The sequence below is a fragment of the Klebsiella sp. KP20-425-1 genome (assembly GCF_025813515.1).
GTDB lineage: Bacteria > Pseudomonadota > Gammaproteobacteria > Enterobacterales > Enterobacteriaceae > Klebsiella > Klebsiella pneumoniae.
Genome location: NZ_CP109614.1, coordinates 397,029 through 449,190 on the forward strand (window position 1 = coordinate 397,029; position 52,162 = coordinate 449,190).

Here is a 52,162-nt window from a genome sequence, read left to right on the forward strand (position 1 = left end):
CCGGCCTCCCGCCAGTACATCATGATGGGTGTGGGGATTCTGGTGCTGCTGCTGTTGATCGTGGGTATCGGTTCCGCACTGAAATCGCCATCATCTTCCAGCCAGCAGACCGCTTCCGGCGAGAAGAGCATTAATCTGTCTGACGACCAGTCCGCCAGCATGCCTGCTGCGGGCCAGGACCAGACTGCCGCCGCTAACAGCACCTCACAGCAGGACGTAACGGTACCGCCTATTGCCGCGAACCCGACGCAGGGCCAGGCAGCGGCTGCGCCGCAGGGCCAGCAGCGTATCGAAGTTCAGGGCGATCTGAACAATGCGTTGACCCAGCAGCAGGGCCAACTGGACGGCGCCGTGGCTAACTCGACGCTGCCGACTGAACCGGCTACCGTCGCGCCAATCCGGAATGGCGCCAATGGCACCGCGGCGCCGCGCCAGGCGACCGAGCGTCAGACAGCAGCGACCCCGCGTCCGGCTGAACGTAAGCATACCGTTATCGAAGCGAAGCCGCAGTCGAAGCCACAGGCCGTGGCGAAAACGCCGGTAGAATCGAAGCCGGTCCAGCCGAAGCATGTTGAAAGCACGGCGACCACCGCTCCGGCGAAAACGTCCGTCAGCGAAAGCAAACCGGTGGCCACCGCTCAGAGCAAACCGACCACGACGACCGCAGCGCCAGCGGCAACGGCAGCTGCGGCAGCGCCGGCAGCGAAGAGCGGGAAGACGGCAGGTGACGTCAGCTCAATGAAAACTGCGCCGTCGGGTCACTATACTCTGCAGCTCAGCAGCTCCTCTAACTACGACAACCTCAACAACTGGGCGAAGAAAGAGAAGCTGGATAAATATGTTGTCTATGAAACGTCGCGTAACGGCCAACCATGGTACGTGCTGGTGAGCGGTATCTATGCATCGAAAGATGAAGCGAAACGTGCTGTCACCTCGCTGCCGGCGGACGTGCAGGCGAAAAATCCATGGGCAAAACCGCTGCATCAGGTTCAGGCTGACCTGAAATAATGCCGTGGGGTAGTCTTAAGCGCAGGATGCTGTCGGAGCTTTCTCCACAGCCGGAGAACGTGTAATTAGTTAGGCAGCATGAAAAAGAATCGCGCTTTTCTGAAGTGGGCAGGGGGAAAGTTCCCCCTGCTTGACGATATTAAAAAGCATTTGCCGGAAGGCGAGTGCTTGATCGAGCCCTTTGTGGGCGCCGGGTCGGTATTTCTTAATACCGACTTTTCTCGTTATATCCTCGCGGATATCAACAGTGACTTAATCGGCCTGTACAACATCGTCAAACTGCGCACCGACGAATACGTCGCCGCCGCCCGTGAGATGTTTACCCCGGAAAATAACGTCGCTGAGCGCTATTACCTGTATCGTGATGAATTTAACCAAAGCCAGGATCCGCTGCGTCGCGCGGTGCTGTTCCTGTATTTGAACCGTCACGGCTACAATGGCCTGTGCCGCTACAATCTGCGCGGCGAGTTCAATGTGCCGTTTGGCCGTTATAAAAAGCCCTATTTCCCCGAAGCTGAGCTCTATCATTTCGCCGAGAAGGCGCAAAACGCCGAGTTTTACTGCGAATCTTACGAAGAGTGCATGCAACGTGCGGATAGCCGCACAGTGGTGTATTGCGATCCGCCCTATGCGCCGCTAACGGCGACGGCGAACTTTACCGCCTACCACACCAACAGTTTCAACCTGGAACAACAGGTACTGCTGGCGCAAAAGGCGGAATCGCTGATGAAAAAGCGCATCCCGGTGCTGATTTCCAACCACCGCACGCCGCTGACGCAGGAATGGTATAAAAACGCGGCAGAAACGCATATTGTGAAGGTGCGGCGCAGCATCAGCAGCAACGGTGGTACGCGTAAAAAGGTGGACGAGCTATTAGCGCTCTACCGTCCGCCTAAGACCAAATAAATTTCAAGGAGATGCGGATGAAGCAGTATTTGATTGCCCCTTCGATTCTGTCGGCTGATTTTGCCCGTCTGGGTGAGGATACCGCGAAGGCGCTGGCGGCGGGTGCGGATGTCGTGCACTTCGACGTTATGGACAACCACTACGTGCCAAACCTGACGATTGGCCCGATGGTGCTGAAGTCACTGCGTAATTACGGTATTACCGCGCCAATCGACGTTCACCTGATGGTGAAGCCGGTCGACCGCATCATTCCTGATTTTGCCGAAGCCGGCGCCAGCATTATCACCTTCCATCCGGAAGCCTCCGAACACGTCGATCGCAGCCTGCAGCTTATCAAAGAGCACGGCTGTAAAGCGGGCCTGGTGTTTAACCCGGCGACGCCGCTGAGCTACCTCGATTACGTGATGGATAAGCTGGACGTGATCCTGCTGATGTCGGTTAACCCGGGCTTTGGCGGCCAGTCCTTTATTCCCCAGACGCTGGATAAACTGCGTGAAGTGCGCCAGCGCATCGATGCGTCCGGCTACGACATCCGCCTGGAAGTGGATGGCGGCGTGAAAGCCAGCAATATCGGCGAAATCGCCGCGGCGGGTGCGGATATGTTTGTTGCCGGTTCGGCGATCTTCGGTCAGCCGGACTACAAGCAAGTCATTGATCAAATGCGTAGTGAATTAGCGAAGGTGAGTCATGGATAAATTACAGGCGATCCGCGGCATCGCATTTGATCTCGACGGCACGCTGGTGGACAGCGCGCCGGGTCTAACCTCGGCGGTTGATAACGCTCTGTACGCCCTGGAGCTGCCGGTGGCGGGAGAAGAACGCGTTATCACCTGGATCGGTAACGGCGCCGATGTCCTGATGGAGCGGGCGCTGACCTGGGCTCGTCAGGAGCGAGCAACGTTACGTGCGGCGATGGGCAAGCCTTCCGTCGACGATCATGATATTCCGCAAGACGAGCAGCTGCGCATTTTGCGTAAACTGTTTGACCGCTATTACGCCGAAGCGGCGGAAGAGGGCAGTTTCCTGTTCCCGGCGGTGGCCGATACGCTCGGCGCGCTGCATGCCAAAGGCCTGCCGCTGGCGCTGGTTACCAATAAGCCGACGCCGTTTGTCGCCCCGCTGTTGGACGCGCTCGATATTGCGAAATATTTTACCGTGGTGATTGGCGGCGATGACGTGCAGAATAAAAAGCCGCATCCGGAACCGCTGCTGCTGGTGGCGGAAAAGCTCTCTCTGGCTCCAGCCGAGCTGCTGTTTGTCGGCGATTCGCGCAATGATATTCAGGCGGCCAAAGCGGCAGGCTGCTGCTCTGTTGGTCTGACCTACGGTTATAACTATGGTGAACCGCTTGCGCTGAGCGAGCCGGACTATCTCTTCGACCAGTTTAACGAACTCTTACCCGCTCTCGGGTTACCGCACAGTGAAACTCAGGAATTGAAACATGACTAAGCCCATCGTTTTTAGTGGCGCACAGCCCTCAGGTGAACTGACCATTGGCAACTATATGGGTGCGCTGCGTCAGTGGGTAAACATGCAGGACGATTACCACTGCATCTATTGCATCGTGGACCAGCACGCCATCACCGTGCGCCAGGATCCGCAGCAGCTGCGCAAGGCGACGCTGGACACCCTGGCGCTGTATCTGGCCTGCGGCATCGACCCGCAGAAAAGCACTATCTTCGTGCAGTCGCACGTGCCGGAACATGCCCAGTTAGGCTGGGCGCTGAACTGCTACACCTATTTCGGCGAACTGAGCCGCATGACTCAGTTTAAAGACAAGTCAGCGCGCTACGCGGAGAACATCAACGCCGGTCTGTTTGATTATCCGGTACTGATGGCCGCTGACATTCTGCTGTACCAGACCAACCAGGTTCCGGTGGGCGAAGATCAGAAACAGCACCTTGAGCTAAGCCGCGATATCGCCCAGCGTTTTAACGCCATCTACGGCGATATTTTTAAAGTGCCTGAGCCGTTTATCCCTAAATCCGGCGCGCGCGTGATGTCGCTGCTGGAGCCGACGAAAAAGATGTCCAAGTCCGACGACAACCGCAACAACGTCATCGGCCTGCTGGAAGATCCGAAATCGGTGGTCAAGAAGATTAAACGTGCGGTCACCGACTCCGACGAGCCGCCGGTAGTGCGTTACGATCTGAAAGAGAAAGCGGGCGTCTCCAACCTGCTGGATATCCTCTCCGCGGTTACCGGGAAAACTATTCCTGAGCTGGAACAGCATTTTGAAGGCAAAATGTATGGCCACCTGAAAGGCGAAGTCGCCGAAGCGGTATCGGGCATGCTGATTGACCTGCAGGAGCGCTATCACCGTTTCCGTAACGACGAAGCGTTTCTCAATCAGGTGATGAAAGACGGCGCGGAAAAGGCCAGCGCGCGGGCTTCTCAAACCCTGAAAGCGGTATACGAAGCGATTGGCTTTGTCGCCAAGCCGTAAGCGACGCAACAGCTAAAAGGGCGGGATGCTATCCCGCCCTTTTTTATGCCTGTCGCTTTATGGGAGGCAAGGTTAATGGTTCGAAAACCAGTTCAGTTTATCCCGCAGACCGACCACGCGGCCGACGATGATCAGCGCCGGGCTGGCCATCTGCTGCGCCAGAATATCCAGTTGTCCTAAGGTGCCGCTGACCACTTTTTGCGTCACAGCGGTGCCGTTCTCGACGATGGCGGCGGGCATATCTTCAGCCATGCCGTGAGCGATAAGCTTCTCGCGGATCGCCGGCGCCTGGTTCAGACCCATGTAGAACACCAGGGTTTGCTTCTCCACCGCCAGGTTCGCCCAGTCCAGCTCGCCGCCGGTTTTCAGGTGGCCAGTGACCAGGCGGACGCCCTGGGCGAAATCGCGATGTGTTAACGGGATCCCCGAATAAGCGGAGCAGCCGGAGGCGGCGGTAATGCCAGGCACAACGGAGAAGGGGATGCCCGCCTCGCAAAGCGTCTCCAGCTCTTCCCCTCCGCGGCCAAAGATAAAGGGATCGCCGCCTTTCAGCCGGACCACGCGTCTTCCTTTTTGCGCTTCGCGCAGCAGGATCTGGTTGATCTCCTCCTGCGGGACGCAGTGGTAGCCTGAGCGCTTGCCGACGAACACCCGATCGGCATCGCGGCGCACCAGATTCATGATGTCATCGGAGACCAGCCGATCATAGACCACCACGTCAGCCTGCTGGATCTGCTGCAGGCCTTTGAGCGTGAGCAGCCCGGCGTCACCGGGGCCGGCGCCAACCAGCACCACCTCGCCGCGATGCTCCAACGGCTCCGTCAGCAACTGCTCAGTGGTATCCGCGACTGCCTGCCGATCGTCATTAGCCAGCGACTGCGCCAGACGGTCGTTAACAAACAGCTTCTCCCAGAAGCGGCGACGCTCGCCTACGGTGGCAAACTGCTGCTTAACCCGCGCGCGCAGATGGCCGGCATAGCGGGCCAGCTGGCCGAGATGCAGGGGCAGAATTGACTCCAGTTTCTCGCGCAGCAGGCGCGCCAGAACCGGTGATGTCCCGCCCGAGGAGACGGCGACCATCAGCGGCGAGCGATCGATTATCGACGGCATGATAAAGCTGGCCTGGCGCGGGGCATCCACCACGTTACAGAAGATACGCCGCGCTTCGGCCGCCTCGCTAACCTGCTGGTTGACCGTCTCATCATCAGTAGCGGCGATGGCCAGCCAGCAGTTATCCAGCAGCGAGGGGATAAACTCCCCCTGCACCAGAGTTAGCATCTGTGAATCAGCCCACACCTGAAACTGGGGCGTGAAGTCGAGCGCATTGACCGTGACGTTAGCGCCAGCATCCAGCAGCAGACGGGCTTTGCGTTCGGCGACATCCCCGCCGCCAACCAGTAAACAATCGCGCTGGCGCAACTGGCAGAATATGGGTAAGTGATCCACAGAATAACCTCATAAAAATAAGGGGTAGAAAACGAGTGGTCGTAGAATAGCAGCAAAGGTAATACAAAACATGCGACATATCCCGCACTCATGCGCTGTCGGTCAGAACTGTTACTTATATCTCCCCCCGTGGCCGGGGGGAGGGAGAAGGACTTACGCTTTAAGCTGAACGTGTCCGTCTTTCACGCGGGCGTCGAAGCGGGCGATAGAGTGGCTGGCATCTTCCATGCACAGGCCGTCGCTCAGGCGGAAGCGCTGTTTTTTCAGCGGGCTGGCGACCCATAGCGCGCCGCCATGCTCGGCGATAATCCCGCGAGACAGTACGCTGGCGTTGAAGAACGGATCAATGTTGCTGATGGCGAATACTCTGTCGTCATGGTAGGGACGGAAGATCGCCACCTGCTGCTGACCGAGCAGGGCGCAGACGCCGGTGGCCGGCAGGATGTCGTCGATGCTGCAGATATTTACCCACTGGCTCATGCTTTTTCCTCCACCAGAGTAACCGGGATACGCTCATACGGCGTGGCCGGGCGGTGCTGGTCACGTTCCGGCACCACCTGAACGTTCGGGTCGCGCTGGTCGCTGTTGATAAAGTGTTTGAAGCGGGTCTGCGCCGCCGGGTTGTTGACGGTCTCGGTCCACTCGCAGGCGAAGGCGGCGCGCAGGCGAGCCAGCTCTTCTTCCAGATGGTCGTTCAGACCGAGCTTGTCATCGATGATGACGCTGCGCAGATAGTCGATACCGCCTTCCATATTGTCCAGCCACGGGGCAGTGCGGGTCAGCTTATCGGCGGTGCGGATGTAGAACATCATAAAGCGGTCGAGATATTTGATGAGCGTCTCGCGATCGAGGTCCGCGGCCAGTAGATCGGCGTGGCGCGGTTTCATCCCGCCATTACCGCACACGTACAGGTTCCAGCCTTTCTCGGTGGCGATGATCCCAACGTCTTTACCCTGCGCTTCCGCGCATTCACGGGTACAGCCGGAGACGCCGAACTTCATTTTGTGCGGGGTGCGGATGCCTTTGTAGCGGTTTTCCAGTTCCACGCCGAAGCCGACGCTGTCGCCAACGCCGTAGCGGCACCAGGTGCTGCCGACGCAGGTTTTCGCCATTCGCAACGCTTTGGCGTAGGCGTGGCCGGTTTCGAATCCCGCTTCAATTAGCTGCCGCCAGATCTCCGGCAGGTCGTCTTTCTGCGCGCCAAACAGGCCGATGCGCTGAGAGCCGGTGATTTTGGTGTACAGATTGAATTCACGCGCGATGCGGCCCACGGCGACCAGCCCTTCCGGCGTGATTTCGCCGCCAGCTGAGCGCGGGATCACCGAATAGGTACCATCTTTCTGAATGTTGGCGAGGAAGTTGTCGTTGCTGTCCTGCAGCGGCGTGTGCTGCGGCTTGAGGATGTACTCATTCCAGCAGGAGGCCAGCAGGGAACCGACGGTCGGCTTACAGACTTCACAGCCGTAGCCCTGACCGTGTTTTTCCAGCAGCTCGTCGAAGGTTTTGATGCCTTCCACGCGGATCAGGTGGAACAGTTCCTGGCGAGAGTAGGCGAAGTGTTCGCACAGATTGTTGTTGACCTCGATGCCCTGTTTCGCCAGCTCGGCGTTGAGCACCTGAGTGACCAGCGGAATACAGCCCCCGCAGCCGGTCCCGGCTTTGGTTTCCGCTTTCAGCGCCGCCACGGTGTGGCAGCCTTTGTTGATAGCGGCGATCAGGTCGCCTTTGCTGACGTCAAAGCAGGAGCAGATCTGCGCGCTGTCCGGCAGTTTATCGACGCCGATGGACGGCTTGCCGCTGCCGGCGTGGGCCGGGAGGATCAGCGAATCCGGGTTTTCCGGCAGCTCGATGGCGTTGAGCACCAGCTGCAGCAGATTGCCGTAGTCGCTGGTATCGCCGACCAGCACCGCGCCGAGCAGCGTTTTGTTGTCGGCGCTGACGATCAGGCGCTTATAAACTTCTTTGCTTTCGTCGAGATAGACGTAGCTACGGGCGCCCGGCGTGCGGCCGTGGGCATCGCCGATCCCGCCCACGTCCACACCCAACAGCTTCAGCTTGGCGCTGAGGTCGGCGCCGGTGAAGCTATTTTCACTGCCGAGGAGATGGTCGACGGCCACCTGGGCCATTTTATAGCCGGGGGCGACCAGACCGTAGACGCGGTTGTTCCAGCTGGCGCATTCCCCGATGGCATAGATATCCGGATCGGAGGTCTGGCAGCTATCGTTGACCATGATGCCGCCGCGCTGGGCGACCGCCAGCCCGCACTGGGTGGCCAGCTTATCGCGCGGGCGGATCCCGGTTGAGAAGACGATGAAATCGACCTGCAGCTCGCTACCGTCGGCGAAGTGCATGGTTTTGCGCGCCTCGGTGCCCTGCTGAACAATCTCTTTGGTGTTTTTGCTGGTGTGAACTTTCACGCCCATGCTTTCGATTTTGCGCCGCAACTGCTCGCCGCCCATCTGGTCGAGCTGTTCGGCCATCAGCATCGGCGCGAATTCGATAACATGGGTTTCCACGCCGAGGTTTTTCAACGCGCCGGCCGCTTCCAGGCCGAGCAGGCCGCCGCCGACTACCGCGCCGCGTTTGCTACGGCGGGCGCAGGATTCGATGGCGTTAAGATCTTCAATAGTGCGATAGACGAAGCAATCCTGGGTTTCCGCGCCTTTAATCGGCGGGATCCACGGGTATGAGCCGGTCGCCATAATCAGCTTGTCGTAGAACACGGTACGCCCGGCGCTGGAGTGGATCACTTTCTCCTGGCGGTTGATGGTGATCGCCCGTTCGCCGACCAGCACCTTGACGCCGTGTTTCTCATAGAAACCTTCGCGTACCAGCGACAGTTCTTCCGCAGTGTGATGGGAGAAATAAGACGACAGGTGGACGCGGTCGTAGGCGATACGCGGTTCTTCACAGAACACGGTAATGTCGAACTGTCCGGCAGGCGCCTTATCGAGAAGCTCTTCGATAAAGCGATGGCCAACCATGCCGTTACCGATAATAGCGATTCTGACTTTGCTCATTTTTGCCTCGATTTCTTTTCTATTACCGCCTACCTTAACGATTCAGCCATCAGGCTTATTGATGCAAATCAATGACAACTTCACCTACCACTTAATGGGTATGCGTTTGATTTGTCAGTATTTTTATAAGTCATGGAAAACGCTGACTTTTCCTTTTTGCTGATTTTGTGTACAAGAATTGGGTAAGCCGCGATTGGGGTTAGACAGAAAACAAGCCGTATTGAATAGAGAGGGTGATATGACAGCAGCGCCGCTTTGGTTGATTCAGAACGTACGCCTGGCAGACCGCGACGGCCTGTGGCAAATAGCCATTGATAAGGGCCGCTTTGGCGAGATCACGCCGATGGGGGAGGCGCACGATGAAAGCTACGAGGTATTGAACGCTCGCGGCGGGCTAGCGATCCCGCCTTTTATCGAGCCGCATATCCATCTGGATACCACCCAGACGGCCGGCGAGCCGAACTGGAATCAGTCCGGTACTCTGTTCGAGGGGATTGAGCGCTGGGCGGAGCGGAAAGCGCTGCTCAGCCATGAGGACGTCAAAGCCCGGGCGTGGAAAACCCTGAAGTGGCAGATCGCCAATGGCGTGCAGTTTGTCCGCACTCATGTCGATGTTTCCGATCCCACGTTAACGGCGCTGAAGGCGATGCTGGAGGTCAAACAGGAGGTGGCGCCATGGGTCGAGTTACAGATTGTCGCTTTCCCACAGGAGGGGATCCTCTCTTACCCCAACGGCGAGGCGCTGCTGGAGGAGGCCCTCAAGCTGGGGGCGGACGTCGTCGGGGCGATCCCGCATTTTGAGTTCACCCGTGAATATGGTGTGGAATCGCTGCATATCGCCTTCCGTCTGGCGCAGCAATATGACCGCCCACTGGATATTCACTGCGATGAAATTGACGATGAGCAGTCGCGCTTTGTTGAAACCGTTGCCGCGCTGGCGCTGAAAGCGGGGATAGGGCCGCGGGTAACGGCCAGCCATACCACCGCTATGCACTCCTATAATGGCGCTTATACCTCGCGTCTGTTCCGCTTGCTTAAGCTCTCCGGCATCAACTTTGTCGCCAATCCGCTGGTGAATATTCATCTGCAGGGCCGGTTTGACGACTACCCGAAGCGACGGGGCATTACCCGGGTGAAGGAGCTGTTGGCGGCGGGGATCAACGTTTGCTTTGGTCATGATGACGTCTTTGACCCGTGGTACCCGCTGGGGACCGGCAATATGCTGCAGGTCCTGCATATGGGGCTCCATGTTTGCCAGCTGATGGGCTACCAGCAGATCAACGACGGCCTGCAGCTTATCACCGACAACAGCGCCCGCACGTTTGGCCTCGAGGATTACGGCATTGTCAGCGGCAACCCGGCTAACCTGATCATTCTCCCGGCGGAGAATGGCTTTGAGGCCGTCCGCTGCCAGGTGCCGGTGCGCTGGTCAATTCGCCAGGGAAGGGTGATCGCGACCACCCAGCCGGCGCAAAGCTGGATCCAAACTGACCGCGGTGGCGAGGAGCTTTCTTTTATGAGGAACAGCCCCCTTGCGGATGCAAAGGGGCCGAAGGCTTAGTGAGACGCCGCCTGAGCGTTGTTCTGGCGATGACGGGAGACGAAGCCGAGGATAAAGCACATTACGAATACCACGGCATAGAGGCCGTTAGCGGTGTGCAGCGCGGCCAGGGGACCGCTGGCCGCCACAATCGGGCCGGTGACCACGAAAGTGAGCATGGTGCCGATGGTGCCGCAGGTGAGGATAAAGTTCACCAGCTTCGGCGAAGCGACCCGCGTCTGCTGCGAACCGAGCGTAATGATCGAGGTGTAAATGGCGCTGGAGAAGAAGCCCAGGGTCAGAATAAACCACGGCATATGCTCCGGCGAACCATTGATAAACAGGTACATCAGCACCGTCGCGAGCCCGGCGAGGACGGTTAAGATACGCTGCAGGTCGAAGAAGCGCAGGATGAAGCTGAATGACCACATGCCGATCATGTAGGACATCCAGAAATCGCTCACCAGTTTACCGGCGTCGCCGAGGCTCATGCCCAGGCTCTTCGCATATTCCGGTACCCAGGAGATAAAGCCCAGCTGACCGAGGATGTAGCACAGCGCCGCAACGGAGAGGAACAGTACGCCGATGCCCCACTTCTCTTTCACCACCGGCTGGCTGTTTTCGCTCTGGGCTTTTTTGCCCAGCACCGGGAAATCACAGCCGAAAGTCAGGACGAAAATAGCGACATACACCAGACCAATACAGGCGTAGACCCAGTACCACTCGATGCTGCGCGCCAGCAGGACGGCGGCGACCATCGGGAAAATCATGCCCGCCATGCTAAAGAAGGAGTCGGTAAACAGCAGACGCGCCCCGCGCTGACGGCCTTCATACATATGGGTGATCAGGAAGGTCCCGATCGACATGGTGATCCCGCTCACCAGGCCAAGAACGAACATTGACGCGGAGAACAGCGCCAGGCTGTGGCTGAGCATCAGGCCGGCCACCGCCAGCACCATCAAAATAAAGCCAAAGCGCAGCTGAGTTTTCAGCGGCACGATTTCCATCAGCCAGGCATTGAGGAAGATGGAGATAAGAATACCGGCGTTCAGAAAGGTAAAGGTGTTGCTCATACTGGAAACGGGCAGATGGAAATAATCCGCAATGTTACCCATCACCATCCCGGTGACGATCACCAACGCGCCGGTCAGGGCGTAGGAGAAGAAGCTGATCCATGTGAGCTTAATACGGTTGCTGTTAGTCATGACTGGCCTGTGAATAGAAAGGTAAAGCGCGTTGACGCTGCGCCGGGCGGACAGATTTTATTCGTTCAGGTGATGTAATTAAATGTTTATTGTGAAATGGGTTATCTTTTGCATGTTTTAATGTGATCTGCATCACGCTTGTTCGCTGCAAAGGAGATCGTTTGCGCGGTTACAATTATTACAGCTAAGTAAAATTTGGTAAAAGGCTGGCCCAGGATGCAAAGGCTCTTTAGAATCAAGGCACTCGCTTTTATTCTGCTCCGTTAAGGAATTTCCATGCTCAAATCAACACTGGCGGCGATGGCTGCCGTTTTCGCTATTTCAGCGTTCTCCCCGGCCATGGCGGCAAAGGGCGATCCGCATGTGCTGCTGACCACTTCGGCAGGTAACATTGAGCTTGAGTTAAACAGCCAGAAAGCCCCGATTTCCGTGGATAACTTCCTGAAGTACGTCAACAGCGGCTTCTACAACAACACCACCTTTCACCGCGTGATCCCGGGATTCATGGTGCAGGGCGGCGGCTTTAACGAACAGATGCAGCAGAAGCAGCCTAACCCGCCGATCAAGAATGAAGCAGACAACGGCCTGCGCAACACCCGCGGCACCATCGCGATGGCGCGTACCGCCGATCAGGATAGCGCCACCAGTCAGTTCTTCATCAACGTGGCGGATAACGCCTTCCTCGACCATGGCCAGCGCGACTTTGGCTATGCGGTATTCGGCAAAGTGGTGAAGGGGATGGATGTTGCGGATAAGATCTCCCAGGTCCAGACCCATAACGTTGGTCCGTACCAGAATGTGCCGACCAAACCGGTCGTTATCCTCTCTGCGAAAGTGCTGCCCTAATCCTCCCGCGGCGCGGTGGTCTATCGCCGCGCCCGGTCGCCTCCCGGCATAACCTGAAATTGCTGCTTATACTTGTGGCACACAGGGGACGATAAGGGGGGCGACGATGCGTCCACTCACCGATAAGCAAAAATCCCGACTCTGGGAACAGACACGCAATACCAATTTTCAGGCCAGCCGTCGCCTTGAAGGCGTGACGGTGCCGCTGGTTACGCTGACTGCCGAAGAGGCGCTGGCGCGTCTGGCGACGTTGCGGAGGGAGTATGAGCGATAAATTCGGCGATGAACGCGATCCTTACCTCTATCCGGCTCTGAACGTGCTGCGCAACCGTCTCGGCATCCGCCAGGCTAAAAATCTGCAGCAGGCCGCCTTTGAGATGACAGCGCTGCGGGCGGCCACTCTGCCGCTGGGCCCGCGGGTGCGCGGCTTACCCTATCTGTGCGCTATTCATCATCAGTTGTATCAGGATCTGTTTGACTGGGCGGGCCGCTTGCGTGAAGTGAACCTCTACCTGGGCGATACGCCGTTCTGCCACTTTGCCCGGATCGAGGAGGAGGGGAATGCCCTGATGCAGGCCCTTGAGCAGGAGGATTATCTCAGTGGCCTGCCGCGCGATACCTTCATCGAACGCCTGAGCTGGTTCTATGGTGAAATTAATGTGCTGCACCCTTTTCGTCTTGGCAATGGCCTGACCCAGCGCATTTTCTTTGAACAGCTGGCGATACATGCCGGCTACCTTCTTAACTGGCGTGACGTTGACCCCGCCGGCTGGAGTGCGGCCTGCCAGCAGAGCGCGATGGGCGATCTGGCCCCGCTGGTGGCGATCTTTCGCAAAGTGGTAAGCGAAGCGCGGGAATCTGAGTAGAATAGCCCGGTTTTGATTGTTCCGGAGCCGCTATGATCCTGCTTATCGATAACTATGACTCTTTCACCTGGAATCTGTATCAGTACTTCTGCGAACTGGGGGCGGAAGTACTGGTCAGGCGCAACGATGCGTTGACGCTGGAGGAGATAGCGGCGCTGGCGCCGGAGAAAATCGTGATCTCGCCAGGCCCCTGCACGCCGGATGAGGCGGGGATTTCCCTCGCGGTTATCCGCCACTATGCCGGAAAAACGCCGCTGCTGGGCGTCTGTCTCGGGCATCAGGCGATCGCCCAGGCGTTTGGCGCGACTATCGTGCGGGCGGCCCAGGTCATGCATGGCAAAACCTCGCTTATCGAGCATAACGGCGAAGGGGTGTTTCAGGGGCTGAATAATCCCCTGACGGTGACCCGCTATCACTCGCTGGTGATTGACCCGCCGACGCTCCCGTCCGAGTTTAACGTCACTGCCCGCAGCGCCAGCGGTGAGATTATGGGGATCCGTCACCGCGAATGGGATCTCGAGGGCGTGCAGTTTCATCCGGAAAGCATCCTCAGCGAGCAGGGCCATCAATTGCTGGCCAACTTTTTGAAACGGTGATTTTCAGTTGCTATTGACTGATTTTTTATGCATATTTTGTGATTAGATTATCATAATCGCATCTGCGTAACGAAGAGGGATGGGTAAGACATGGCAACTGAACAACCGGCAATCACCCGCGCCACATTCGATGAAGTTATTTTGCCAATTTATGCACCGGCAGAATTCATCCCGGTGAAGGGGAAGGGCAGCCGCGTCTGGGATCAGCAGGGGAAAGAGTATATCGATTTCGCCGGCGGTATCGCGGTGACGGCGCTTGGCCATTGCCATCCGGCGCTGGTGGCGGCGCTGCATCAGCAGGGCGAAACGCTGTGGCACACCAGCAACGTCTTTACCAATGAGCCGGCGCTGCGTCTGGGACGTAAACTTGTCGAGGCTACCTTCGCCGAGCGCGTGGTGTTTATGAACTCCGGCACCGAAGCCAATGAAACGGCCTTTAAGCTGGCGCGTCACTATGCGGTGACCCGCCATAGCCCGTATAAAACCAAAATCATCGCCTTCCATAATGCCTTTCATGGCCGCTCCCTGTTTACCGTTTCCGTCGGCGGTCAGCCGAAGTATTCCGATGGTTTCGGCCCAAAACCGGCGGATATTGTCCATGTTCCCTTCAACGATCTGCAGGCGGTAAAAGCGGTGATGGATGACCACACCTGCGCGGTGGTGGTGGAGCCGATTCAGGGCGAAGGCGGCGTGACGGCGGCCACGCCGGCTTTCCTGCAGGGACTGCGCGAGCTGTGCGATCAGCACCAGGCGCTGCTCGTCTTTGATGAAGTACAGTGTGGTATGGGGCGTACCGGATCGCTGTTCGCCTATATGCACTACGGCGTGACCCCGGATATTCTGACCAGCGCCAAAGCGCTGGGCGGCGGCTTCCCGGTCAGCGCCATGCTGACCACCCACGAGATCGCCAGCGCCTTCCATGCGGGCTCCCATGGCTCAACCTACGGCGGCAACCCGCTGGCCTGCGCGGTCGCCAACGCCGCCTTCGATCTGATCAATACCCCGGCGGTGCTGGATGGCGTGAGCGCGAAGCGCGAACTGTTCGTCAAACACCTGCAGCGGCTGGATGCCGAGTTTGATCTGTTCAGTGATATACGCGGGATGGGCCTGCTGATCGGCGCGGAACTCAAGCCGCAGCACAAAGGCCGCGCGCGTGATTTCCTCTATGCCGCGGCCGACGCCGGCGTCATGGTGCTCAACGCCGGGCCGGACGTGATGCGTTTTGTTCCCTCGCTGATCATCGACGAGCAGGATATTACTGAAGGGATGGCGCGCTTTGCCCAGGCGGTGGCAAAGGTGATTAACGGTTGATCTTCCGCAGCCAGATGCCATGGTGCGGCCGCTGACGCCACGCCACTGACGAAATGGTGTGCATGGTGTTCAGATGGCCCAGAATGCGTTGCAGATGCTGCTCCAGGGTGCTTAACGGACCGATCGGCACCTCGCTTTCCGGCGACTCCATAATATTGGCATCCCCTGCGCTGCCGGGACCATCGCTGTCCAGCCGCTGCTGGCAGCGCTGCAGCGCAATCTCACAGGATTCGAGATAGCGCTGGGCAAGATCCGGGGTCAGCATCGTATGCTCCCGGGCCAGGGTGGTCATAGCGTTGATGTGTTCGACGATAAACTGGCTGTGCGTCACCCACAGCTTCATATCTTCCAGATAGTGGGTATTAAACCCGGGTTCCTGCATCGCCTGATTCAGGGAGTTGTAGAGCGCGTTGTGCGCCTGGTTGACGCGCATGCGTTGATAGGCCAGCGCGGGGGCTTTTGGATCGGCGCTGAGGATCAGGCGAATTGCCTGCTGGTCGGCCTCCAGCGCATCGTGGGCGTTTTTTTTCAGCAGGCCGCTCTGCCACTGCGGCCACAGCCAGACCATCCCGCCGAAGGCAATCAGGCAGCCGATAAGGGTGTCGATCAGCCGGGCGATAATAAACTGTTCGCCGTTAAGCGTCAGCAGCTGCAGGGTATATACCGCCGTCACCGTAAACCCAACCATCGCCCAGCCATAGTGTTTGCGAATGATCAGATAGCTGAGCAGGGTAATCAGCAGCATCCCGCTCAGGGTGTAGCTCTCCGGAACGTGAAAATGCAAGGTCAGCCCGGCGATCGTCAGGCCGGCGAGCGTTCCCGCCGCCCGGTGAACAATACGCACCCGGGTGGCGCCATAGCCGTTCTGGGTGACGAAAAGCACCGTCATCAGGATCCAGTAGGGCTTAGGCAAGTGCAGGGCGTTGCCCATCAGGCTGGCGACGCTCAGCATCACGCTGATGCGGGCGGCATTGCGCAGCGCGGGCGATTTTAGCGACAGGTAGTTCTTTAGCGCGGGCAATAGCGGTAAACGACGCTCTTTGTCGGCCATCAGGTCCCGGGCATACAGCGGGCGCTGGGTATGCAGCACCCGGGCGATGCGGCTGAAGTGCCAGGCGCAGAAGTGGCCGACCGGGTTATCCGGATGTTGTCTGGCGATCTTTTCCAGAGCCTCGATCTGTTTATCCATCTGAAAGCGCTTTGGAAAGCGATGATAGAGCATGTCATCCGCCAGCACGCGCAGGCGGGCGGCGACGGTCTGCGCGTTCCAGCGGATCACCGCTTCGGCATGGCTGCGTTCCACCAGCTTTTGCACCTCTTCCGGCTGATGCAGGCTGACCGAAATATGCTCCTGTAGATCCAGCCCCATCTGAAACGCCCGCAGCAGGCGCTTATGATCGTTGCGTTGGTTAGCGGCCAGCATATGCATCTGCTGATAGCACTGGGTAATCAGATCGACCACTTTCTGCTGGCGGGTGAGCAGCGGCGGCAGGGCGGTCGAGGGATCGGTATGCTGGGTCAGCAGGCTGTATTTGGCTTCACAGTAGTCCGCCAGCTCCCGGTAAAGCAGGCTAAGCGACTCCCGTAGCGGCTGTTCGCGCCACAGCCAGAACCAGAACCAGTTAAACACGCCGTACCACAGCGTGCCGAAGGCGTAGATCAGCAGCGGCTCCCAGATGGGCATATTGCCCGCCAGGCTCAGGGTAAAGATGGCGGCGATCAGCGACGCGGGCAGCAGCCGCGCGTGCAGCGAACTGATCTCCGCGGTAACGCCGAGCAAGAGCGCCAGGCCGCTGAGAATAAACGGCAGGGGTATCGCCTGGGCAAGCAGCAACTGCACCACCAGACTACATCCGGCAAACAGGCAGCCGCCGATAATCAGGCGTTTGAAAAAGCGCTTATGCGGGGTATCAAGACCGGCAATGTTGCAGCAGGCGGGGACTAAGGAAAATAACAGCCCCTGCTGGAGATGGCCGAGCAGAAGACCGATGGCCACGGGCAGACACAGCACCAGCGTTTGCCGCAGTGCATAGTTGACTTCCGGGTGGTAAATCAGCCTGCGCCACATGAGGGAAAAACAAAAACGGCGTACTGCGGGAGCAATACGCCGCTTAGCAACTTAACGGGTGCCGTAGACGACGATGGTTTTACCGTGCGCGGAAATCAGGTTCTGATCTTCCAGCATTTTCAAAATACGACCAACGGTTTCACGAGAGCAGCCGACGATCTGACCAATTTCCTGGCGGGTAATTTTAATTTGCATACCGTCCGGGTGGGTCATGGCATCCGGTTGCTTCGCCAGGTTCAGCAGCGTCTGGGCGATACGGCCCGTCACGTCGAGGAAGGCGAGGTTGCCCACTTTCTCAGACGTGACCTGCAGACGGCGAGCCATTTGCGAAGAGAGACGCATCAGAATGTCCGGGTTCACCTGGATCAGCTGACGGAATTTCTTATAAGAGATTTCGGCCACTTCACATGCGGTTTTCGCCCGTACCCAGGCGCTACGCTCCTGACCCTCTTCAAACAGGCCTAATTCACCGATGAAATCGCCCTGGTTGAGGTAGGAGAGGATCATCTCTTTACCTTCTTCATCCTTGATGAGTACAGCCACGGAGCCTTTAACGATGTAGTACAGCGTTTCTGCTTTTTCACCCTGGTGGATCAGCGTGCTCTTTGATGGGTACTTATGAATGTGGCAATGAGACAAGAACCATTCAAGGGTAGGGTCTGTTTGCGGTTTGCCAAGCACCATGCGCGGTTATCCTCTGTTATAAGCTATCTCCGGGCGCCGACACTACACGGCGTCCGGGCATGCAATCGTATTGTTTCCCTATACCTGGGAAGCTGGCTGATGATTTTTCGACAGCCCGTAATGTGAACTCCTCTGCATACATGCAGTACATCAATGTATTACTGTAGCATCCAGACTGTTTTAGCATAGCTTTCGCCGCATGTCTCCTGGTGTCTCGCTTCAGCATGACGCAGGTCGCCTTCCGTTGCGAGAATTGTTATGTGCGCGTAATCTGACAGGAATATTGCGATACTGGAGTTAAATTTTATGCAAGCGCGTGTGAAATGGGTAGAAGGGTTAACCTTTATCGGGGAGTCCGCATCGGGACACCAGATTCTGATGGATGGCAACTCCGGGGATAAGGCTCCCAGCCCGATGGAGATGGTGCTGATGGCGGCGGGCGGTTGCAGTGCGATCGATGTGGTCTCCATTCTGCAAAAAGGTCGTCACGACGTGACCAATTGCGAAGTGAAGCTGACCTCCGAGCGTCGCGAAGAGGCTCCGCGTCTGTTCACGCATATTAATCTGCATTTTATCGTCACCGGCAAGGCGCTGAAAGATGCCGCGGTCTCCCGGGCGGTGGACCTGTCGGCAGAGAAATACTGCTCGGTGGCGCTGATGCTGGAAAAAGCGGTGAACATCACTCACTCCTATGAAGTGATCGAGGCGTAGTCTTCGCCTGCCGTTGTATCGAATCTCAACCCCGGCCAGGCCGGGGTTTTTTGGTTAGCCTATCTTACGGCCTTCCATCAGGCGCTCGACCAGCGGCGTCATGATAAGCTCCATCGCCAGCCCCATTTTACCGCCCGGCACCACCAGGGTGTTCATGTGCGAGATAAACGAGCCCTGCAGCATCGCCAACAGCCAGGGGAAATCGATATTCTGCAGATTGCGGAAATGGATCACCACAAAGCTCTCGTCCAGCGAGGGGATCGCTTTGGCGGCAAACGGGTTGGAGGTGTCCACCGTCGGCACGCGCTGAAAGTTGATATGGGTGCGGGAAAATTGCGGGGTAATGAAGTTGATGTAATCTTCCATCGAGCGGACGACCGAGTCCATCACCGCCTCCCGGGAGTGGCCGCGTTCGCTGGTGTCGCGAATAAGCTTTTGGATCCACTCGAGGTTAACGATAGGCACCACCCCGACCAGCAGGTCGACATGGCTGGCGACATCATGCTGCGGCGTGACAACCCCGCCGTGCAGCCCCTCATAGAACAGCACGTCTGTCGGCTCCGGCAGCGGCTGCCAGGGGGTAAAGGTCCCCGGCACCTGATTCCACGGCACGGCTTCGTCATAGGTGTGGAGATATTTCCGCGACTGACCTTTGCCGTGGCGACCATAGTCGACAAAGGTCTGCTCCAGCAGGCCGAAGTCGTTCGCCTCCGGGCCAAAGTAGCTGATATGTTTACCCTGATCCCGCGCCTTACGGATCGCCATGTCCATTTCCGGGCGGGTGTAGCGATGAAAGCTATCGCCTTCCACCTCCGCGGCGTGCAGGTTTAGCTGCGCGAAGATTTTGCGAAAGGCAAGGCTGGTGGTGGTAGTGCCCGCGCCGCTGGAGCCCGTGACGGCGATCACCGGATGTTTGGCAGACATAACAACTCCCTGGTTAAACGATGTAGTGGCGTCGCCTTAGCCGTTAAACAGCGCGCGCGGCATAATATTGACCGTCTCATGCAGTTCCGACCACACAAGGACCGCCTCTCCGCGTTTCAGCTGCTGTTTTACATCGGCGACTTTATCGGCAAGTGAACGTTCATGTTCACCATAATCGGTGCCTTCACGTAACACAAAGCTTTCAATCAGGTTATCCAGCGTTTCGGGATCCAGATCCTGCCAGGGAATAATCATACGGGAACCTCCAGCCAGCGGTTTAACCAGTCAGGAATGCGTCTTTCCAGCCACATCTCCGGTTTACGCAGAGTGCCGCTGACAAAGCCAACGTGGCCGCCTTGCTCGGTCAATTGATACTCTACGTTCGCGGGCAGTTGCTCCTGCGGCGGAATCGAGTGGTGATCCATAAACGGATCGTCTTTCGCGTGAATGATGAGCGTCGGCTTAGTGATATCGCTGAGCCGCGGCATGGCGCTGCATTGCCGGTAATAATCCAGCGCATCGGCGAAGCCATGGATTTTGGCGGTGATCATATCGTCAAATTCCCGGATGCGGCGCATCCCTTTGAGCTGGCGTAAATCGACGGGCAGCGAGCCCGGGTACGCTTTCAGCTTGCGTGAAGCGTTGGCTTTTAACAGATTGAGCAGATAGCGCTGATAAACCCGCGAGAAGCCCTTATCCATATGATAGCTGCAGGCTTCGAGCATGAAAGGCGCGGAGACGATTACCGCCGCATCCAGCGGGCAGCGGTCGCCTTCTTCTGCCAGCAGGCAGCCCAGCATATTGCCGCCCAGCGAATAGCCGACGGCCGCGGTCGGCGCGGGACCAAACTCGCGCTTCAGCCAGTGCAAAAACCAGGTGCCATCTTCCGTTTCGCCGGAGTGATAGATGCGGTGATTGCGGTTAGGTTCGCCGCTGCAGCCGCGGAAATGCATCACCACGCCCAGCCAGCCGCGCTGCATCGCCGCGTGGATCAGACCATGGGCGTACGGGCTGTGCAGACTGCCTTCCAGGCCGTGAAAAACGACGAGGCGCGGCTTATGGCGCGCCTGGTGCGGGTCTTCGCTCCAGGCCAGATCGACAAAATCGCCGTCCGGCAGCTCAAGGCGCTGCCAGTGCGGGGTAAAGCGCAATTTACGGCGAATCAGCCGCGGCAGCATGGTTTGCAGATGACGATTGCCCACGCCGCGCATCGGATGGAACTCACGCGAATCGTTTTCGGGGGGCGTCATGTCTGTGGGGATGATTTCAACCATAGCACCAGAACAATTAATAAACGTGATGATGACTATACCGCGCAGGGCATGCAGGGGGTTAGCCAATATGTGGTCTTGCGGCCAGTGACGCCAGCTTACAGCAAAAACAAATCATTGATGTCGCTGATGGCCAGGCCATGAAGAGGGCAGAAACCCACCCTGCCAGCGGCAGCGTACGCGCAGGCAGGATGAAGAGGAAGAGTTTAGCCTTCCTGAAGCATGCGCTCCAGCTGCTCCTGGGCCTCCAGCCAGGCCATCTCGCACTCCTCCAGCCCGGACTTCGCGCTGGCCTGCTGCTGCAGGCATTCGGTCAGCTCGGCTTTACGTGAGGCGTCATAAAGCTCACTGTCGCCAAGTTTTTCTTCCGCACTGGCCAACTGCGCGTTGAGCTTGTCCATCTCTTTTTCCAGACGGGCGATCTCTTTGCGCAGCGGTTGGGTCTGGCTGCGCAGCTCCGCTTCCCGACGCTTCTGGTCTTTGCGCGCCTGGGCGCTATTGCCGCTCTCTTTTGGCGGCTCGCCGCTCTGGGACTCCTGTTTTTGCGAGTCGCTGAGCCACTGCTGATAATCTTCCAGATCGCCGTCGAACGGCTCGACTTTACCATCGTGGACGAGGTATAGATCGTCAGTGGTGGAACGGATCAGGTGCCGATCGTGCGATACGACCACCAGCGCCCCTTCAAAGTCGATCAGCGCTTCGGTTAAGGCCTGACGCATATCGAGGTCAAGGTGGTTGGTCGGTTCATCGAGCAGCAGCAGGTTAGGGCGCTGCCAGACGATCAGGGCCAGTACCAGGCGAGCCTTTTCTCCACCGGAGAAGCGGCGGGTTTCTTCGCTCACCTTATCGCCCTGGAAACCAAAGCCGCCGAGATAATCACGCAGCTTCTGCTCCAGCTCCTGCGGCGCCAGACGCGCCAGGTGCTGCAGCGGCGACTCATCGGCGCGCAGGAATTCCAGCTGATGCTGGGCGAAGTAGCCGAGCTTGATGCCTTTCGCGAGGCCGATCTCGCCGCTTACGGGCTGGAGCTCGCCTGCCAGGAGCTTAATCAGCGTCGACTTCCCGGCGCCGTTGCGGCCCAGCAGGCCGATACGCGAGCCCGGCACCAGGTTAAGCTTGATGGAGTCGAGAATAATACGCTCGCCGTAGCCGGCGCTGACTTTCTCCATCTTCAGCAGCGGGTTAGGCAAGCTCTCCGGCTGGCGGAAGCTGAAGTGGAACGGGTTATCCACGTGCGCCGGAGCGATAAGCTCCATCCGCTCCAGCATTTTGATCCGGCTTTGCGCCTGCTTGGCCTTGGTGGCTTTGGCACGGAAGCGATCGATATAGCTTTGCAGGTGCGCGACGCGCTGCTGCTGGCTTTCGTACATCGCCTGCTGCTGAGCGAGGCGGGTGGCGCGCTGCACTTCAAACGAACTGTAGTTGCCGGTGTACTCAAACATTGTCTGCTGTTCGATATGGATAATTTTGTCGACGATAGGATCGAGAAAATCGCGATCGTGGGAGATGAGGATCAGCGTTCCCGTATAGCCCTTCAGCCACTTCTCCAGCCAAATCACCGCATCGAGATCGAGGTGGTTAGTCGGTTCATCGAGCAGCAGCAGATCGGAGCGGCAGATCAGCGCCTGGGCGAGGTTAAGGCGCATACGCCAGCCGCCGGAAAAATCGCTGACCGGCCGCTCAAGCTGTTCATTGCTGAAACCCAGACCGTGCAGCAGGCTGGCGGCGCGCGAACGGATCGTCCAGGCGTCGATGGCGTCCAGCTTACCGTGGACGGTGGCGATAGCATGACCGTCGTTGCGTTCGTTAGCCTGCTGGAGCGCGGCCTCCAGTTGGCGATATTCTCGATCGCCGTCAATGACATAATCGATTGCCGGCTGCGGTAGCGCCGGGGTTTCCTGATTCACCCAGGCCAGCTGCCAGTTGCCGGGATAGGTCATACTGCCGCCGTCAGCGCTTATCTCGTTTTTCAAAAGCGATAGCAGCGTCGATTTCCCGCAGCCGTTTTTCCCCACCAGACCGACCTTTTGGCCAGGATTGATGGTAGCGGTGGCGTTGTCCAGCAGGACGCGTACGCCGCGACGAATTTGTAACGAGGAGAAAACAATCATAAGGCGCCGTATGTTCAGACTATGTTAATTTGTCATTATGATAATGTAGTGTGGAAGCGAATCGCTTCACCGGGCCGCCATGGTAGCCCAAAACGAAGACGATACACAAAGTCATTCTGGCTGTGTCAAAACGCCGGGGCTGTGCAGGCCGCCAGAAGACCTACGGGAGGGGAATGATGTCTCAGACAGCGAAAGTGTTGCTGCTGTATGCCCACCCAGAATCTCAGGATTCCGTGGCCAACCGGGTTTTATTAGAGCCGGCCTTACAGTTGCCGAACGTCACCGTGCACGATCTCTACGCGCACTATCCGGATTTTTTTATCGATATTGCTTACGAACAGGACCTGCTGCGCCAGCATGAGGTGATTGTTTTCCAGCACCCTTTATATACCTGGAGCTGTCCGGCGCTGCTTAAGGAGTGGCTGGATCGTGTGTTAAGCCGCGGCTTCGCCAGCGGCACCGGAGGGAACGAACTGGCGGGAAAGTACTGGCGCAGCGTGATCACTACCGGCGAGCCTGAGAGCGCCTACCGTCGCGATGCTAATCGCTATCCGATGAACGATATTTTACGTCCTTTTGAACTGACCGCCGGCATGTGCCGTATGCACTGGATGAGCCCCATTATCGTCTACTGGGCCCGGAGGCAGCAGCCAGAGGAGCTGCGCAGCCGCGCCCTGGCCTACCGGGACTGGTTGGCCAATCCCATCGCCGCCGGAGGTGTCCATGGCGGGATCTGATTTGCTGCTGGCGGGGGTGTTGTTTTTGTTCGCGGCCGTCATCGCCGTCCCTCTGGCTTCAAGACTGGGGATTGGCGCGGTGCTGGGCTATCTGCTGGCCGGGATCGCCATTGGTCCGTGGGGGCTCGGGTTTATCAGCGATGTGGATGAAATTCTCCATTTCTCTGAGCTCGGCGTAGTGTTTCTGATGTTTATCATCGGCCTGGAGCTCAATCCCGCCAAGCTATGGCGACTGCGGAGCTCCATCTTCGGCGTTGGCGCGGCGCAGGTGATGCTCAGCGCGGCGATCCTCGGTGGGTTGCTGATGACGACCGGGTTTTCATGGCAGGCGGCGGTGGTCGGCGGGATCGGCCTGGCGATGTCTTCCACCGCCATGGCGCTGCAGCTGATGCGTGAGAAGGGAATGAGCCGCAGCGAAGCGGGACAGCTAGGCTTTTCGGTGCTGCTGTTTCAGGATCTGGCGGTGATCCCGGCGCTGGCGCTGGTGCCCCTGCTGGCCGGTTCAGCGGATGAGCATGTGAACTGGTTGACGGTCGGCATGAAGGTCCTGGCCTTTGCCGGGATGCTGATTGGCGGACGCTATCTGCTGCGGCCGGTGTTCCGTTTTATCGCCAGCTCGGGGGTCAGGGAGGTGTTCACTGCCGCCACGCTGCTGTTGGTCCTCGGATCTGCCCTGTTTATGGAGGCGCTGGGGCTGTCGATGGCGCTGGGCACCTTTATTGCCGGCGTGCTGCTGGCGGAAAGTGAGTATCGCCACGAACTGGAGATCGCTATCGATCCGTTCAAGGGGCTGCTGCTCGGGTTGTTCTTTATTTCCGTCGGCATGGCGCTGAACCTTGGCGTACTGTATACCCATCTGCTGTGGGTGGCGGTGAGCGTGGCGGTGCTGGTGGCGGTAAAAATGCTGGTGCTCTATCTGCTGGCCCGTCTCTATGGCCTGCGAAGTTCCGAGCGGATGCAGTTCGCGGGCGTATTAAGCCAGGGCGGCGAGTTCGCGTTTGTCCTCTTTTCGCTGCCCGCCTCTCAGCGGTTGTTTCAGCACGACCAGATGGCGCTGCTGCTGGTGGCGGTAACGTTGTCGATGATGACGACGCCGCTGCTGATGAAGGGGATAGATAAGCTATTGTCGCGACGGCTGAACCCGGCGGACGATACCGGTGAGGCGCCGTGGGTGGAGGATGACAAGCCGCAGGTGATTATTGTCGGGTTTGGTCGCTTTGGTCAGGTCATTGGTCGCCTGCTGATGGCCAATAAGATGCGTATTACGGTACTGGAGCGGGACATCAGCGCGGTAAATCTGATGCGCAACTATGGCTATAAAGTCTATTTTGGCGATGCCACCCAGCTGGAGCTGCTGCGCTCGGCGGGAGCGGAAGAGGCGCAGTCGATCGTCATCACCTGTAATGAGCCAGAAGATACCATGCGGCTGGTGGAAATGTGTCAACAACACTTTCCACATCTGCATATTCTGGCCCGCGCTCGCGGGCGCGTTGAGGCGCATGAGCTGCTGCAGGCCGGCGTGACGCAGTTTTCTCGTGAAACTTTCTCCAGTGCGTTGGAGCTGGGGCGCAAAGCGCTCATCACCCTCGGGATGCATCCTCACCAGGCCCAGCGCGCGCAGCTGCACTTCCGACGCCTCGATATGCGAATGCTGCGCGAGCTAATGCCAGTGCATACTGATACGGTACAGATATCACGCGTGCGGGAGGCCCGGCGCGAACTGGAAGAGATTTTCCAGCGCGAAATGCAGAAAGAGAGCCGGCAGCTGGACGGCTGGGACGAGTTTGAATAAAGGTAAATCTTATGGCAGTGCGTAAACGTTTTATTGCCGGGGCGAAATGTCCGGCGTGCCAGGCGCAGGATTCGCTGGCAATGTGGCGTGAGAATAATGTCGATGTTGTTGAGTGCGTTAAATGCGGTCATCAGATGCGTGAGGCAGATAAAGAGGCCCGTGAGCATGTACGCAAAGAGGAGCAGGTGATTGGCATTTTTCATCCCGACTAGCGTTATCCGTCGGCTTTTTTTAAGCTAAAGGGTACACGGCAGCAGAATTCCGCTACAATCTGCGCCACTATTCTTCCCATCTCAGGAGATATCATGAAAGTAGCAAAAGACCTGGTGGTCAGCCTGGCCTATCAGGTACGTACAGAAGACGGTGTGTTGGTTGATGAGTCTCCGGTAAGCGCGCCGCTGGATTACCTGCACGGTCACGGCTCCCTGATTTCCGGCCTGGAAAACGCGCTGGATGGCCACGAAGTGGGCGACAAATTTGACGTTGCCGTCGGCGCTAACGACGCTTACGGTCAGTATGACGAAAACCTGGTGCAGCGTGTACCGAAAGACGTCTTCATGGGCGTTGATGAACTGCAGGTTGGCATGCGCTTCCTGGCGGAAACCGATCAGGGTCCGGTACCAGTAGAAATCACTGAAGTTGAAGACGACCACGTTGTGGTTGATGGCAACCACATGCTGGCTGGCCAGAACCTGAAGTTTAATGTGGAAGTCGTCGCCATCCGCGAAGCGACTGCGGAAGAGCTGGAGCACGGTCACGTGCACGGCGCGCATGGCCACGATCACGATCATGACCATGGTCATGACGGTTGCTGCGGCGGCCACGGCCACGATCATGGTCACGACCATGGTAAAGGCGGCTGCGGCGGCCACGGTGGCTGCGGCTGCCACTAATCTTTGCGCTTCGGCACGAAGACGACAAAAAAGCGGGGAAACCCGCTTTTTTTACGCCTCAATAGTGCGGCGGTGGCGTTTCTTCCGCCTGGGAGGCGATATGGGAGGGTTGGGTCGCCTTCAGCTTCTCGATCATCAGACGCATATGCTCCCGCATCTTCGCCATCTCGATCTCGTGGGCGGTCACGGTTTTGTTGAGGTCTTCGATGGTGATTTCCTGAAACGCCAGCCGGCTTTCCAGCTCCGCAAGGCGCGTTTCTAATGTGCTATCGTGCATGGGTAACCTCTTTAGTCTGATCCTGCGGGCGGATTCTACTTAAGTTTCCCCTGGCGCGCAGCATCGCTGCGCCGTACAGGAAACTTATTCATACAAAAATAGTCCTAAAAGAGGCGATATTCAGGAACGTCCGTATGTAGATTTTAACGGCAACGTTCTATAGTACGTTTTTTGCTTTTTACGATAACCCTGGGGCGAGAGGCCCCGGCCCTGGAGAAATGGATGAAATCACTGTTTAAAGTAACGCTGCTGGCGACCACAATGGCCGTCGCCCTGAATGCACCGCTGACCTTCGCTGCAGATACGGCAACGAAGGCAGCCCCGGCGGCTGAGAGTAAATCGGCATTTAAAAATGACGATCAGAAATCGGCCTATGCGCTGGGCGCGTCCCTGGGGCGTTACATGGAAAACTCCCTGAAAGAACAAGAGAAGCTGGGCATTAAGCTGGATAAAGCCCAGCTGATCGCCGGCGTACAGGACGCGTTTGCCGATAAGAGCAAACTGTCCGACCAGGAGATCGAACAGACTCTGCAGGCCTTTGAAACGCGCGTGAAGACCGCGGCTCAGCAGAAAATGGAAAAAGACGCCACTGAGAACGAAGCCAAAGGCAAAGCTTTCCGTGACAACTTTGCCAAAGAGAAGGGCGTGAAAACCTCAAAAACTGGCCTGCTGTATAAAGTCGAGAAAGAAGGCGCTGGCGATGCGCCGAAAGATAGCGATACCGTGGTGGTAAACTACAAAGGTACCCTGATCGACGGTAAAGAGTTTGATAACTCTTATACTCGCGGCGAGCCGCTCTCTTTCCGTCTCGACGGCGTGATCCCGGGCTGGACTGAAGGCCTGAAGAACATCAAGAAAGGCGGCAAAATCAAGCTGGTTATTCCGCCGGACCTGGCCTACGGTAAAACTGGCGTCCCGGGCATCCCGGCCAACTCTACGCTGGTCTTTGATGTAGAACTGCTGGATATCAAACCGGCGCCGAAGGCAGATGCACAGCCGGAAGCCGCAGGCGATGCGAAAGCCGCGGACACGAAAGCTGACGCTAAGAAGTAATCAGGTTCAGGCCGCCGTCTCGTCAGAGGCGGCGGCTTTTTTATTGAGCGCAGATATAATTAAAACTGGAAAGATCCTCAGGCGCTGTATTACTTTAGATAGCTTAATAATGATGATGAGCCTGCCCTGACAATAACGACAGGCTCCTGAAAAGGAGTGCTTTTTTTCATGTCCAGGTCGCTTTTAACCAATGAAACCAGCGAGCTTGACCTGCTGGATCAACGTCCCTTTGACCAGACCGATTTCGATATTCTCAAATCTTATGAAGCGGTAGTGGACGGGTTGGCGATGCTCATCGGTTCGCACTGTGAAATCGTGCTGCATTCTTTGCAGGATCTGAAATGCTCTGCCATCCGTATCGCCAATGGTGAACATACCGGCCGCCAAATCGGTTCACCGATTACCGATCTTGCGCTGCGCATGCTGCACGATATGACGGGCGCCGATAGCAGCGTTTCCAAATGCTACTTTACCCGTGCTAAAAGCGGCGTACTGATGAAGTCGGTGACGATTGCCATTCGCAACCGCGATCAACGGGTGATTGGTCTGCTGTGTATCAACATGAATCTGGATGTGCCGTTTTCCCAGATCATGAGCACCTTTATTCCGCCAGAAACGCCTGAAGTGAACTCGCCGGTGAACTTTGCTTCTTCGGTAGACGATCTGGTCGCCCAGACGCTGGAGTTCACCATTGAAGAGGTGAATGCCGATCGCAGCGTGTCTAACAATGCGAAAAACCGTCAAATCGTGCTGAATCTCTACGAGAAAGGGATCTTCGATATTAAAGACGCTATTAACCAGGTAGCCGATCGTCTGAACATCTCCAAGCACACCGTCTACCTCTATATTCGCCAGTTCAAAAGCGGCGATTTCCAGGGGCTGGATAAGTAATGCGTTTTGCCCTCACGGTGACCGGCCCAGCCTATGGCACGCAGCAGGCGAGCAGCGCCTGGCAATTTGCCCAGGCCGTGCTGCAGGAAGGCCATGAGCTGGCGTGCGTTTTTTTCTATCGCGAAGGCGTGCTTAACGCTAACCAGCTGACGGCGCCCGCCAGCGATGAGTTCGATCTGGTGCGCGGGTGGCAATCCCTCCACGATGAGCACGGCGTCGCGCTGCATATCTGCGTGGCGGCCGCCCTGCGTCGTGGCGTAACGGACGAACGCGAAGCGCAACAGCTCGCTCTGCCTGGCCACAATTTGCAGCCGGGTTTTACCTTGAGCGGGCTCGGCGCGCTAGCGGAAGCGGCGCTTACTTGCGATCGGATGGTGCAGTTCTGATGAAACGTGTGGCTTTTGTATTTTCCTCTGCGCCGCACGGCAGCGCCGCCGGCAGGGAAGGCCTCGATGCCTTATTAGCAACCTCCGCGCTCACCGACGATATTGGCGTGTTTTTTGTGGGCGACGGCGTGTTTCAGCTGTTACCCGAACAGCGGCCTGGCGCTGTGCTGGCCCGCGACTACATCGCTACCTTTAAATTGCTGTCGCTATATGATATCGACCAGTGCTGGCTGTGCGCCGACTCAGCGCGAGAGCGCGGCCTGGATCCCGCGACCCCGTGGGTGGTGGATGTCGAATGCCTGGCGCCGGATGCCCTGCGCGCCCGTCTGCATGAATTTGATGTGATTTTGCGTTTCTGAGGCCCCCATGCTCCATACGCTCAGTGTTTCCCCCTGGCATGCCGACATCGCAGCGATGCTTCGTTTGATGGAGCACGGCGACGATCTGGTACTACTGTCTGACGGCGTCACCGCGGCCATCGCCGATGGTCGCTTCCTTGAGATCCTGCAATCCGCCCCCATAACCCTATACGTGCTGCAAGACGACGTTGACGCCCGCGGGCTGGCTGGTCAAATTGCGGACAGTGTCGGCAGGGTTAGCTATACTGATTTCGTCAGACTCACAGTCAAACATGCCGGTCAGTTGGCCTGGTGATGGCGGGATCGTTGTATATTTCTTGACACCTTTTCGGCACCGCCCTAAAATTCTGCGTCCTCATAATATATGAGGCGATTTATTACGTGTTTACGAAGCAAAAGCTAAAACCAGGAGCTATTTAATGGCAACAATTAACCAGCTGGTACGCAAACCACGCGCGCGCAAAGTTGCAAAGAGCAACGTGCCAGCGCTGGAAGCCTGCCCGCAGAAACGTGGCGTATGTACTCGCGTATATACCACCACTCCTAAGAAACCGAACTCCGCACTGCGTAAAGTTTGCCGTGTGCGTCTGACTAACGGTTTCGAAGTCACCTCCTACATCGGTGGTGAAGGTCACAACCTGCAGGAGCACTCCGTGATCCTGATCCGTGGCGGTCGTGTTAAAGACCTTCCGGGTGTTCGTTACCACACCGTTCGTGGTGCGCTTGACTGCTCCGGCGTTAAAGACCGTAAGCAGGCTCGCTCCAAGTACGGCGTGAAGCGTCCTAAGGCTTAATGGTTCTCCGTTAAGTAAGGCCAAACTGATTTATCTTAATGTCATACTAAACTCTTAGAGTTTTGGACAATCCTGAATTAACAACGGAGTATTTCCATGCCACGTCGTCGCGTCATTGGTCAGCGTAAAATTCTGCCGGATCCGAAGTTCGGATCAGAACTGCTGGCTAAATTTGTCAATATCCTGATGGTAGATGGTAAAAAATCTACTGCAGAAACTATCGTATACAGCGCGCTGGAGACCCTGGCTCAGCGTTCTGGTAAATCTGAACTGGAAGCCTTCGAAGTTGCGCTCGAAAACGTGCGCCCGACTGTCGAAGTTAAGTCCCGCCGCGTAGGTGGTTCTACTTATCAGGTTCCAGTTGAAGTTCGTCCGGTCCGTCGTAATGCCCTGGCAATGCGTTGGATCGTTGAAGCTGCTCGTAAACGCGGTGATAAATCCATGGCTCTGCGCCTGGCGAACGAACTCACTGATGCTGCAGACAACAAAGGTACTGCAGTTAAGAAACGTGAAGACGTTCACCGTATGGCCGAAGCCAACAAGGCGTTCGCTCACTACCGTTGGTAATCCCTTCGGAGTCATAGTCACCAGGCGGGCGCTTCAGATGAGTCGCCCGCTCTGGATAACTTAACTGAACGCCTAAAGAAATAAACGAGGAATCAAATGGCTCGTACAACACCCATCGCACGCTACCGTAACATCGGTATCAGTGCGCACATCGACGCCGGTAAAACCACTACTACCGAACGTATTCTGTTCTACACCGGTGTAAACCACAAAATCGGTGAAGTTCATGACGGCGCCGCTACCATGGACTGGATGGAGCAGGAGCAGGAACGTGGTATCACCATCACTTCCGCTGCGACTACTGCATTCTGGTCTGGTATGGCCAAACAGTATGAACCGCACCGCGTAAACATCATCGACACCCCGGGGCACGTTGACTTCACTATCGAAGTAGAACGTTCCATGCGTGTTCTTGATGGTGCGGTAATGGTTTACTGCGCAGTTGGTGGTGTTCAGCCGCAGTCTGAAACCGTATGGCGTCAGGCAAACAAATATAAAGTTCCGCGCATCGCGTTCGTTAACAAAATGGACCGCATGGGCGCTAACTTCCTGAAAGTTGTTGGTCAGATCAAAACCCGTCTGGGCGCGAACCCGGTTCCGCTGCAGCTGGCAATTGGTGCTGAAGAAGGTTTCACCGGCGTTGTTGACCTGGTGAAAATGAAAGCCATCAACTGGAACGATGCAGACCAGGGCGTAACCTTCGAATACGAAGATATCCCGGCTGACATGCAGGACCTGGCTGATGAATGGCACCAGAACCTGATCGAATCCGCAGCTGAAGCTTCTGAAGAGCTGATGGAAAAATACCTGGGTGGTGAAGAACTGACTGAAGAAGAGATCAAAAAAGCTCTGCGTCAGCGCGTTCTGAACAACGAAATCATCCTGGTAACCTGTGGTTCTGCGTTCAAGAACAAAGGCGTTCAGGCGATGCTGGATGCGGTAATTGATTACCTGCCATCCCCGGTTGACGTACCTGCGATCAACGGTATCCTGGACGACGGTAAAGATACCCCGGCTGAGCGTCACGCAAGCGACGACGAGCCGTTCTCTGCACTGGCGTTCAAAATCGCTACCGACCCGTTCGTGGGTAACCTGACCTTCTTCCGCGTGTACTCCGGTGTGGTTAACTCTGGTGATACCGTACTGAACTCCGTGAAAGCTGCACGTGAGCGTTTCGGTCGTATCGTTCAGATGCACGCTAACAAACGTGAAGAGATCAAAGAAGTTCGCGCGGGCGACATCGCTGCTGCTATCGGTCTGAAAGACGTAACTACTGGTGACACCCTGTGTGACCCGGATGCGCCGATCATTCTGGAGCGTATGGAATTCCCTGAGCCGGTAATCTCCATCGCCGTTGAGCCGAAAACCAAAGCTGACCAGGAAAAAATGGGTCTGGCTCTGGGTCGTCTGGCTAAAGAAGACCCGTCTTTCCGCGTATGGACTGACGAAGAGTCTAACCAGACCATTATCGCCGGTATGGGTGAGCTGCACCTCGACATCATCGTTGACCGTATGAAGCGTGAATTCAACGTTGAAGCGAACGTCGGTAAACCTCAGGTTGCTTACCGTGAAGCGATTCGCGCGAAAGTTACCGATATCGAAGGTAAACACGCCAAGCAGTCTGGTGGTCGTGGTCAGTACGGTCACGTTGTGATCGACATGTACCCGCTGGAGCCGGGCTCTAACCCGAAAGGTTACGAGTTCATCAACGACATCAAAGGTGGTGTAATTCCTGGCGAATACATCCCGGCCGTTGATAAAGGCATCCAGGAACAGCTGAAAGCTGGTCCGCTGGCAGGTTACCCGGTAGTTGATATGGGTATCCGTCTGCACTTCGGTTCTTACCACGACGTTGACTCCTCTGAGCTGGCGTTTAAACTGGCTGCGTCTATTGCCTTTAAAGAAGGCTTTAAGAAAGCAAAACCAGTTCTGCTTGAGCCGATCATGAAGGTTGAAGTAGAAACTCCGGAAGAGAACACTGGTGACGTTATCGGTGACTTGAGCCGTCGTCGCGGTATGCTGCGCGGTCAGGAATCCGAAGTAACCGGCGTTAAGATCCACGCTGAAGTACCGCTGTCCGAAATGTTCGGTTATGCAACTCAGCTGCGTTCTCTGACCAAAGGTCGTGCATCATACACCATGGAATTCCTGAAGTATGATGATGCGCCGAACAACGTTGCTCAGGCCGTTATTGAAGCCCGTGGTAAATAATCCACAGGATTAAAACCTAAGTCCCGTGCTCTCTCCGAAGGGGAGAGCACTATAGTAAGGAATATAGCCGTGTCTAAAGAAAAATTTGAACGTACAAAACCGCACGTCAACGTTGGTACTATCGGCCACGTTGACCATGGTAAAACTACCCTGACTGCTGCCATCACTACCGTTCTGGCTAAAACCTACGGTGGTTCCGCTCGCGCATTCGACCAGATCGATAACGCGCCGGAAGAAAAAGCTCGTGGTATCACCATCAACACCTCTCACGTTGAATATGACACCCCGACTCGCCACTACGCGCACGTAGACTGCCCGGGCCACGCCGACTATGTTAAAAACATGATCACCGGTGCTGCGCAGATGGACGGCGCGATCCTGGTTGTTGCTGCGACTGACGGCCCGATGCCGCAGACTCGTGAGCACATCCTGCTGGGTCGTCAGGTAGGCGTTCCGTACATCATCGTGTTCCTGAACAAATGCGACATGGTTGATGACGAAGAGCTGCTGGAACTGGTTGAGATGGAAGTTCGTGAACTGCTGTCTCAGTACGATTTCCCGGGCGACGACACTCCGATCGTTCGTGGTTCTGCTCTGAAAGCGCTGGAAGGCGACGCAGAGTGGGAAGCGAAAATCATCGAACTGGCTGGCCACCTGGATACCTATATCCCGGAACCAGAGCGTGCGATTGACAAGCCGTTCCTGCTGCCGATCGAAGACGTATTCTCCATCTCCGGTCGTGGTACCGTTGTTACCGGTCGTGTAGAGCGCGGTATCATCAAAGTAGGTGAAGAAGTTGAAATCGTTGGTATCAAAGAAACCGCGAAAACCACCTGTACTGGCGTTGAAATGTTCCGCAAACTGCTGGACGAAGGCCGTGCTGGTGAGAACGTAGGTGTTCTGCTGCGTGGTATCAAACGTGAAGAAATCGAACGTGGTCAGGTACTGGCTAAGCCGGGCACCATCAACCCGCACACCAAGTTCGAATCTGAAGTGTACATCCTGTCCAAAGATGAAGGCGGCCGTCACACTCCGTTCTTCAAAGGCTACCGTCCGCAGTTCTACTTCCGTACTACTGACGTGACTGGCACCATCGAACTGCCGGAAGGCGTAGAGATGGTAATGCCGGGCGACAACATCAAAATGGTTGTTACCCTGATCCACCCGATCGCGATGGACGACGGTCTGCGTTTCGCAATCCGTGAAGGCGGCCGTACCGTTGGCGCGGGCGTTGTAGCTAAAGTTCTGGGCTAATTCGTTAGCTTTGAATTAAAAAGGGCGCTTCGGCGCCCTTTTTGCTGTCTGTCATTCAGCGAAAAACGGATTTTTGCTGGCTATTCATATCGTGCGTTGCGGCGGATAATGAGCAAATGGTCTATTGTAATCATAACCATTCTCATTTAATATTTGTGCATAAATTGAACGGGAGTTTCTATGTACGTTTGTTTGTGCAATGGCGTCAGCGATAAAAAAATTCGTCAGGTTGTGCGCCAGTTTCAACCGCAATCTTTTCAGCAATTACGTAAGTTTGTTCCCGTGGGAAATCAATGCGGTAAGTGTGTTCGTGCCGCGCGTGAAGTGATGGAAGATGAATTAACCACCATGCCGGAATTCAAAGAAATCGCCTGAAGTCCACGCTTCTCTTTTGACATCCCTATAGGCCGGACTACGCTTCAATGAGTGGAAGCGGAGGGACTATATAATGAAAGGTGATGTCAAAATCATAAGTTATCTCAATAAATTATTGGGAAATGAGCTAGTCGCAATTAATCAGTACTTTCTTCATGCGAGAATGTTTAAAAATTGGGGCCTGATGCGCCTCAACGATATTGAGTACCACGAATCCATCGACGAAATGAAGCACGCCGATAAGTATATCGAGCGTATTCTTTTTCTCGAAGGTATCCCTAATCTGCAGGATCTCGGCAAACTTGGCATCGGTGAAGATGTGGAAGAGATGCTGCGGTCCGATTTGAGGCTGGAGCTGGAAGGGGCGCAAAATTTGCGTGAGGCTATTGCCTATGCCGACAGCGTCCATGACTACGTCAGCCGCGATATGATGATTGAGATCCTGGCGGATGAAGAAGGCCATATCGACTGGCTGGAAACCGAACTCGATTTGATTGGCAAAATCGGTCTGCAAAATTACCTGCAGTCGCAGATCAAAGTGTCAGACTAGCCAGCGTCTGCCACCCGCACCAAAAACCCGCGGCCGCCAGGAATGGCCCAAACGGCAGCGGGTTGCTTCTTCTCCATTTGCTCCTCCCGCCGCAACTGGCGTATAAACCTGCTCCTGCCCACGCTATGCCGGCGAGTAGCGAGGCAACCAGGACCAACTGCGGCAGTAACCGCCAGCCATGCCAGGCGCCGAGGGCGGCAAGATATTTTATATCTCCATAACCCAATCCTTCATAGCCGCGGATACCGCGGTATAGCCAGTAAATCGCAGCCAAAGAGAGATAGCCCGCTATCGCCCCCCAGACGGCATCATGCAGCTGGTGCGGCGCCAGACAGAGATAAAAAAGTAAACCACTCCACAGCAGGGGACAGGTGTAACGGTCGGGCAACAGACCGTGGCGCAGATCCTGGTGGCATAATGCCACGGTCAAACCGCTATAGCACAGCAAGAAGGGGAGGGCGGCGAGCATAGTTGACCCCGCAATGATCGATGAACATTGCGTCACTATGCTCATCCTCTCCCGTTCAGCACAAAAGGCATTTTCCGGGAATGGATCCCACAATCCGCACTCTTACTCCGCATTGCAGCCCCGTACAGCGCGCTAACGCGAAGGCGCGCAAATCCTGGTGATGATTTTCTAAACAGCACTTGCGTCGCGCCAGAATTTGCGTATAATGCGCGGGCCTGTCAAAGTTGACGGCCGGTTCAATATGAACCCTGGTAATCGCATTTGGGTTATCAAACAATGTCCCCAATCGGGGGACTATGTAAGAACGGTTACACTCTCCCATCAATCGTAATGGGTATGAGGAGTAATCATTTCGTCTATAAAATAATTGGAGCTCTGGTCTCATGCAGAACCAAAGAATCCGTATCCGCCTGAAAGCGTTTGATCATCGTCTGATCGATCAATCAACCGCGGAAATCGTCGAGACTGCTAAGCGCACTGGTGCGCAAGTCCGTGGTCCGATCCCGCTGCCGACCCGCAAAGAGCGCTTTACCGTTCTGATCTCCCCGCACGTCAACAAAGACGCGCGTGACCAGTACGAAATTCGCACTCACAAGCGTCTGGTTGACATCGTTGAGCCAACTGAAAAAACCGTTGATGCTCTGATGCGTCTGGATCTGGCTGCCGGTGTAGACGTGCAGATCAGCCTGGGTTAATCAGGTCATCGAGCGATTGAGAGGTTGAAACAATGATTGGTTTAGTCGGTAAAAAAGTGGGCATGACCCGCATCTTCACTGAAGATGGCGTTTCTATCCCAGTAACCGTAATCGAAGTTGAAGCAAACCGTGTTACTCAGGTTAAAGACCTGGCTAACGATGGCTACCGCGCAATCCAGGTTACCACCGGTGCTAAAAAAGCTAACCGTGTAACCAAGCCGGAAGCGGGTCACTTCGCTAAAGCTGGCGTTGAAGCTGGCCGTGGTCTGTGGGAATTCCGTCTGGCTGACGGCGAAGAATTCACCGTAGGTCAGAACATTAGCGTTGAACTGTTTGCTGACGTTAAAAAAGTTGACGTAACCGGTACCTCTAAAGGTAAAGGTTTTGCTGGTACCGTTAAGCGCTGGAACTTCCGTACCCAGGACGCTACTCACGGTAACTCCTTGTCCCACCGCGTTCCGGGTTCTATCGGTCAGAACCAGACTCCGGGCAAAGTGTTCAAAGGCAAGAAAATGGCAGGTCAGCTGGGTAATGAGCGTGTAACCGTTCAGAGCCTGGACGTAGTACGTGTTGACGCTGAGCGCAACCTGCTGCTGGTTAAAGGTGCTGTCCCGGGTGCGACCGGTAGCGACCTGATCGTTAAACCAGCTGTGAAGGCGTGAGGAGATAGCAATGGAATTAGTATTGAAAGACGCGCAGAGCGCGCTGACTGTTTCCGAAACTACCTTCGGTCGTGATTTCAACGAAGCGCTGGTTCACCAGGTTGTTGTTGCTTATGCAGCCGGTGCGCGTCAGGGCACTCGTGCTCAGAAGACTCGTGCTGAAATCACTGGCTCCGGTAAAAAACCGTGGCGCCAGAAAGGTACCGGCCGTGCGCGTTCTGGTTCTATCAAGAGCCCGATCTGGCGTTCCGGTGGCGTGACCTTCGCTGCTCGTCCGCAGGACCACAGTCAAAAAGTTAACAAGAAGATGTACCGCGGCGCGCTGAAAAGCATTCTGTCCGAACTGGTACGTCAGGATCGTCTGATCGTTGTCGAGAAGTTCTCTGTTGAAGCGCCGAAAACTAAGCTGCTGGCACAGAAACTGAAAGACATGGCTCTGGAAGATGTGCTGATCATCACCGGTGAGCTGGACGAGAACCTGTTCCTGGCCGCACGTAACCTGCATAAGGTTGACGTACGTGATGCGAACGGTATCGACCCGGTTAGCCTGATCGCCTTCGACAAAGTCGTAATGACTGCTGATGCTGTTAAGCAAGTTGAGGAGATGCTGGCATGATTCGTGAAGAACGTCTGCTGAAGGTGCTGCGCGCACCGCACGTTTCTGAAAAAGCGTCTACTGCGATGGAAAAAACAAACACCATCGTTCTCAAAGTTGCTAAAGACGCGACCAAAGCAGAAATCAAAGCTGCTGTGCAGAAACTGTTTGAAGTCGAAGTCGAAGTCGTTAACACCCTGGTTGTTAAAGGGAAAGTTAAACGTCACGGACAGCGTATCGGTCGTCGTAGCGACTGGAAAAAAGCTTACGTCACCCTGAAAGAAGGCCAGAATCTGGACTTCGTTGGCGGCGCTGAGTAAGTCGGAGGAGTAATACAATGGCAGTTGTTAAATGTAAACCGACATCTCCGGGTCGTCGCCACGTCGTTAAAGTGGTTAACCCAGAGCTGCACAAGGGCAAACCTTTTGCTCCGTTGCTGGAAAAAAACAGCAAATCCGGTGGTCGTAACAACAATGGCCGTATCACCACCCGTCATATCGGTGGTGGCCACAAGCAGGCTTACCGTATTGTTGACTTCAAACGCAACAAAGATGGTATCCCGGCAGTTGTTGAACGTCTTGAGTACGATCCGAACCGCTCCGCGAACATCGCGCTGGTTCTGTACAAAGACGGCGAGCGCCGTTACATCCTGGCCCCGAAAGGCCTGAAAGCTGGCGACCAGATTCAGTCTGGCGTTGATGCTGCAATCAAAGCAGGCAACACCCTGCCGATGCGCAATATCCCGGTTGGTTCTACCGTTCATAACGTAGAAATGAAACCAGGTAAAGGCGGTCAGCTGGCTCGTTCCGCTGGTACTTACGTTCAGATCGTTGCTCGTGACGGTGCTTATGTCACCCTGCGTCTGCGTTCTGGTGAAATGCGTAAAGTCGAAGCAGACTGCCGCGCGACTCTGGGCGAAGTTGGCAATGCTGAGCATATGCTGCGCGTTCTGGGTAAAGCAGGTGCTGCACGCTGGCGTGGTGTTCGTCCTACCGTTCGCGGTACTGCGATGAACCCAGTAGACCACCCACATGGTGGTGGTGAAGGTCGTAACTTTGGTAAGCACCCGGTATCCCCGTGGGGCCTGCAGACCAAAGGTAAGAAGACCCGCAGCAACAAGCGTACTGATAAATTCATCGTACGTCGCCGTAGCAAATAATTTTAGAGGATAAGCCATGCCACGTTCTCTCAAGAAAGGTCCTTTTATTGACCTGCACTTGCTGAAGAAGGTAGAGAAAGCGGTGGAAAGCGGAGACAAGAAGCCCCTGCGCACTTGGTCCCGTCGTTCAACGATCTTTCCTAACATGATCGGTTTGACCATCGCTGTCCATAATGGTCGTCAGCACGTTCCAGTATTTGTTTCCGACGAAATGGTCGGTCACAAACTGGGTGAATTCGCACCGACTCGTACTTATCGCGGCCACGCTGCTGATAAAAAAGCGAAGAAGAAATAAGGTAGGAGGAAGAGATGGAAACTTTAGCTCAACATCGCCATGCTCGTTCTTCTGCTCAGAAGGTTCGCCTTGTAGCTGACCTGATTCGCGGTAAGAAAGTGTCGCAGGCCCTGGATATTCTGACCTACACCAACAAAAAAGCTGCTGTACTGGTCAAGAAGGTACTGGAATCTGCCATTGCTAACGCTGAACACAACGATGGCGCTGACATTGATGATCTGAAAGTTGCGAAAATTTTCGTAGACGAAGGCCCGAGCATGAAGCGCATTATGCCGCGTGCTAAAGGTCGTGCAGATCGCATCCTGAAGCGCACCAGCCACATCACTGTGGTTGTGTCCGATCGCTGAGACTCTGGAGACTAGCAATGGGTCAGAAAGTACATCCTAATGGTATTCGCCTGGGTATTGTCAAACCATGGAACTCTACCTGGTTCGCGAACACCAAAGAATTCGCTGACAACCTGGACAGCGATTTTAAAGTACGTCAGTTCCTGACTAAAGAACTGGCTAAAGCGTCTGTATCTCGCATCGTTATCGAGCGTCCGGCTAAGAGCATCCGTGTGACCATTCACACCGCTCGCCCGGGTATCGTTATCGGTAAGAAAGGCGAAGACGTAGAAAAACTGCGCAAGGTCGTAGCGGATATCGCTGGCGTACCTGCACAGATCAATATCGCCGAAGTTCGTAAACCTGAACTGGACGCAAAACTGGTTGCTGACAGCATCACTTCTCAGCTGGAACGTCGCGTTATGTTCCGTCGTGCGATGAAGCGTGCTGTACAGAACGCAATGCGTCTGGGCGCTAAAGGTATCAAAGTTGAAGTTAGCGGCCGTCTGGGCGGCGCGGAAATCGCACGTACCGAATGGTACCGTGAAGGTCGCGTACCGCTGCACACTCTGCGTGCTGACATCGACTACAACACCTCTGAAGCGCACACCACTTACGGTGTAATCGGCGTTAAGGTATGGATCTTCAAAGGTGAGATCCTGGGTGGTATGGCTGCTGTTGAACAACCGGAACCGGCTGCTCAACCTAAAAAGCAGCAGCGTAAAGGCCGTAAATAAGGAGCGTCGCTGATGTTACAACCAAAGCGTACAAAATTCCGTAAAGTGCACAAAGGCCGCAACCGTGGTCTGGCGCAGGGTACGGATGTTAGCTTCGGCACTTTCGGTCTGAAAGCTGTTGGCCGTGGTCGTCTGACTGCACGTCAGATCGAAGCAGCACGTCGTGCTATGACCCGTGCAGTTAAGCGTCAAGGTAAGATCTGGATCCGTGTATTCCCGGACAAACCGATCACCGAGAAGCCGCTGGAAGTTCGTATGGGTAAAGGTAAAGGTAACGTGGAGTACTGGGTTGCCTTGATTCAGCCGGGTAAAGTCCTGTATGAAATGGACGGTGTACCGGAAGAGCTGGCCCGTGAAGCATTCGGCCTGGCAGCAGCGAAACTGCCGATCAAAACCACCTTTGTAACTAAGACGGTGATGTAATGAAAGCAAAAGAGCTGCGTGAAAAAAGCGTTGAAGAGCTGAACGCTGAGCTGCTGAACCTGCTGCGTGAGCAGTTCAACCTGCGCATGCAGGCTGCAAGTGGCCAGCTGCAACAGACTCATCTGCTGAAGCAAGTGCGTCGTGATGTTGCACGCGTTAAGACTTTACTGACTCAGAAGGCGGGTGCGTAATGACCGATAAAATCCGTACTCTGCAAGGTCGCGTAGTTAGCGACAAAATGGAGAAATCCATTGTTGTTGCTATCGAACGTATGGTGAAACACCCGGTTTACGGTAAATTCATCAAACGTACGACCAAACTGCACGTACATGACGAGAACAACGAATGCGGTATCGGCGACAAGGTTGAAATCCGCGAATGCCGTCCGCTGTCCAAGACTAAGTCCTGGACGCTGGTTCGCGTTGTAGAGAAAGCGGTTCTGTAATAGAGTACGCATTCTCGATACGGATAAACGGCTCAGCGATGAGCCGTTTATTTTTTCTACCCATATCTGGTTTGTGGTGTTATAATGCCGCGCCCTCGATATGGGGCTTTTTAACGACCCTAATTTTCGGGTCTCAGTAGTAGTTGACATTAGCGGAGCACTAAAATGATCCAAGAACAGACTATGCTGAACGTCGCCGACAACTCCGGTGCACGTCGCGTAATGTGTATCAAGGTTCTGGGTGGCTCGCACCGTCGCTACGCAGGCGTAGGCGACATCATCAAGATCACCATCAAAGAAGCAATTCCGCGTGGTAAGGTCAAAAAAGGTGATGTGCTGAAGGCGGTAGTGGTGCGCACCAAGAAGGGTGTTCGTCGCCCGGACGGTTCTGTCATTCGCTTCGATGGTAATGCATGCGTTATTCTGAACAATAACAGCGAGCAGCCTATCGGTACGCGTATTTTTGGGCCGGTAACTCGTGAACTTCGTACCGAGAAGTTCATGAAAATTATCTCTCTGGCACCAGAAGTACTCTAAGGAGCGAATCATGGCAGCGAAAATCCGTCGTGATGACGAAGTTATCGTGTTAACCGGTAAAGATAAAGGTAAGCGCGGTAAAGTTAAGAATGTCCTGTCTTCCGGCAAGGTCATTGTTGAAGGTATCAACCTGGTTAAGAAACACCAGAAGCCGGTTCCGGCTCTGAACCAACCAGGCGGCATCGTTGAAAAAGAAGCTGCAATTCAGGTTTCTAACGTTGCAATCTTCAATGCGGCAACCGGCAAGGCTGACCGTGTAGGCTTTAGATTCGAAGACGGTAAAAAAGTCCGTTTCTTCAAGTCTAACAGCGAAACTATCAAGTAATTTGGAGTAGTACGATGGCGAAACTGCATGATTACTACAAAGACGAAGTAGTTAAGAAACTCATGACTGAGTTTAACTACAATTCTGTCATGCAAGTCCCTCGGGTCGAGAAGATCACCCTGAACATGGGTGTTGGTGAAGCGATCGCTGACAAGAAACTGCTGGATAACGCAGCAGCTGACCTGGCAGCAATCTCCGGTCAAAAACCGCTGATCACCAAAGCACGCAAATCAGTTGCAGGCTTCAAAATCCGTCAGGGCTATCCGATCGGCTGTAAAGTAACTCTGCGTGGCGAACGCATGTGGGAGTTCTTTGAGCGCCTGATCACTATTGCTGTACCGCGTATTCGTGACTTCCGCGGCCTGTCCGCTAAGTCTTTCGACGGTCGTGGCAACTACAGCATGGGTGTCCGTGAGCAGATCATCTTCCCAGAAATCGACTACGATAAAGTCGACCGCGTTCGTGGTTTGGATATTACCATTACCACTACTGCGAAATCTGACGAAGAAGGCCGTGCTCTGCTGGCTGCCTTTGACTTCCCGTTCCGCAAGTAAGGTAGGGTTACTTAATGGCTAAGCAATCAATGAAAGCACGCGAAGTAAAGCGCGTGGCTTTAGCTGATAAATTCTTCGCTAAACGCGCTGAACTGAAAGCTATCATCTCTGATGTGAACGCAACCGACGAAGATCGTTGGAATGCCGTTCTCAAGCTGCAGACTCTGCCGCGTGATTCCAGCCCGTCTCGTCAGCGTAACCGCTGCCGTCAAACAGGTCGTCCGCATGGTTTCCTGCGGAAGTTCGGGTTGAGCCGTATTAAGGTCCGTGAAGCCGCTATGCGCGGTGAAATCCCGGGTCTGAAAAAGGCTAGCTGGTAATTGTCACCAATTGAATCACGGGAGTAAAGACAGATGAGCATGCAAGATCCGATCGCGGATATGCTGACCCGTATCCGTAACGGTCAGGCCGCGAACAAAGCTGCGGTCACCATGCCTTCCTCCAAGCTGAAAGTGGCAATCGCCAACGTGCTGAAGGAAGAAGGTTTTATCGAAGATTTTAAAGTTGAAGGCGACACCAAGCCTGAACTGGAACTTACTCTCAAGTATTTCCAGGGCAAAGCTGTTGTAGAAAGCATTCAGCGTGTCAGCCGCCCAGGTCTGCGCATCTATAAGAAAAAAGATGAGCTGCCGAAAGTTATGGCCGGTCTGGGTATCGCAGTTGTTTCTACCTCTAAAGGTGTTATGACTGATCGTGCAGCGCGCCAGGCTGGTCTTGGTGGCGAAATTATCTGCTACGTAGCCTAATCGGAGGAAAAAATGTCTCGTGTTGCTAAAGCACCGGTCGTTGTTCCTGCCGGCGTTGATGTAAAAATCAACGGTCAGGTTATTACGATCAAAGGTAAAAACGGCGAGCTGACTCGTACTCTCAACGATGCTGTTGAAGTTAAACATGCAGATAATGCACTGACCTTCGGTCCGCGTGATGGTTACGCAGACGGTTGGGCTCAGGCTGGTACCGCGCGTGCCCTGCTGAACTCAATGGTTATCGGTGTTACCGAAGGCTTCACTAAGAAGCTGCAGCTGGTTGGTGTAGGTTATCGTGCAGCGGTCAAAGGGAATGTAGTAAACCTGGCTTTAGGTTTCTCTCACCCGGTTGATCATCAGCTGCCTGCGGGTATCACTGCAGAATGTCCGACTCAGACTGAAATCGTGCTGAAAGGCGCTGATAAGCAGGTGATCGGCCAGGTTGCAGCAGATCTGCGCGCCTACCGTCGTCCTGAGCCTTACAAAGGCAAGGGTGTTCGTTACGCCGACGAAGTCGTGCGTACCAAAGAGGCTAAGAAGAAGTAAGGTAACACTATGGATAAGAAATCTGCTCGTATCCGTCGTGCGACCCGCGCACGCCGCAAGCTCCAGGAGCTGGGCGCAACTCGCCTGGTGGTACATCGTACCCCGCGTCACATTTACGCACAGGTAATTGCACCGAATGGTTCTGAAGTTCTGGTAGCTGCTTCTACTGTAGAAAAAGCTATCGCTGAACAACTGAAGTACACCGGTAACAAAGACGCTGCAGCAGCTGTGGGTAAAGCTGTCGCTGAACGCGCTCTGGAAAAAGGCATCAAAGATGTTTCCTTTGACCGTTCCGGGTTCCAATATCATGGTCGTGTCCAGGCACTGGCAGATGCTGCCCGTGAAGCTGGCCTTCAGTTCTAAGGTAGAGGTGTAAGATGGCTCACATCGAAAAACAAGCTGGCGAACTGCAGGAAAAGCTGATCGCGGTAAACCGCGTATCTAAAACCGTTAAAGGTGGTCGTATTTTCTCCTTCACAGCTCTGACTGTAGTAGGCGATGGTAACGGTCGCGTTGGTTTTGGTTACGGTAAAGCGCGTGAAGTTCCAGCAGCGATCCAGAAAGCGATGGAAAAAGCCCGTCGCAATATGATTAACGTCGCGCTGAACCACGGCACCCTGCAGCACCCGGTTAAGGGTACTCACACGGGTTCTCGTGTATTCATGCAGCCGGCTTCCGAAGGTACCGGTATCATCGCCGGTGGTGCAATGCGCGCCGTTCTGGAAGTCGCTGGGGTTCGTAACGTTCTGGCTAAAGCGTATGGTTCCACTAACCCGATTAACGTGGTTCGTGCAACTATCGACGGTCTGGAAAACATGAAGTCCCCGGATATGGTCGCTGCCAAGCGTGGTAAATCCGTTGAAGAAATTCTGGGGAAATAAACCATGGCAAAGACTATTAAAATTACTCAAACCCGCAGTGCAATCGGTCGTCTGCCGAAACACAAGGCAACGCTGCTTGGCCTGGGTCTGCGTCGTATTGGTCACACCGTAGAGCGCGAGGATACTCCTGCTGTTCGTGGTATGGTCAACGCGGTTTCCTTCATGGTTAAAGTTGAGGAGTAAGAGATGCGTTTAAATACTCTGTCTCCGGCCGAAGGCTCCAAAAAGGCGGGTAAACGCCTGGGTCGTGGTATCGGTTCTGGCCTCGGTAAAACCGGTGGTCGTGGTCACAAAGGTCAGAAATCTCGTTCTGGCGGTGGCGTACGTCGCGGTTTCGAGGGTGGTCAGATGCCTCTGTACCGTCGTCTGCCGAAATTCGGCTTCACTTCTCGTAAAGCGATGATCACCGCAGAGATCCGTCTCTCCGATCTGGCTCACGTAGAAGGCGATGTAGTAGACCTGAACGCGCTGAAAGCGGCTAACATTATCGGTGTCCAGATCGAGTTCGCGAAAGTGATCCTGTCTGGTGAGGTAACTCGTCCGGTAACTGTTCGTGGCCTGCGTGTGACTAAAGGTGCTCGTGCTGCTATCGAAGCTGCTGGCGGTAAAATTGAGGAATAAGTAGCAGATGGCTAAACAACCGGGATTAGATTTTCAAAGTGCCAAAGGTGGCCTTGGCGAACTGAAACGCAGACTTCTGTTTGTGGTCGGTGCGCTGATAGTGTTCCGTATTGGCTCTTTTATTCCGATCCCTGGTATTGATGCCGCTGTACTTGCCAAACTGCTTGAGCAACAGCGAGGCACCATCATTGAAATGTTCAACATGTTCTCTGGTGGTGCTCTCAGCCGTGCTTCTATCTTTGCGCTGGGGATTATGCCGTACATTTCGGCATCGATCATCGTGCAGCTGCTGACGGTGGTTTATCAACCGCTGGCGGAACTGAAGAAAGAAGGGGAGTCTGGTCGTCGTAAGATCAGCCAGTACACCCGCTACGGTACTCTGGTGCTGGCGATATTCCAGTCGATCGGTATTGCTACCGGTCTGCCGAATATGCCTGGTATGCAAGGCCTGGTGATTAATCCAGGCTTTGCATTCTATTTCACCGCTGTTGTCAGTCTGGTCACAGGGACTATGTTCCTGATGTGGCTCGGCGAACAGATCACTGAACGTGGTATCGGTAACGGTATCTCGATCATTATCTTCGCCGGTATCGTTGCGGGACTCCCGCCGGCCATCGCCCATACTATCGAGCAAGCGCGTCAAGGCGACCTGCACTTCCTCCTGTTGCTGTTGGTTGCAGTATTAGTATTTGCAGTGACCTTCTTTGTTGTATTCGTTGAGCGTGGTCAACGCCGCATTGTGGTAAACTACGCGAAACGTCAACAGGGTCGTCGTGTCTATGCTGCACAGAGCACACATTTACCGCTGAAAGTGAATATGGCGGGGGTAATCCCGGCAATCTTCGCTTCCAGTATTATACTGTTCCCGGCAACCATCACGTCATGGTTCGGGGGTGGTACTGGTTGGAACTGGCTGACAACAATTTCGCTGTATTTGCAGCCTGGGCAACCGCTTTATGTGTTACTCTATGCGTCTGCAATCATCTTCTTCTGTTTCTTCTACACGGCGTTGGTTTTCAACCCGCGTGAAACAGCAGATAACCTGAAGAAGTCCGGTGCATTTGTACCAGGAATTCGTCCGGGAGAGCAAACGGCGAAGTATATCGATAAAGTGATGACTCGCCTGACTCTGGTTGGTGCGTTGTACATTACTTTTATCTGCCTGATCCCGGAGTTCATGCGTGACGCGATGAAAGTGCCGTTCTACTTCGGTGGGACCTCGCTGCTTATCGTTGTTGTCGTGATTATGGACTTTATGGCTCAAGTGCAAACTCTGATGATGTCCAGTCAGTATGAGTCTGCATTGAAGAAGGCGAACCTGAAAGGCTACGGCCGTTAAAACTGGTCGCCCGAGAAGTTACGGAGAGTAAAAATGAAAGTTCGTGCTTCCGTCAAGAAATTATGCCGTAACTGCAAAATCGTTAAGCGTGATGGTGTCATCCGTGTGATTTGCAGTGCCGAGCCGAAGCATAAACAGCGCCAAGGCTGATTTTTTCGCATATTTTTCTTGCAAAGTTGGATTGAGCTGGCTAGATTAGCCAGCCAATCTTTTGTATGTCTGTACGTTTCCATTTGAGTATCCTGAAAACGGGCTTTTCAGCATGGTGCGTACATATTAAATAGTAGGAGTGCATAGTGGCCCGTATAGCAGGCATTAACATTCCTGATCACAAACATACCGTTATCGCTTTAACCGCTATTTTCGGTATCGGCAAAACCCGTTCTAAAGCCATCTGCGCTGAAACGGGCATCGCTGAAAATGTTAAGATCAGTGAGCTGTCTGAAGAACAAATTGATATTCTGCGTGAAGCAGTAGGTAAATTTGTCGTTGAAGGTGATCTGCGCCGTGAAATCACCCTGAGCATCAAGCGTCTGATGGACCTTGGTTGCTACCGTGGTTTGCGTCATCGTCGTGGTCTCCCGGTTCGCGGTCAGCGTACCAAGACCAACGCACGTACCCGTAAGGGTCCGCGTAAACCGATCAAGAAATAATCGGGGTGATTGAATAATGGCAAAGGCACCAATTCGTGCACGTAAGCGTGTAAGAAAACAAGTCTCTGACGGCGTGGCTCATATCCATGCTTCTTTTAACAACACCATCGTTACCATCACTGATCGTCAGGGTAACGCACTGGGTTGGGCAACAGCCGGTGGTTCCGGTTTCCGTGGTTCTCGCAAATCCACTCCGTTCGCAGCTCAGGTTGCAGCAGAGCGTTGCGCAGAAGCCGTAAAAGAATACGGCATCAAGAATCTGGAAGTTATGGTCAAAGGTCCGGGTCCGGGTCGCGAATCTACCATTCGTGCACTGAACGCCGCTGGTTTCCGCATCACTAATATTACTGATGTGACTCCGATCCCTCATAACGGTTGTCGTCCGCCGAAAAAACGTCGCGTATAACGCTGCGTTTTCCAGGTTAGTTGGAGAAAGAAAATGGCAAGATATTTGGGTCCTAAGCTCAAGCTGAGCCGTCGTGAGGGCACCGACTTATTCCTTAAGTCTGGCGTTCGCGCGATCGATACCAAGTGTAAAATTGAACAAGCTCCTGGCCAGCACGGTGCGCGTAAGCCGCGTCTGTCTGACTATGGTGTGCAGTTGCGTGAAAAGCAAAAAGTTCGCCGTATGTACGGTGTGCTGGAGCGTCAGTTCCGTAACTACTATAAAGAAGCAGCACGTCTGAAAGGCAACACCGGTGAAAACCTGTTGGCTCTGCTGGAAGGTCGTCTGGACAACGTTGTATACCGTATGGGCTTCGGCGCCACTCGTGCTGAAGCACGCCAGCTGGTTAGCCACAAAGCGATTATGGTAAACGGTCGTGTTGTTAACATCGCTTCTTATCAGGTTAAAGCGAATGACGTTGTCAGCATTCGTGAGAAAGCGAAAAAGCAATCTCGCGTGAAAGCCGCTCTGGAGCTGGCTGAGCAGCGTGAAAAGCCAACCTGGCTGGAAGTTGATGCTGGCAAGATGGAAGGTACGTTCAAGCGTCAGCCGGAGCGTTCTGATCTGTCTGCGGACATTAACGAACACCTGATCGTCGAGCTTTACTCCAAGTAAAGCTTAGTACCAAAGAGAGGACACAATGCAGGGTTCTGTGACAGAGTTTCTAAAACCGCGCCTGGTCGATATCGAGCAAGTGAGTTCGACGCACGCCAAGGTGACCCTTGAGCCTCTAGAGCGTGGCTTCGGCCATACTCTGGGTAACGCACTGCGCCGTATTCTGCTCTCATCGATGCCGGGTTGCGCGGTGACCGAGGTTGAGATTGATGGTGTACTGCACGAGTACAGCACCAAAGAAGGCGTTCAGGAAGACATCCTTGAAATCCTGCTCAACCTGAAAGGGCTGGCGGTGAGAGTTCAGGGTAAAGATGAAGTCATCCTTACTTTGAATAAATCTGGCATTGGCCCTGTGACCGCAGCCGACATTACCCACGACGGTGATGTCGAAATCGTCAAGCCGCAGCACGTGATTTGCCACCTGACTGATGAGAACGCTGCTATTAGCATGCGTATCAAAGTTCAGCGCGGTCGCGGTTATGTGCCGGCTTCTGCCCGAATTCATTCGGAAGAAGATGAGCGCCCAATCGGCCGTCTGCTGGTCGACGCCTGCTACAGCCCTGTAGAGCGTATTGCCTACAATGTTGAAGCTGCGCGTGTAGAACAGCGTACCGACCTGGACAAGCTGGTCATCGAAATGGAAACCAACGGCACAATCGATCCTGAAGAGGCGATTCGTCGTGCGGCAACCATCCTGGCTGAACAACTGGAAGCTTTTGTTGACCTACGTGATGTACGTCAGCCAGAAGTGAAAGAAGAGAAACCAGAATTCGATCCGATCCTGCTGCGCCCTGTTGACGATCTGGAATTGACTGTCCGCTCTGCTAACTGCCTCAAGGCAGAAGCTATCCACTATATCGGTGATCTGGTACAGCGTACCGAGGTTGAGTTGCTGAAAACGCCGAACCTGGGTAAAAAATCTCTTACTGAGATTAAAGACGTGCTGGCTTCCCGTGGACTGTCTCTGGGCATGCGCCTGGAAAACTGGCCACCAGCAAGCATTGCTGACGAGTAACCGGATCACAGGTTAAGGTTTTACTGAGAAGGATAAGGTCATGCGCCATCGTAAGAGTGGTCGTCAACTGAACCGCAACAGCAGCCATCGCCAGGCTATGTTCCGTAACATGGCAGGTTCGCTGGTTCGTCATGAAATCATCAAGACGACCCTGCCGAAAGCGAAAGAACTGCGTCGCGTAGTTGAGCCGCTGATTACTCTTGCCAAGACTGATAGCGTTGCTAATCGTCGTCTGGCATTCGCCCGCACTCGTGATAACGAGATCGTGGCAAAACTGTTTAACGAGCTGGGCCCGCGTTTCGCGAGCCGCGCCGGTGGTTACACTCGCATTCTGAAGTGTGGCTTCCGTGCAGGCGACAACGCGCCGATGGCATACATCGAGCTGGTTGATCGTGCTGAGCCGAAAGCAGAAGCTGCTGCAGAGTAATCTGTAGTAACGTAAAAAAACCCGCCCTGGCGGGTTTTTTTATATCTACCCCATCCCCATTTCACTACACTATCTGTACTCTTTTTGTTCATCCCCTGGAGCCGTAGAATGTGGTTGCTGGATCAGTGGGCGGAACGTCATATCCTCGATGCCCAAACCAAAGGTGAGTTCGATAATTTACCCGGCAGCGGAGAACCGCTGACTCTCGATGACGATTCACATGTGCCGGCGGAGTTGCGGGCAGGCTATCGCCTTCTGAAAAATGCAGGATGTCTTCCTCCGGAACTGGAGCAACGCAAAGAAGCGTTGGCTCTGGCAGACTTACTGAATGGCGTCCGTCAGGACGATCCGCGTCATGCCGAACTTAGTAAACGCCTTGCCCTGCTCGAGCTGAAGTTACGTCAGGCAGGTCTGAACACCGACTTTTTACGCGGTGAGTACGCCGATGCGTTGCTGCAAAAAATAAATCAGGAGTAAATATGTATCGTATTGGTGAATTGGCAAAACTGGCTGACGTGACGCCTGATACCATCCGCTACTATGAAAAGCAGCAGATGATGGATCATGACATACGCACCGAGGGAGGATTTCGTCTGTACTCGGATAACGATCTTCAACGGCTGCGCTTTATTCGTTATGCCCGACAACTGGGTTTCACCCTGGAAGCGATCCGCGAATTATTGTCGATCCGCATCGATCCGGAGCATCATACCTGTCAGGAGTCGAAAGGGATCGTTCAGGCGCGATTAAGTGAAGTCGAGGCGCGGATTAAAGAGCTACAGACGATGCGCCGCTCTCTGCAGCGGCTCAACGATGCCTGTTGCGGCACTGCCCACAGCAGCGTTTACTGTTCTATCCTTGAGGCCCTTGAACAAGGGGCCAGCAACGGCAATGGCGGACGTTGATTTTTTAAACGCGCGGATCTACACTCGCGCCGAGTTTATACATATACCGGAGTAACTATGAGTCGCTATCAGCATACTAAAGGACAAATTAAAGATAACGCCATTGAGGCACTTCTCCACGATCCGTTATTCAGGCAGCGCGTAGAGAAAAACAAGAAAGGGAAAGGAAGCTATCAACGTAAAGATAAACATGCAGGAAGGGTTGATCGGGAGGCCAGTGGCAAGCAAGCGAATCGCTTTTTTACCACTGGCCTTCTGCTTTCTCTGCTGATTAAGAACGGTTGTTTTGTTCTTTCAGCAGATCGCGAATTTCGCTCAGCAGAACTTCTTCTTTAGAGGGAGCTGGCGGTGCCGCCGGAGCCTCTTCTTTCTTACGATTTAACTTATTCATCAATTTAATCGCCATGAAGATGGCAAACGCGACGATGATGAAATCGAAAACGTTCTGAATGAATACCCCATAATGCATCACCACAGCCGGGACATCGCCCTGGGCATCACGTAGCGTGACGGCAAACTGTTTAAAATCGATCCCGCCAATCAACAGGCCGAGTGGCGGCATAATAATATCCGCGACCAGTGATGAAACAATTTTACCGAATGCTGCACCGATGATCACACCCACTGCCAAATCGACAACGTTCCCGCGCATCGCGAATTCGCGAAACTCTTTTAAAAAACTCATTTTATTCTCCTTGTGCCAGCTGACGTTGTAAGTTTAACAAATGTATTTTCATTTGCCATTCCCAGCAGATAGTTACTGCAAAATATTAACCTTTGAATAATAAGGGATAATAAAAAGGCGCCTGTTCGGCGCCCTGGGAATTACAGGAAGAAAGGACTTGGCTGGAACAGCCTTTCGACATCGGAAATAAACTTCTTATCGGTCAAAAACATGATCACATGGTCGCCCTGCTCGATCCGTAGATTATTATTGGCGATCATCACGTCATTGCCCCGCACGACGGCGCCGATGATCGTGCCCGGTGGAAGTTTGATCTCATCGATCGAACGCCCGACTACCCGGGAGGTGCTCTCATCGCCGTGCGCGACTGCCTCGATCGCTTCTGCAACGCCGCGGCGCAAGGAGGAGACGCCGACAATATCGGCTTTACGGACATGACTGAGGAGTGCGGAAATTGTGGCCTGCTGAGGCGAAATCGCAATATCGATGACGCTACCCTGGACCAGATCCACGTAGGCTCTGCGCTGGATTAGCACCATCACTTTTTTCGCGCCCATTCGCTTGGCCAACATAGCCGACATAATATTGGCTTCGTCGTCGTTAGTGACGGCAATAAACAGGTCCACCTGGTCAATATGCTCTTCAGCCAACAGCTCCTGGTCCGATGCATCCCCGTAGAAGACGATAGTATGCTGCAGCTTTTCCGCTAGCTCAGCGGCTCGCTGCTGATTACGTTCGATAAGCTTAACGCTGTAATCTTTTTCCAGCTTATGGGCCAGACCCGCGCCAATATTGCCCCCGCCGACCAGCATAATACGCTTATACGGCTTTTCCAGTCGCTGCAGTTCGCTCATGACCGCGCGAATATGCTGCGAGGCGGCAATAAAGAAGACTTCATCTCCGGCCTCGACAATCGTCGAGCCCTGCGGGCGGATGGGGCGATCGTGGCGGAAAATGGCGGCCA

Annotated in this window: 72 protein-coding genes (2 of these 72 only partly in view); 58 read left to right on the forward strand and 14 right to left on the reverse strand. The window is 54.9% G+C overall.

Annotated elements, in window-relative coordinates:
* The 5 genes from damX to trpS form a co-directional block, all read left to right on the forward strand.
* On the forward strand, positions 1–1,008 hold the 3' portion of the coding sequence (gene damX / locus OHJ17_RS01810; RefSeq protein WP_002920262.1) for a cell division protein DamX. Its footprint begins 279 nt before the window's first position; the window shows 1,008 of its 1,287 coding nt (coding positions 280–1,287); its start codon lies off the left edge, out of view; its stop codon occupies positions 1,006–1,008.
* 78 nt (positions 1,009–1,086) lie between these two features.
* On the forward strand, positions 1,087–1,914 hold the full coding sequence (gene dam / locus OHJ17_RS01815) for an adenine-specific DNA-methyltransferase (RefSeq protein WP_002920260.1): 828 nt from the start codon (positions 1,087–1,089) through the stop codon (positions 1,912–1,914).
* A gap of 17 nt (positions 1,915–1,931) precedes the next feature.
* A complete protein-coding gene (rpe, locus tag OHJ17_RS01820) occupies positions 1,932–2,609 on the forward strand; it encodes a ribulose-phosphate 3-epimerase (RefSeq protein WP_002920259.1) in 678 nt (225 codons plus the stop codon).
* The gene (gene gph / locus OHJ17_RS01825; protein WP_004188345.1) at positions 2,602–3,363 is read left to right on the forward strand and encodes a phosphoglycolate phosphatase; all 762 of its coding nucleotides are present in this window, start codon (positions 2,602–2,604) and stop codon (positions 3,361–3,363) included. Before rpe ends, gph begins: the two co-directional genes overlap by 8 nt.
* Positions 3,356–4,360 (forward strand): tryptophan--tRNA ligase, encoded by a 1,005-nt coding sequence (trpS, locus tag OHJ17_RS01830; RefSeq protein WP_002920253.1) that lies wholly within the window; start codon positions 3,356–3,358, stop codon positions 4,358–4,360. Before gph ends, trpS begins: the two co-directional genes overlap by 8 nt.
* A 72-nt stretch (positions 4,361–4,432) precedes the next feature.
* Here trpS and cysG read toward each other — a convergent pair whose 3' ends face one another.
* The 3 genes from cysG to nirB all read right to left on the reverse strand — a co-directional run bounded on the left by cysG (position 4,433) and on the right by nirB (position 8,826).
* Positions 4,433–5,806, reverse strand: a complete 1,374-nt coding sequence (gene cysG, locus OHJ17_RS01835; protein ID WP_002920252.1) for a siroheme synthase CysG — start codon at positions 5,804–5,806, stop codon at positions 4,433–4,435.
* A gap of 153 nt (positions 5,807–5,959) precedes the next feature.
* Positions 5,960–6,286, reverse strand: coding sequence for a nitrite reductase small subunit NirD (nirD, locus tag OHJ17_RS01840; RefSeq protein WP_032433629.1), 327 nt, complete (start codon positions 6,284–6,286; stop codon positions 5,960–5,962).
* Entirely contained in the window at positions 6,283–8,826 is a 2,544-nt protein-coding gene (gene nirB / locus OHJ17_RS01845) for a nitrite reductase large subunit NirB (RefSeq protein ID WP_004889472.1), read from the reverse strand. Before nirB ends, nirD begins: the two co-directional genes overlap by 4 nt.
* A 238-nt stretch (positions 8,827–9,064) precedes the next feature.
* Here nirB and OHJ17_RS01850 point away from each other — a divergent pair, with 238 nt between their 5' ends.
* The gene (locus OHJ17_RS01850; RefSeq protein WP_002920241.1) at positions 9,065–10,387 is read left to right on the forward strand and encodes a cytosine deaminase; all 1,323 of its coding nucleotides are present in this window, start codon (positions 9,065–9,067) and stop codon (positions 10,385–10,387) included.
* On the opposite strand, the gene tsgA is transcribed toward OHJ17_RS01850, so the two are convergent.
* Complete coding sequence (gene tsgA / locus OHJ17_RS01855; protein ID WP_002920240.1) at positions 10,384–11,571, reverse strand: MFS transporter TsgA; 1,188 nt, start codon at positions 11,569–11,571, stop codon at positions 10,384–10,386. The genes OHJ17_RS01850 and tsgA overlap by 4 nt on opposite strands.
* A 276-nt stretch (positions 11,572–11,847) precedes the next feature.
* Here tsgA and ppiA point away from each other — a divergent pair, with 276 nt between their 5' ends.
* From ppiA to argD, 5 genes are all read left to right on the forward strand, one after another.
* Positions 11,848–12,417 carry a peptidylprolyl isomerase A gene (gene ppiA, locus OHJ17_RS01860; RefSeq protein ID WP_002920238.1) on the forward strand — a complete coding sequence of 190 codons (570 nt, stop codon included), beginning with the start codon at positions 11,848–11,850 and terminating at the stop codon, positions 12,415–12,417.
* Between the two features lie 106 nt (positions 12,418–12,523).
* The gene (locus OHJ17_RS01865) at positions 12,524–12,691 is read left to right on the forward strand and encodes a YhfG family protein (protein WP_002920231.1); all 168 of its coding nucleotides are present in this window, start codon (positions 12,524–12,526) and stop codon (positions 12,689–12,691) included.
* The gene (locus OHJ17_RS01870) at positions 12,681–13,283 is read left to right on the forward strand and encodes a putative adenosine monophosphate-protein transferase Fic (RefSeq protein WP_002920230.1); all 603 of its coding nucleotides are present in this window, start codon (positions 12,681–12,683) and stop codon (positions 13,281–13,283) included. The genes OHJ17_RS01865 and OHJ17_RS01870 overlap by 11 nt, the downstream gene beginning before the upstream one ends.
* Before the next feature lie 32 nt (positions 13,284–13,315).
* A complete protein-coding gene (gene pabA, locus OHJ17_RS01875; RefSeq protein ID WP_002920229.1) occupies positions 13,316–13,879 on the forward strand; it encodes an aminodeoxychorismate synthase component 2 in 564 nt (187 codons plus the stop codon).
* 90 nt (positions 13,880–13,969) lie between these two features.
* Positions 13,970–15,190, forward strand: coding sequence for a bifunctional acetylornithine/succinyldiaminopimelate transaminase (gene argD, locus OHJ17_RS01880; protein WP_004174049.1), 1,221 nt, complete (start codon positions 13,970–13,972; stop codon positions 15,188–15,190).
* Here argD and OHJ17_RS01885 read toward each other — a convergent pair.
* Together OHJ17_RS01885 and crp are read right to left on the reverse strand one after the other, a co-directional pair.
* Entirely contained in the window at positions 15,180–17,258 is a 2,079-nt protein-coding gene (locus OHJ17_RS01885; RefSeq protein WP_004213494.1) for a YccS/YhfK family putative transporter, read from the reverse strand. The genes argD and OHJ17_RS01885 overlap by 11 nt on opposite strands.
* A 51-nt stretch (positions 17,259–17,309) precedes the next feature.
* Positions 17,310–17,942: a cAMP-activated global transcriptional regulator CRP gene (gene crp, locus OHJ17_RS01890; RefSeq protein ID WP_000242758.1), complete on the reverse strand. Its 633-nt coding sequence runs from the start codon at positions 17,940–17,942 to the stop codon at positions 17,310–17,312.
* A gap of 306 nt (positions 17,943–18,248) precedes the next feature.
* Here crp and OHJ17_RS01895 point away from each other — a divergent pair, with 306 nt between their 5' ends.
* On the forward strand, positions 18,249–18,653 hold the full coding sequence (locus tag OHJ17_RS01895; RefSeq protein WP_002920158.1) for an OsmC family protein: 405 nt from the start codon (positions 18,249–18,251) through the stop codon (positions 18,651–18,653).
* A gap of 54 nt (positions 18,654–18,707) precedes the next feature.
* On the opposite strand, the gene OHJ17_RS01900 is transcribed toward OHJ17_RS01895, so the two are convergent.
* The 4 genes from OHJ17_RS01900 to OHJ17_RS01915 all read right to left on the reverse strand — a co-directional run bounded on the left by OHJ17_RS01900 (position 18,708) and on the right by OHJ17_RS01915 (position 22,959).
* Positions 18,708–19,577: a phosphoribulokinase gene (locus tag OHJ17_RS01900; protein WP_002920153.1), complete on the reverse strand. Its 870-nt coding sequence runs from the start codon at positions 19,575–19,577 to the stop codon at positions 18,708–18,710.
* Positions 19,578–19,613: 36 nt separating this feature from the next.
* Complete coding sequence (locus tag OHJ17_RS01905) at positions 19,614–19,832, reverse strand: YheU family protein (protein WP_002920151.1); 219 nt, start codon at positions 19,830–19,832, stop codon at positions 19,614–19,616.
* A complete protein-coding gene (locus OHJ17_RS01910; protein WP_173016171.1) occupies positions 19,829–20,788 on the reverse strand; it encodes a hydrolase in 960 nt (319 codons plus the stop codon). Before OHJ17_RS01910 ends, OHJ17_RS01905 begins: the two co-directional genes overlap by 4 nt.
* Before the next feature lie 266 nt (positions 20,789–21,054).
* Positions 21,055–22,959: an ABC transporter ATP-binding protein gene (locus tag OHJ17_RS01915; RefSeq protein WP_023283034.1), complete on the reverse strand. Its 1,905-nt coding sequence runs from the start codon at positions 22,957–22,959 to the stop codon at positions 21,055–21,057.
* Positions 22,960–23,132: 173 nt separating this feature from the next.
* Here OHJ17_RS01915 and kefG point away from each other — a divergent pair, with 173 nt between their 5' ends.
* The 4 genes from kefG (at position 23,133) to slyD (ending at position 26,381) form a co-directional block, all read left to right on the forward strand.
* Entirely contained in the window at positions 23,133–23,696 is a 564-nt protein-coding gene (kefG, locus tag OHJ17_RS01920; protein ID WP_014906847.1) for a glutathione-regulated potassium-efflux system ancillary protein KefG, read from the forward strand.
* A complete protein-coding gene (gene kefB, locus OHJ17_RS01925; RefSeq protein ID WP_004150031.1) occupies positions 23,683–25,488 on the forward strand; it encodes a glutathione-regulated potassium-efflux system protein KefB in 1,806 nt (601 codons plus the stop codon). Before kefG ends, kefB begins: the two co-directional genes overlap by 14 nt.
* Positions 25,489–25,499: 11 nt before the next feature.
* Positions 25,500–25,700 carry a YheV family putative zinc ribbon protein gene (locus OHJ17_RS01930; protein WP_002920143.1) on the forward strand — a complete coding sequence of 67 codons (201 nt, stop codon included), beginning with the start codon at positions 25,500–25,502 and terminating at the stop codon, positions 25,698–25,700.
* A gap of 93 nt (positions 25,701–25,793) precedes the next feature.
* Positions 25,794–26,381 (forward strand): peptidylprolyl isomerase, encoded by a 588-nt coding sequence (gene slyD, locus OHJ17_RS01935; protein WP_002920140.1) that lies wholly within the window; start codon positions 25,794–25,796, stop codon positions 26,379–26,381.
* A gap of 58 nt (positions 26,382–26,439) precedes the next feature.
* On the opposite strand, the gene OHJ17_RS01940 is transcribed toward slyD, so the two are convergent.
* Entirely contained in the window at positions 26,440–26,658 is a 219-nt protein-coding gene (locus tag OHJ17_RS01940) for a protein SlyX (RefSeq protein ID WP_002920136.1), read from the reverse strand.
* Between the two features lie 222 nt (positions 26,659–26,880).
* Between OHJ17_RS01940 and fkpA the strand changes: the two genes are divergently transcribed.
* The 11 genes from fkpA to bfr all read left to right on the forward strand — a co-directional run bounded on the left by fkpA (position 26,881) and on the right by bfr (position 35,098).
* Positions 26,881–27,711, forward strand: coding sequence for an FKBP-type peptidyl-prolyl cis-trans isomerase (gene fkpA, locus OHJ17_RS01945; RefSeq protein ID WP_032412497.1), 831 nt, complete (start codon positions 26,881–26,883; stop codon positions 27,709–27,711).
* 168 nt (positions 27,712–27,879) lie between these two features.
* A complete protein-coding gene (locus OHJ17_RS01950) occupies positions 27,880–28,602 on the forward strand; it encodes a helix-turn-helix transcriptional regulator (RefSeq protein ID WP_032433625.1) in 723 nt (240 codons plus the stop codon).
* A complete protein-coding gene (gene tusD, locus OHJ17_RS01955) occupies positions 28,602–28,988 on the forward strand; it encodes a sulfurtransferase complex subunit TusD (protein WP_002920128.1) in 387 nt (128 codons plus the stop codon). The genes OHJ17_RS01950 and tusD overlap by 1 nt, the downstream gene beginning before the upstream one ends.
* Entirely contained in the window at positions 28,988–29,347 is a 360-nt protein-coding gene (tusC, locus tag OHJ17_RS01960) for a sulfurtransferase complex subunit TusC (protein WP_004174061.1), read from the forward strand. Before tusD ends, tusC begins: the two co-directional genes overlap by 1 nt.
* Before the next feature lie 7 nt (positions 29,348–29,354).
* Positions 29,355–29,642: a sulfurtransferase complex subunit TusB gene (gene tusB / locus OHJ17_RS01965; RefSeq protein ID WP_002920119.1), complete on the forward strand. Its 288-nt coding sequence runs from the start codon at positions 29,355–29,357 to the stop codon at positions 29,640–29,642.
* A 124-nt stretch (positions 29,643–29,766) separates the two neighbouring features.
* Positions 29,767–30,141, forward strand: coding sequence for a 30S ribosomal protein S12 (gene rpsL, locus OHJ17_RS01970; RefSeq protein ID WP_002920115.1), 375 nt, complete (start codon positions 29,767–29,769; stop codon positions 30,139–30,141).
* Between the two features lie 96 nt (positions 30,142–30,237).
* The gene (rpsG, locus tag OHJ17_RS01975) at positions 30,238–30,708 is read left to right on the forward strand and encodes a 30S ribosomal protein S7 (protein WP_002920113.1); all 471 of its coding nucleotides are present in this window, start codon (positions 30,238–30,240) and stop codon (positions 30,706–30,708) included.
* A gap of 96 nt (positions 30,709–30,804) precedes the next feature.
* Positions 30,805–32,919 (forward strand): elongation factor G, encoded by a 2,115-nt coding sequence (gene fusA / locus OHJ17_RS01980; RefSeq protein WP_002920103.1) that lies wholly within the window; start codon positions 30,805–30,807, stop codon positions 32,917–32,919.
* Between the two features lie 69 nt (positions 32,920–32,988).
* The gene (gene tuf / locus OHJ17_RS01985; protein ID WP_004174069.1) at positions 32,989–34,173 is read left to right on the forward strand and encodes an elongation factor Tu; all 1,185 of its coding nucleotides are present in this window, start codon (positions 32,989–32,991) and stop codon (positions 34,171–34,173) included.
* 180 nt (positions 34,174–34,353) lie between these two features.
* Positions 34,354–34,548: a bacterioferritin-associated ferredoxin gene (gene bfd, locus OHJ17_RS01990; protein WP_004152415.1), complete on the forward strand. Its 195-nt coding sequence runs from the start codon at positions 34,354–34,356 to the stop codon at positions 34,546–34,548.
* 73 nt (positions 34,549–34,621) lie between these two features.
* Positions 34,622–35,098, forward strand: coding sequence for a bacterioferritin (gene bfr / locus OHJ17_RS01995; protein ID WP_002919971.1), 477 nt, complete (start codon positions 34,622–34,624; stop codon positions 35,096–35,098).
* Here the strand turns inward: bfr and OHJ17_RS02000 are convergent.
* Entirely contained in the window at positions 35,082–35,567 is a 486-nt protein-coding gene (locus tag OHJ17_RS02000; protein ID WP_009484606.1) for a prepilin peptidase, read from the reverse strand. The genes bfr and OHJ17_RS02000 overlap by 17 nt on opposite strands.
* A 383-nt stretch (positions 35,568–35,950) precedes the next feature.
* Between OHJ17_RS02000 and rpsJ the strand changes: the two genes are divergently transcribed.
* The 31 genes from rpsJ (at position 35,951) to OHJ17_RS02155 (ending at position 50,849) form a co-directional block, all read left to right on the forward strand.
* A complete protein-coding gene (gene rpsJ, locus OHJ17_RS02005) occupies positions 35,951–36,262 on the forward strand; it encodes a 30S ribosomal protein S10 (protein WP_001181005.1) in 312 nt (103 codons plus the stop codon).
* Between the two features lie 32 nt (positions 36,263–36,294).
* On the forward strand, positions 36,295–36,924 hold the full coding sequence (gene rplC, locus OHJ17_RS02010; RefSeq protein WP_002919796.1) for a 50S ribosomal protein L3: 630 nt from the start codon (positions 36,295–36,297) through the stop codon (positions 36,922–36,924).
* Positions 36,925–36,934: 10 nt separating this feature from the next.
* On the forward strand, positions 36,935–37,540 hold the full coding sequence (gene rplD, locus OHJ17_RS02015; RefSeq protein WP_002919794.1) for a 50S ribosomal protein L4: 606 nt from the start codon (positions 36,935–36,937) through the stop codon (positions 37,538–37,540).
* Positions 37,537–37,839, forward strand: coding sequence for a 50S ribosomal protein L23 (gene rplW, locus OHJ17_RS02020; RefSeq protein ID WP_000617546.1), 303 nt, complete (start codon positions 37,537–37,539; stop codon positions 37,837–37,839). The genes rplD and rplW overlap by 4 nt, the downstream gene beginning before the upstream one ends.
* A gap of 17 nt (positions 37,840–37,856) precedes the next feature.
* Positions 37,857–38,678 carry a 50S ribosomal protein L2 gene (gene rplB, locus OHJ17_RS02025; protein ID WP_002919786.1) on the forward strand — a complete coding sequence of 274 codons (822 nt, stop codon included), beginning with the start codon at positions 37,857–37,859 and terminating at the stop codon, positions 38,676–38,678.
* Between the two features lie 16 nt (positions 38,679–38,694).
* The gene (gene rpsS, locus OHJ17_RS02030) at positions 38,695–38,973 is read left to right on the forward strand and encodes a 30S ribosomal protein S19 (protein WP_001138115.1); all 279 of its coding nucleotides are present in this window, start codon (positions 38,695–38,697) and stop codon (positions 38,971–38,973) included.
* A gap of 14 nt (positions 38,974–38,987) precedes the next feature.
* Entirely contained in the window at positions 38,988–39,320 is a 333-nt protein-coding gene (gene rplV / locus OHJ17_RS02035) for a 50S ribosomal protein L22 (RefSeq protein ID WP_002919773.1), read from the forward strand.
* A gap of 17 nt (positions 39,321–39,337) precedes the next feature.
* Complete coding sequence (gene rpsC / locus OHJ17_RS02040) at positions 39,338–40,036, forward strand: 30S ribosomal protein S3 (RefSeq protein ID WP_002919766.1); 699 nt, start codon at positions 39,338–39,340, stop codon at positions 40,034–40,036.
* Positions 40,037–40,048: 12 nt separating this feature from the next.
* Positions 40,049–40,459 (forward strand): 50S ribosomal protein L16, encoded by a 411-nt coding sequence (gene rplP / locus OHJ17_RS02045; protein ID WP_002919759.1) that lies wholly within the window; start codon positions 40,049–40,051, stop codon positions 40,457–40,459.
* Positions 40,459–40,650 (forward strand): 50S ribosomal protein L29, encoded by a 192-nt coding sequence (rpmC, locus tag OHJ17_RS02050; RefSeq protein WP_002919754.1) that lies wholly within the window; start codon positions 40,459–40,461, stop codon positions 40,648–40,650. The genes rplP and rpmC overlap by 1 nt, the downstream gene beginning before the upstream one ends.
* Positions 40,650–40,904 carry a 30S ribosomal protein S17 gene (gene rpsQ, locus OHJ17_RS02055; protein ID WP_002919751.1) on the forward strand — a complete coding sequence of 85 codons (255 nt, stop codon included), beginning with the start codon at positions 40,650–40,652 and terminating at the stop codon, positions 40,902–40,904. Before rpmC ends, rpsQ begins: the two co-directional genes overlap by 1 nt.
* A gap of 165 nt (positions 40,905–41,069) precedes the next feature.
* Entirely contained in the window at positions 41,070–41,441 is a 372-nt protein-coding gene (rplN, locus tag OHJ17_RS02060; protein WP_002919748.1) for a 50S ribosomal protein L14, read from the forward strand.
* A gap of 10 nt (positions 41,442–41,451) precedes the next feature.
* Complete coding sequence (gene rplX, locus OHJ17_RS02065; RefSeq protein WP_000729185.1) at positions 41,452–41,766, forward strand: 50S ribosomal protein L24; 315 nt, start codon at positions 41,452–41,454, stop codon at positions 41,764–41,766.
* A 14-nt stretch (positions 41,767–41,780) separates the two neighbouring features.
* Positions 41,781–42,320 (forward strand): 50S ribosomal protein L5, encoded by a 540-nt coding sequence (rplE, locus tag OHJ17_RS02070; RefSeq protein WP_001096200.1) that lies wholly within the window; start codon positions 41,781–41,783, stop codon positions 42,318–42,320.
* A 14-nt stretch (positions 42,321–42,334) separates the two neighbouring features.
* Positions 42,335–42,640, forward strand: a complete 306-nt coding sequence (gene rpsN / locus OHJ17_RS02075; RefSeq protein ID WP_002919667.1) for a 30S ribosomal protein S14 — start codon at positions 42,335–42,337, stop codon at positions 42,638–42,640.
* Positions 42,641–42,673: 33 nt separating this feature from the next.
* Positions 42,674–43,066, forward strand: coding sequence for a 30S ribosomal protein S8 (gene rpsH / locus OHJ17_RS02080; protein WP_002919665.1), 393 nt, complete (start codon positions 42,674–42,676; stop codon positions 43,064–43,066).
* Positions 43,067–43,078: 12 nt separating this feature from the next.
* Entirely contained in the window at positions 43,079–43,612 is a 534-nt protein-coding gene (gene rplF / locus OHJ17_RS02085; protein WP_002919662.1) for a 50S ribosomal protein L6, read from the forward strand.
* A 9-nt stretch (positions 43,613–43,621) separates the two neighbouring features.
* Positions 43,622–43,975 (forward strand): 50S ribosomal protein L18, encoded by a 354-nt coding sequence (gene rplR, locus OHJ17_RS02090; protein WP_000358960.1) that lies wholly within the window; start codon positions 43,622–43,624, stop codon positions 43,973–43,975.
* A 14-nt stretch (positions 43,976–43,989) separates the two neighbouring features.
* Positions 43,990–44,493, forward strand: coding sequence for a 30S ribosomal protein S5 (gene rpsE / locus OHJ17_RS02095; RefSeq protein ID WP_002919545.1), 504 nt, complete (start codon positions 43,990–43,992; stop codon positions 44,491–44,493).
* A gap of 3 nt (positions 44,494–44,496) precedes the next feature.
* Positions 44,497–44,676, forward strand: a complete 180-nt coding sequence (gene rpmD, locus OHJ17_RS02100; protein ID WP_001140434.1) for a 50S ribosomal protein L30 — start codon at positions 44,497–44,499, stop codon at positions 44,674–44,676.
* A gap of 3 nt (positions 44,677–44,679) precedes the next feature.
* Entirely contained in the window at positions 44,680–45,114 is a 435-nt protein-coding gene (gene rplO / locus OHJ17_RS02105) for a 50S ribosomal protein L15 (RefSeq protein ID WP_002919516.1), read from the forward strand.
* Positions 45,115–45,121: 7 nt separating this feature from the next.
* A complete protein-coding gene (gene secY / locus OHJ17_RS02110) occupies positions 45,122–46,453 on the forward strand; it encodes a preprotein translocase subunit SecY (RefSeq protein ID WP_002919515.1) in 1,332 nt (443 codons plus the stop codon).
* A gap of 33 nt (positions 46,454–46,486) precedes the next feature.
* Positions 46,487–46,603, forward strand: a complete 117-nt coding sequence (gene rpmJ, locus OHJ17_RS02115) for a 50S ribosomal protein L36 (RefSeq protein ID WP_000868187.1) — start codon at positions 46,487–46,489, stop codon at positions 46,601–46,603.
* 146 nt (positions 46,604–46,749) lie between these two features.
* Positions 46,750–47,106, forward strand: coding sequence for a 30S ribosomal protein S13 (rpsM, locus tag OHJ17_RS02120; RefSeq protein WP_002919259.1), 357 nt, complete (start codon positions 46,750–46,752; stop codon positions 47,104–47,106).
* 16 nt (positions 47,107–47,122) lie between these two features.
* On the forward strand, positions 47,123–47,512 hold the full coding sequence (rpsK, locus tag OHJ17_RS02125; RefSeq protein ID WP_002919257.1) for a 30S ribosomal protein S11: 390 nt from the start codon (positions 47,123–47,125) through the stop codon (positions 47,510–47,512).
* 33 nt (positions 47,513–47,545) lie between these two features.
* Entirely contained in the window at positions 47,546–48,166 is a 621-nt protein-coding gene (gene rpsD / locus OHJ17_RS02130; RefSeq protein ID WP_002919224.1) for a 30S ribosomal protein S4, read from the forward strand.
* A 25-nt stretch (positions 48,167–48,191) separates the two neighbouring features.
* Positions 48,192–49,181 carry a DNA-directed RNA polymerase subunit alpha gene (locus OHJ17_RS02135; protein ID WP_002919219.1) on the forward strand — a complete coding sequence of 330 codons (990 nt, stop codon included), beginning with the start codon at positions 48,192–48,194 and terminating at the stop codon, positions 49,179–49,181.
* Between the two features lie 40 nt (positions 49,182–49,221).
* Positions 49,222–49,608 carry a 50S ribosomal protein L17 gene (gene rplQ, locus OHJ17_RS02140; RefSeq protein WP_002919206.1) on the forward strand — a complete coding sequence of 129 codons (387 nt, stop codon included), beginning with the start codon at positions 49,222–49,224 and terminating at the stop codon, positions 49,606–49,608.
* Between the two features lie 108 nt (positions 49,609–49,716).
* Complete coding sequence (locus OHJ17_RS02145) at positions 49,717–50,085, forward strand: DnaJ family domain-containing protein (RefSeq protein WP_002919204.1); 369 nt, start codon at positions 49,717–49,719, stop codon at positions 50,083–50,085.
* 2 nt (positions 50,086–50,087) lie between these two features.
* Positions 50,088–50,513 carry a Zn(2+)-responsive transcriptional regulator gene (gene zntR, locus OHJ17_RS02150; protein WP_004185894.1) on the forward strand — a complete coding sequence of 142 codons (426 nt, stop codon included), beginning with the start codon at positions 50,088–50,090 and terminating at the stop codon, positions 50,511–50,513.
* A gap of 57 nt (positions 50,514–50,570) precedes the next feature.
* Positions 50,571–50,849, forward strand: a complete 279-nt coding sequence (locus tag OHJ17_RS02155; RefSeq protein ID WP_004188380.1) for an alternative ribosome-rescue factor A — start codon at positions 50,571–50,573, stop codon at positions 50,847–50,849.
* Here the strand turns inward: OHJ17_RS02155 and mscL are convergent.
* Together mscL and trkA are read right to left on the reverse strand one after the other, a co-directional pair.
* Positions 50,785–51,198 carry a large-conductance mechanosensitive channel protein MscL gene (gene mscL, locus OHJ17_RS02160; RefSeq protein WP_004145325.1) on the reverse strand — a complete coding sequence of 138 codons (414 nt, stop codon included), beginning with the start codon at positions 51,196–51,198 and terminating at the stop codon, positions 50,785–50,787. The two genes, OHJ17_RS02155 and mscL, sit on opposite strands and share 65 nt — an antisense overlap.
* Positions 51,199–51,338: 140 nt before the next feature.
* Positions 51,339–52,162: the 3' portion of a Trk system potassium transporter TrkA gene (gene trkA / locus OHJ17_RS02165; protein ID WP_002919153.1), read on the reverse strand. It continues 553 nt past the right edge of the window; the window shows 824 of its 1,377 coding nt (coding positions 554–1,377); its start codon lies off the right edge, out of view; it ends in the stop codon at positions 51,339–51,341.

Excerpts from the sequence above, each read along its gene's own strand:
- dam (WP_002920260.1), top strand. The coding sequence starts at position 1,087 with ATGAAAAAGAATCGCGCTTTTCTGAAGTGGGCAGGGGGAAAGTTCCCC.
- rpe (WP_002920259.1), top strand. The coding sequence starts at position 1,932 with ATGAAGCAGTATTTGATTGCCCCTTCGATTCTGTCGGCTGATTTTGCC.
- gph (WP_004188345.1), top strand. The coding sequence starts at position 2,602 with ATGGATAAATTACAGGCGATCCGCGGCATCGCATTTGATCTCGACGGC.
- trpS (WP_002920253.1), top strand. The coding sequence starts at position 3,356 with ATGACTAAGCCCATCGTTTTTAGTGGCGCACAGCCCTCAGGTGAACTG.
- nirD (WP_032433629.1), bottom strand. The coding sequence starts at position 6,286 with ATGAGCCAGTGGGTAAATATCTGCAGCATCGACGACATCCTGCCGGCC.
- nirB (WP_004889472.1), bottom strand. The coding sequence starts at position 8,826 with ATGAGCAAAGTCAGAATCGCTATTATCGGTAACGGCATGGTTGGCCAT.
- OHJ17_RS01850 (WP_002920241.1), top strand. The coding sequence starts at position 9,065 with ATGACAGCAGCGCCGCTTTGGTTGATTCAGAACGTACGCCTGGCAGAC.
- tsgA (WP_002920240.1), bottom strand. The coding sequence starts at position 11,571 with ATGACTAACAGCAACCGTATTAAGCTCACATGGATCAGCTTCTTCTCC.
- ppiA (WP_002920238.1), top strand. The coding sequence starts at position 11,848 with ATGCTCAAATCAACACTGGCGGCGATGGCTGCCGTTTTCGCTATTTCA.
- OHJ17_RS01865 (WP_002920231.1), top strand. The coding sequence starts at position 12,524 with ATGCGTCCACTCACCGATAAGCAAAAATCCCGACTCTGGGAACAGACA.
- OHJ17_RS01870 (WP_002920230.1), top strand. The coding sequence starts at position 12,681 with ATGAGCGATAAATTCGGCGATGAACGCGATCCTTACCTCTATCCGGCT.
- pabA (WP_002920229.1), top strand. The coding sequence starts at position 13,316 with ATGATCCTGCTTATCGATAACTATGACTCTTTCACCTGGAATCTGTAT.
- argD (WP_004174049.1), top strand. The coding sequence starts at position 13,970 with ATGGCAACTGAACAACCGGCAATCACCCGCGCCACATTCGATGAAGTT.
- OHJ17_RS01885 (WP_004213494.1), bottom strand. The coding sequence starts at position 17,258 with ATGTGGCGCAGGCTGATTTACCACCCGGAAGTCAACTATGCACTGCGG.
- crp (WP_000242758.1), bottom strand. The coding sequence starts at position 17,942 with ATGGTGCTTGGCAAACCGCAAACAGACCCTACCCTTGAATGGTTCTTG.
- OHJ17_RS01895 (WP_002920158.1), top strand. The coding sequence starts at position 18,249 with ATGCAAGCGCGTGTGAAATGGGTAGAAGGGTTAACCTTTATCGGGGAG.
- OHJ17_RS01900 (WP_002920153.1), bottom strand. The coding sequence starts at position 19,577 with ATGTCTGCCAAACATCCGGTGATCGCCGTCACGGGCTCCAGCGGCGCG.
- OHJ17_RS01905 (WP_002920151.1), bottom strand. The coding sequence starts at position 19,832 with ATGATTATTCCCTGGCAGGATCTGGATCCCGAAACGCTGGATAACCTG.
- OHJ17_RS01910 (WP_173016171.1), bottom strand. The coding sequence starts at position 20,788 with ATGCGCGGCGTGGGCAATCGTCATCTGCAAACCATGCTGCCGCGGCTG.
- OHJ17_RS01915 (WP_023283034.1), bottom strand. The coding sequence starts at position 22,959 with ATGATTGTTTTCTCCTCGTTACAAATTCGTCGCGGCGTACGCGTCCTG.
- kefG (WP_014906847.1), top strand. The coding sequence starts at position 23,133 with ATGATGTCTCAGACAGCGAAAGTGTTGCTGCTGTATGCCCACCCAGAA.
- kefB (WP_004150031.1), top strand. The coding sequence starts at position 23,683 with ATGGCGGGATCTGATTTGCTGCTGGCGGGGGTGTTGTTTTTGTTCGCG.
- OHJ17_RS01930 (WP_002920143.1), top strand. The coding sequence starts at position 25,500 with ATGGCAGTGCGTAAACGTTTTATTGCCGGGGCGAAATGTCCGGCGTGC.
- slyD (WP_002920140.1), top strand. The coding sequence starts at position 25,794 with ATGAAAGTAGCAAAAGACCTGGTGGTCAGCCTGGCCTATCAGGTACGT.
- OHJ17_RS01940 (WP_002920136.1), bottom strand. The coding sequence starts at position 26,658 with ATGCACGATAGCACATTAGAAACGCGCCTTGCGGAGCTGGAAAGCCGG.
- fkpA (WP_032412497.1), top strand. The coding sequence starts at position 26,881 with ATGAAATCACTGTTTAAAGTAACGCTGCTGGCGACCACAATGGCCGTC.
- OHJ17_RS01950 (WP_032433625.1), top strand. The coding sequence starts at position 27,880 with ATGTCCAGGTCGCTTTTAACCAATGAAACCAGCGAGCTTGACCTGCTG.
- tusD (WP_002920128.1), top strand. The coding sequence starts at position 28,602 with ATGCGTTTTGCCCTCACGGTGACCGGCCCAGCCTATGGCACGCAGCAG.
- tusC (WP_004174061.1), top strand. The coding sequence starts at position 28,988 with ATGAAACGTGTGGCTTTTGTATTTTCCTCTGCGCCGCACGGCAGCGCC.
- tusB (WP_002920119.1), top strand. The coding sequence starts at position 29,355 with ATGCTCCATACGCTCAGTGTTTCCCCCTGGCATGCCGACATCGCAGCG.
- rpsL (WP_002920115.1), top strand. The coding sequence starts at position 29,767 with ATGGCAACAATTAACCAGCTGGTACGCAAACCACGCGCGCGCAAAGTT.
- rpsG (WP_002920113.1), top strand. The coding sequence starts at position 30,238 with ATGCCACGTCGTCGCGTCATTGGTCAGCGTAAAATTCTGCCGGATCCG.
- fusA (WP_002920103.1), top strand. The coding sequence starts at position 30,805 with ATGGCTCGTACAACACCCATCGCACGCTACCGTAACATCGGTATCAGT.
- bfd (WP_004152415.1), top strand. The coding sequence starts at position 34,354 with ATGTACGTTTGTTTGTGCAATGGCGTCAGCGATAAAAAAATTCGTCAG.
- bfr (WP_002919971.1), top strand. The coding sequence starts at position 34,622 with ATGAAAGGTGATGTCAAAATCATAAGTTATCTCAATAAATTATTGGGA.
- OHJ17_RS02000 (WP_009484606.1), bottom strand. The coding sequence starts at position 35,567 with ATGCTCGCCGCCCTCCCCTTCTTGCTGTGCTATAGCGGTTTGACCGTG.
- rpsJ (WP_001181005.1), top strand. The coding sequence starts at position 35,951 with ATGCAGAACCAAAGAATCCGTATCCGCCTGAAAGCGTTTGATCATCGT.
- rplC (WP_002919796.1), top strand. The coding sequence starts at position 36,295 with ATGATTGGTTTAGTCGGTAAAAAAGTGGGCATGACCCGCATCTTCACT.
- rplD (WP_002919794.1), top strand. The coding sequence starts at position 36,935 with ATGGAATTAGTATTGAAAGACGCGCAGAGCGCGCTGACTGTTTCCGAA.
- rplW (WP_000617546.1), top strand. The coding sequence starts at position 37,537 with ATGATTCGTGAAGAACGTCTGCTGAAGGTGCTGCGCGCACCGCACGTT.
- rplB (WP_002919786.1), top strand. The coding sequence starts at position 37,857 with ATGGCAGTTGTTAAATGTAAACCGACATCTCCGGGTCGTCGCCACGTC.
- rpsS (WP_001138115.1), top strand. The coding sequence starts at position 38,695 with ATGCCACGTTCTCTCAAGAAAGGTCCTTTTATTGACCTGCACTTGCTG.
- rplV (WP_002919773.1), top strand. The coding sequence starts at position 38,988 with ATGGAAACTTTAGCTCAACATCGCCATGCTCGTTCTTCTGCTCAGAAG.
- rpsC (WP_002919766.1), top strand. The coding sequence starts at position 39,338 with ATGGGTCAGAAAGTACATCCTAATGGTATTCGCCTGGGTATTGTCAAA.
- rplP (WP_002919759.1), top strand. The coding sequence starts at position 40,049 with ATGTTACAACCAAAGCGTACAAAATTCCGTAAAGTGCACAAAGGCCGC.
- rpmC (WP_002919754.1), top strand. The coding sequence starts at position 40,459 with ATGAAAGCAAAAGAGCTGCGTGAAAAAAGCGTTGAAGAGCTGAACGCT.
- rpsQ (WP_002919751.1), top strand. The coding sequence starts at position 40,650 with ATGACCGATAAAATCCGTACTCTGCAAGGTCGCGTAGTTAGCGACAAA.
- rplN (WP_002919748.1), top strand. The coding sequence starts at position 41,070 with ATGATCCAAGAACAGACTATGCTGAACGTCGCCGACAACTCCGGTGCA.
- rplX (WP_000729185.1), top strand. The coding sequence starts at position 41,452 with ATGGCAGCGAAAATCCGTCGTGATGACGAAGTTATCGTGTTAACCGGT.
- rplE (WP_001096200.1), top strand. The coding sequence starts at position 41,781 with ATGGCGAAACTGCATGATTACTACAAAGACGAAGTAGTTAAGAAACTC.
- rpsN (WP_002919667.1), top strand. The coding sequence starts at position 42,335 with ATGGCTAAGCAATCAATGAAAGCACGCGAAGTAAAGCGCGTGGCTTTA.
- rpsH (WP_002919665.1), top strand. The coding sequence starts at position 42,674 with ATGAGCATGCAAGATCCGATCGCGGATATGCTGACCCGTATCCGTAAC.
- rplF (WP_002919662.1), top strand. The coding sequence starts at position 43,079 with ATGTCTCGTGTTGCTAAAGCACCGGTCGTTGTTCCTGCCGGCGTTGAT.
- rplR (WP_000358960.1), top strand. The coding sequence starts at position 43,622 with ATGGATAAGAAATCTGCTCGTATCCGTCGTGCGACCCGCGCACGCCGC.
- rpsE (WP_002919545.1), top strand. The coding sequence starts at position 43,990 with ATGGCTCACATCGAAAAACAAGCTGGCGAACTGCAGGAAAAGCTGATC.
- rpmD (WP_001140434.1), top strand. The coding sequence starts at position 44,497 with ATGGCAAAGACTATTAAAATTACTCAAACCCGCAGTGCAATCGGTCGT.
- rplO (WP_002919516.1), top strand. The coding sequence starts at position 44,680 with ATGCGTTTAAATACTCTGTCTCCGGCCGAAGGCTCCAAAAAGGCGGGT.
- secY (WP_002919515.1), top strand. The coding sequence starts at position 45,122 with ATGGCTAAACAACCGGGATTAGATTTTCAAAGTGCCAAAGGTGGCCTT.
- rpmJ (WP_000868187.1), top strand. The coding sequence starts at position 46,487 with ATGAAAGTTCGTGCTTCCGTCAAGAAATTATGCCGTAACTGCAAAATC.
- rpsK (WP_002919257.1), top strand. The coding sequence starts at position 47,123 with ATGGCAAAGGCACCAATTCGTGCACGTAAGCGTGTAAGAAAACAAGTC.
- rpsD (WP_002919224.1), top strand. The coding sequence starts at position 47,546 with ATGGCAAGATATTTGGGTCCTAAGCTCAAGCTGAGCCGTCGTGAGGGC.
- OHJ17_RS02135 (WP_002919219.1), top strand. The coding sequence starts at position 48,192 with ATGCAGGGTTCTGTGACAGAGTTTCTAAAACCGCGCCTGGTCGATATC.
- rplQ (WP_002919206.1), top strand. The coding sequence starts at position 49,222 with ATGCGCCATCGTAAGAGTGGTCGTCAACTGAACCGCAACAGCAGCCAT.
- OHJ17_RS02145 (WP_002919204.1), top strand. The coding sequence starts at position 49,717 with ATGTGGTTGCTGGATCAGTGGGCGGAACGTCATATCCTCGATGCCCAA.
- zntR (WP_004185894.1), top strand. The coding sequence starts at position 50,088 with ATGTATCGTATTGGTGAATTGGCAAAACTGGCTGACGTGACGCCTGAT.
- OHJ17_RS02155 (WP_004188380.1), top strand. The coding sequence starts at position 50,571 with ATGAGTCGCTATCAGCATACTAAAGGACAAATTAAAGATAACGCCATT.
- mscL (WP_004145325.1), bottom strand. The coding sequence starts at position 51,198 with ATGAGTTTTTTAAAAGAGTTTCGCGAATTCGCGATGCGCGGGAACGTT.